Origin of the sequence: Moorena bouillonii PNG (assembly GCF_001942495.1) — a bacterium.
GTDB lineage: Bacteria > Cyanobacteriota > Cyanobacteriia > Cyanobacteriales > Coleofasciculaceae > Moorena > Moorena bouillonii.
Genome location: NZ_MKZS01000001.1, coordinates 1,186,152 through 1,243,822 on the forward strand (window position 1 = coordinate 1,186,152; position 57,671 = coordinate 1,243,822).

General features: G+C 43.0%; 46 protein-coding genes, 1 tRNA gene and 3 pseudogenes (1 of these 50 only partly in view). 31 read left to right on the plus strand and 19 right to left on the minus strand.

What is annotated here, in order from left to right:
• Together BJP37_RS35665 and BJP37_RS04880 are read left to right on the plus strand one after the other, a co-directional pair.
• The coding region (locus BJP37_RS35665) for a hypothetical protein (RefSeq protein ID WP_214607743.1) at positions 1-325 on the plus strand (325 nt) is incomplete at its 5' end.
• Between the two features lie 89 nt (positions 326-414).
• Positions 415-975: a putative outer membrane beta-barrel protein gene (locus tag BJP37_RS04880; RefSeq protein WP_158069428.1), complete on the plus strand. Its 561-nt coding sequence runs from the start codon at positions 415-417 to the stop codon at positions 973-975.
• Between the two features lie 45 nt (positions 976-1,020).
• On the opposite strand, the gene BJP37_RS04885 is transcribed toward BJP37_RS04880, so the two are convergent.
• The gene (locus BJP37_RS04885) at positions 1,021-1,971 is read right to left on the minus strand and encodes an aldo/keto reductase (protein WP_075896923.1); all 951 of its coding nucleotides are present in this window, start codon (positions 1,969-1,971) and stop codon (positions 1,021-1,023) included.
• Between the two features lie 963 nt (positions 1,972-2,934).
• On the opposite strand from BJP37_RS04885, the gene BJP37_RS04895 reads away from it, so the two are divergent.
• Positions 2,935-3,705 carry a hypothetical protein gene (locus BJP37_RS04895; RefSeq protein ID WP_075896927.1) on the plus strand — a complete coding sequence of 257 codons (771 nt, stop codon included), beginning with the start codon at positions 2,935-2,937 and terminating at the stop codon, positions 3,703-3,705.
• Between the two features lie 91 nt (positions 3,706-3,796).
• Positions 3,797-4,192 carry a nuclear transport factor 2 family protein gene (locus tag BJP37_RS04900; protein ID WP_081431073.1) on the plus strand — a complete coding sequence of 132 codons (396 nt, stop codon included), beginning with the start codon at positions 3,797-3,799 and terminating at the stop codon, positions 4,190-4,192.
• Positions 4,193-4,304: 112 nt separating this feature from the next.
• Here BJP37_RS04900 and BJP37_RS04905 read toward each other — a convergent pair whose 3' ends face one another.
• Positions 4,305-4,880 (minus strand): EF-hand domain-containing protein, encoded by a 576-nt coding sequence (locus BJP37_RS04905; RefSeq protein WP_158069429.1) that lies wholly within the window; start codon positions 4,878-4,880, stop codon positions 4,305-4,307.
• Positions 4,881-5,237: 357 nt separating this feature from the next.
• Here BJP37_RS04905 and BJP37_RS35670 point away from each other — a divergent pair, with 357 nt between their 5' ends.
• Positions 5,238-5,480, plus strand: coding sequence for a hypothetical protein (locus tag BJP37_RS35670; protein ID WP_143727473.1), 243 nt, complete (start codon positions 5,238-5,240; stop codon positions 5,478-5,480).
• Positions 5,481-6,700: 1,220 nt separating this feature from the next.
• Here BJP37_RS35670 and BJP37_RS04910 read toward each other — a convergent pair.
• Entirely contained in the window at positions 6,701-7,087 is a 387-nt protein-coding gene (locus BJP37_RS04910; RefSeq protein WP_075896931.1) for an SET domain-containing protein-lysine N-methyltransferase, read from the minus strand.
• A gap of 542 nt (positions 7,088-7,629) precedes the next feature.
• On the opposite strand from BJP37_RS04910, the gene BJP37_RS04915 reads away from it, so the two are divergent.
• The 14 genes and pseudogenes from BJP37_RS04915 to BJP37_RS04985 all read left to right on the plus strand — a co-directional run bounded on the left by BJP37_RS04915 (position 7,630) and on the right by BJP37_RS04985 (position 27,559).
• Entirely contained in the window at positions 7,630-8,367 is a 738-nt protein-coding gene (locus BJP37_RS04915) for a sulfotransferase-like domain-containing protein (protein ID WP_229415203.1), read from the plus strand.
• 586 nt (positions 8,368-8,953) lie between these two features.
• Positions 8,954-10,258, plus strand: a complete 1,305-nt coding sequence (locus BJP37_RS04920; RefSeq protein ID WP_075896933.1) for a glutamate-5-semialdehyde dehydrogenase — start codon at positions 8,954-8,956, stop codon at positions 10,256-10,258.
• A gap of 1,788 nt (positions 10,259-12,046) precedes the next feature.
• A complete protein-coding gene (locus BJP37_RS04930; RefSeq protein WP_075896937.1) occupies positions 12,047-12,325 on the plus strand; it encodes a hypothetical protein in 279 nt (92 codons plus the stop codon).
• 1,667 nt (positions 12,326-13,992) lie between these two features.
• Entirely contained in the window at positions 13,993-14,982 is a 990-nt protein-coding gene (locus tag BJP37_RS04935; protein WP_075896939.1) for a coiled-coil domain-containing protein, read from the plus strand.
• Positions 14,983-15,034: 52 nt separating this feature from the next.
• Complete coding sequence (locus BJP37_RS04940; protein ID WP_075896941.1) at positions 15,035-16,111, plus strand: coiled-coil domain-containing protein; 1,077 nt, start codon at positions 15,035-15,037, stop codon at positions 16,109-16,111.
• Positions 16,112-16,222: 111 nt separating this feature from the next.
• Positions 16,223-16,589 (plus strand): annotated as a pseudogene (locus tag BJP37_RS44870) (four helix bundle protein).
• Between the two features lie 458 nt (positions 16,590-17,047).
• Entirely contained in the window at positions 17,048-17,773 is a 726-nt protein-coding gene (locus BJP37_RS04950) for a response regulator transcription factor (RefSeq protein ID WP_075896943.1), read from the plus strand.
• Positions 17,774-18,617: 844 nt separating this feature from the next.
• Positions 18,618-19,214, plus strand: coding sequence for a hypothetical protein (locus BJP37_RS04955; RefSeq protein WP_075905773.1), 597 nt, complete (start codon positions 18,618-18,620; stop codon positions 19,212-19,214).
• A gap of 131 nt (positions 19,215-19,345) precedes the next feature.
• A complete protein-coding gene (locus tag BJP37_RS04960; RefSeq protein ID WP_075896945.1) occupies positions 19,346-19,675 on the plus strand; it encodes a hypothetical protein in 330 nt (109 codons plus the stop codon).
• A 5-nt stretch (positions 19,676-19,680) separates the two neighbouring features.
• Positions 19,681-22,488: a putative type IV secretion/conjugal transfer ATPase gene (locus BJP37_RS04965; RefSeq protein ID WP_075896947.1), complete on the plus strand. Its 2,808-nt coding sequence runs from the start codon at positions 19,681-19,683 to the stop codon at positions 22,486-22,488.
• Positions 22,489-22,603: 115 nt separating this feature from the next.
• Positions 22,604-23,311 (plus strand): hypothetical protein, encoded by a 708-nt coding sequence (locus BJP37_RS04970; RefSeq protein ID WP_075896949.1) that lies wholly within the window; start codon positions 22,604-22,606, stop codon positions 23,309-23,311.
• Positions 23,312-23,817: 506 nt separating this feature from the next.
• Positions 23,818-24,816 carry a hypothetical protein gene (locus BJP37_RS04975; protein WP_075896951.1) on the plus strand — a complete coding sequence of 333 codons (999 nt, stop codon included), beginning with the start codon at positions 23,818-23,820 and terminating at the stop codon, positions 24,814-24,816.
• The gene (locus BJP37_RS04980; RefSeq protein ID WP_075896953.1) at positions 24,817-25,614 is read left to right on the plus strand and encodes a hypothetical protein; all 798 of its coding nucleotides are present in this window, start codon (positions 24,817-24,819) and stop codon (positions 25,612-25,614) included.
• A 127-nt stretch (positions 25,615-25,741) separates the two neighbouring features.
• Positions 25,742-27,559, plus strand: coding sequence for a hypothetical protein (locus tag BJP37_RS04985; RefSeq protein ID WP_075896955.1), 1,818 nt, complete (start codon positions 25,742-25,744; stop codon positions 27,557-27,559).
• Here the strand turns inward: BJP37_RS04985 and BJP37_RS35675 are convergent.
• A complete protein-coding gene (locus BJP37_RS35675) occupies positions 27,537-27,716 on the minus strand; it encodes a hypothetical protein (protein ID WP_143727474.1) in 180 nt (59 codons plus the stop codon). The two genes, BJP37_RS04985 and BJP37_RS35675, sit on opposite strands and share 23 nt — an antisense overlap.
• A 96-nt stretch (positions 27,717-27,812) precedes the next feature.
• Between BJP37_RS35675 and BJP37_RS04990 the strand changes: the two genes are divergently transcribed.
• The 7 genes from BJP37_RS04990 to BJP37_RS05015 all read left to right on the plus strand — a co-directional run bounded on the left by BJP37_RS04990 (position 27,813) and on the right by BJP37_RS05015 (position 36,384).
• A complete protein-coding gene (locus BJP37_RS04990; RefSeq protein WP_075896957.1) occupies positions 27,813-28,667 on the plus strand; it encodes a hypothetical protein in 855 nt (284 codons plus the stop codon).
• Positions 28,657-30,042, plus strand: a complete 1,386-nt coding sequence (locus BJP37_RS04995) for a hypothetical protein (RefSeq protein ID WP_075896959.1) — start codon at positions 28,657-28,659, stop codon at positions 30,040-30,042. Before BJP37_RS04990 ends, BJP37_RS04995 begins: the two co-directional genes overlap by 11 nt.
• 204 nt (positions 30,043-30,246) lie before the next feature.
• Positions 30,247-30,477, plus strand: a complete 231-nt coding sequence (locus BJP37_RS40760) for a hypothetical protein (protein WP_198953960.1) — start codon at positions 30,247-30,249, stop codon at positions 30,475-30,477.
• Complete coding sequence (locus tag BJP37_RS05000) at positions 30,449-32,395, plus strand: type IV secretory system conjugative DNA transfer family protein (protein WP_075896961.1); 1,947 nt, start codon at positions 30,449-30,451, stop codon at positions 32,393-32,395. The genes BJP37_RS40760 and BJP37_RS05000 overlap by 29 nt, the downstream gene beginning before the upstream one ends.
• A gap of 145 nt (positions 32,396-32,540) precedes the next feature.
• Positions 32,541-32,873 (plus strand): hypothetical protein, encoded by a 333-nt coding sequence (locus BJP37_RS05005; RefSeq protein ID WP_075896963.1) that lies wholly within the window; start codon positions 32,541-32,543, stop codon positions 32,871-32,873.
• A 4-nt stretch (positions 32,874-32,877) separates the two neighbouring features.
• Positions 32,878-34,401, plus strand: coding sequence for a hypothetical protein (locus tag BJP37_RS05010; protein ID WP_075896965.1), 1,524 nt, complete (start codon positions 32,878-32,880; stop codon positions 34,399-34,401).
• Positions 34,402-34,689: 288 nt separating this feature from the next.
• Positions 34,690-36,384 (plus strand): ATP-binding protein, encoded by a 1,695-nt coding sequence (locus BJP37_RS05015; protein ID WP_075896967.1) that lies wholly within the window; start codon positions 34,690-34,692, stop codon positions 36,382-36,384.
• Positions 36,385-36,777: 393 nt separating this feature from the next.
• Here BJP37_RS05015 and BJP37_RS05020 read toward each other — a convergent pair whose 3' ends face one another.
• Entirely contained in the window at positions 36,778-37,590 is an 813-nt protein-coding gene (locus tag BJP37_RS05020) for a hypothetical protein (protein WP_143727475.1), read from the minus strand.
• Positions 37,591-37,872: 282 nt separating this feature from the next.
• On the opposite strand from BJP37_RS05020, the gene BJP37_RS05025 reads away from it, so the two are divergent.
• Entirely contained in the window at positions 37,873-38,763 is an 891-nt protein-coding gene (locus tag BJP37_RS05025; protein WP_075896971.1) for a DUF6753 family protein, read from the plus strand.
• Positions 38,764-38,995: 232 nt separating this feature from the next.
• Here the strand turns inward: BJP37_RS05025 and BJP37_RS05030 are convergent, their stop codons facing one another.
• From BJP37_RS05030 to psbD, 9 genes and pseudogenes are all read right to left on the minus strand, one after another.
• Positions 38,996-40,078, minus strand: a complete 1,083-nt coding sequence (locus tag BJP37_RS05030) for a tetratricopeptide repeat protein (protein WP_081431077.1) — start codon at positions 40,076-40,078, stop codon at positions 38,996-38,998.
• Between the two features lie 441 nt (positions 40,079-40,519).
• Entirely contained in the window at positions 40,520-41,392 is an 873-nt protein-coding gene (locus BJP37_RS05035) for a 6-carboxytetrahydropterin synthase (RefSeq protein ID WP_070391380.1), read from the minus strand.
• A gap of 639 nt (positions 41,393-42,031) precedes the next feature.
• Complete coding sequence (locus BJP37_RS05040; RefSeq protein ID WP_070391381.1) at positions 42,032-42,733, minus strand: J domain-containing protein; 702 nt, start codon at positions 42,731-42,733, stop codon at positions 42,032-42,034.
• A 132-nt stretch (positions 42,734-42,865) separates the two neighbouring features.
• Positions 42,866-43,816, minus strand: a complete 951-nt coding sequence (gene cysK / locus BJP37_RS05045) for a cysteine synthase A (protein WP_075896973.1) — start codon at positions 43,814-43,816, stop codon at positions 42,866-42,868.
• 131 nt (positions 43,817-43,947) lie between these two features.
• Positions 43,948-44,356 (minus strand): annotated as a pseudogene (locus BJP37_RS05050) (transposase family protein); the annotation flags it as partial.
• Positions 44,357-44,466: 110 nt separating this feature from the next.
• Positions 44,467-45,450 (minus strand): annotated as a pseudogene (locus tag BJP37_RS05055) (IS200/IS605 family accessory protein TnpB-related protein); the annotation flags it as partial.
• Positions 45,451-45,752: 302 nt separating this feature from the next.
• Entirely contained in the window at positions 45,753-47,690 is a 1,938-nt protein-coding gene (locus BJP37_RS05060) for an iron uptake porin (RefSeq protein ID WP_075896979.1), read from the minus strand.
• A gap of 484 nt (positions 47,691-48,174) precedes the next feature.
• Entirely contained in the window at positions 48,175-48,456 is a 282-nt protein-coding gene (locus tag BJP37_RS05065; RefSeq protein WP_075896981.1) for a 4a-hydroxytetrahydrobiopterin dehydratase, read from the minus strand.
• Positions 48,457-48,968: 512 nt separating this feature from the next.
• The gene (gene psbD, locus BJP37_RS05070) at positions 48,969-50,027 is read right to left on the minus strand and encodes a photosystem II D2 protein (photosystem q(a) protein) (RefSeq protein WP_008183309.1); all 1,059 of its coding nucleotides are present in this window, start codon (positions 50,025-50,027) and stop codon (positions 48,969-48,971) included.
• 249 nt (positions 50,028-50,276) lie between these two features.
• Between psbD and BJP37_RS05075 the strand changes: the two genes are divergently transcribed.
• The 4 genes from BJP37_RS05075 (at position 50,277) to BJP37_RS05090 (ending at position 52,184) form a co-directional block, all read left to right on the plus strand.
• Complete coding sequence (locus BJP37_RS05075) at positions 50,277-50,543, plus strand: UPF0367 protein family (RefSeq protein ID WP_075896983.1); 267 nt, start codon at positions 50,277-50,279, stop codon at positions 50,541-50,543.
• Between the two features lie 22 nt (positions 50,544-50,565).
• Complete coding sequence (locus tag BJP37_RS05080) at positions 50,566-51,234, plus strand: energy-coupling factor ABC transporter ATP-binding protein (RefSeq protein WP_198953961.1); 669 nt, start codon at positions 50,566-50,568, stop codon at positions 51,232-51,234.
• A gap of 246 nt (positions 51,235-51,480) precedes the next feature.
• A complete protein-coding gene (locus BJP37_RS05085; protein ID WP_075896987.1) occupies positions 51,481-52,029 on the plus strand; it encodes an NYN domain-containing protein in 549 nt (182 codons plus the stop codon).
• Between the two features lie 82 nt (positions 52,030-52,111).
• A tRNA-Glu gene (locus BJP37_RS05090) sits at positions 52,112-52,184 on the plus strand.
• A gap of 39 nt (positions 52,185-52,223) precedes the next feature.
• Here the strand turns inward: BJP37_RS05090 and BJP37_RS38525 are convergent.
• The 5 genes from BJP37_RS38525 to BJP37_RS05110 form a co-directional block, all read right to left on the minus strand.
• Complete coding sequence (locus tag BJP37_RS38525) at positions 52,224-52,376, minus strand: hypothetical protein (protein WP_158069430.1); 153 nt, start codon at positions 52,374-52,376, stop codon at positions 52,224-52,226.
• Positions 52,377-52,409: 33 nt separating this feature from the next.
• The gene (locus tag BJP37_RS05095) at positions 52,410-54,089 is read right to left on the minus strand and encodes an ABC1 kinase family protein (protein ID WP_075896989.1); all 1,680 of its coding nucleotides are present in this window, start codon (positions 54,087-54,089) and stop codon (positions 52,410-52,412) included.
• A 215-nt stretch (positions 54,090-54,304) separates the two neighbouring features.
• Entirely contained in the window at positions 54,305-54,637 is a 333-nt protein-coding gene (locus tag BJP37_RS35680) for a hypothetical protein (protein WP_143727476.1), read from the minus strand.
• A 134-nt stretch (positions 54,638-54,771) separates the two neighbouring features.
• On the minus strand, positions 54,772-56,835 hold the full coding sequence (locus BJP37_RS05100) for a GAF domain-containing sensor histidine kinase (protein WP_075896991.1): 2,064 nt from the start codon (positions 56,833-56,835) through the stop codon (positions 54,772-54,774).
• Positions 56,836-57,546: 711 nt separating this feature from the next.
• On the minus strand, positions 57,547-57,671 hold the 3' end of the coding sequence (locus tag BJP37_RS05110) for a hypothetical protein (RefSeq protein ID WP_075896995.1). The gene runs 814 nt beyond the window's last position; the window shows 125 of its 939 coding nt (coding positions 815-939); the start codon falls outside the window, past its right edge; it ends in the stop codon at positions 57,547-57,549.

Below are 57,671 nucleotides of genomic sequence, written 5' to 3' on the forward strand. Positions count from 1 at the left end.
ATTTTCCCAAAGCCTGGTCATGTATAGCCTAGAGTTGTCTTGTCATCCGTTAAGAATCGTGACCTCAAAAAGCGATCGCTATCTCAACAAGCGATCGCTTTTTTTTACATATATAGCAATCCGTGTAGCAATTGTGGGAATTTTTGTTGCCTGTTCCCTACTCCCAGCTCCGAACGCGCCCCGGGTGGCCTACGGCCTCAGCTCCCAGATCTGCTGTTCCCTTTCCTATAAAAGTTTTCAATCGGGTGGCGACAAAATCATCCTATCATTCAGCAACGCCATCACTGGAGTCAATCGGATATTTTTCTGTAACTTATCCGGATAACTCAACTCGGCTGAGAAATAGAAAAATAGTAGATGCACCTTGATAGCCATCCCCCTGCAATCAAAGCGGGGGGTTTTTTAATTATAACCATGAAACCGATGAAAGCCATACTCAAATCTGCCGCAACTTCTCTAATCTTAATGATTGCTATGGTTCTATCTGCTAGCCCTGGCTCTGCTCAACCTGATGGATTAAAGGGTAGCTACGTGGGAATTAGTAACGATGGCAGCACAATCAGTAATGATATCCTCAATCCCTTTGAGAATTTGCTGGGAATTGGATCAAACTCAAGCGATGAAAGGATTGGTAGCATGTATCAAGGTCGTATTGATCTGCCCAATTTACCAATTTCAGTGCGTGGTGCAGCGTTTCTCTCGGACAAAGGTCGTGCTCTCGAGCCAACAATTACCTACGATGTACCGGTTGCCAGCAATACTAACATTTATGTTGGTGGAGGCTATACCTTTGTGAACAACGAGGAGATCACCACTCCTTTAGGTAATCAAAATTCAGCCGTATTGACTGCTGGTGTAGAAGCAGCAGTCAATGACTACACCATAATCTACGGCAGCGGCAGATTAAGCCTTAGTGATGAAAACAACGATACTTCCCCAGTTAAATTGCAATTTGGTGCAGGCTATCGTTTCTAAAATCTATTGCTCAATCGTAATGGTAGGGGCGCTTCCCTAGGGCATTTATTTTAACCAAAGACGAGTCACTTGTTCCAACTGAGTGACATCCTCCTGACTCAAAGCCCAACCCAAAGCCCCTGCATTGTCTTGCACCTGTTGTGCGGTCTTAGCACCGGGAATCGGGATTACTCCATCTTGAGCAATCAGCCAGTTAAGGGCAACTTGAGCTGGTTTTCGCTCATACTTTTCCCCTAACTGACTCAGTAGCTTTAGCACAGGGGCAATTTTTTCTAAACCACTTTTGCTAAAGCGGGGGTCAATTGCCCTAGCTCCAGTGGGTTTGATATAGCTCTCTACCGTATACTTGCCAGTGAGTAACCCTTGAGCTAAGGGACTGTAAGCCAGAATAGTCACACCTAACTCACGCGCTTTTTCAAGAATACCGTTGCTCTCAATTTTCCGATGCAACAGAGAATATTGCACCTGATTCACCGCTAGGGGTATGCCACGGGCTGCTAAGTAACTGTGAGCTTCTGCCATTTGCTTAGCGGAATAGTTACTGACACCAACTGCTCCAATCCGACCACGCTTCACTTCATCAGCTAGAGCATTCATCAACGTCTGTTGGCTGATCAAGAAACTAAAAGGCATATGTACTTGGTACAGTTCCACTTGCTCGACTTGCAAACGTTTCAAACTGTCGCTCAAGGCATCAGAAACTGACTGAGCGGTAAATCGCCAGGGTAAGGGAAAATACTTAGTGGCAATCTGGGCTTTCCGTCCCAGCTGCTTCATAAACCGTCCGATCAGGGATTCGGATTCTCCGAGTCCATATACCTCAGCGGTGTCAAAAAAGTTAATCCCAGCATCCAAGGTTGCCTCAAACGCTTCTTTTACCTGAGTAGTGCCGTAGTCACTGCCATAGTTCCAAAACAGCTTGTCTCCCCATGACCACGTCCCAATTCCCAAGGCTGTGACCATCGGACCATTCTGACCTAACCTGATCGTCTGCATTCTAAACACTCCTGCTCTTAACATTTCTTAATATTATTTCAGTTTATCGTGGCTTAGTCAGCTATCAGCTTGGTTGAAAGTTGAAAGTTGAAAGTTGAAAGTTGAAAGTTGAAAGTTGAAAGTTTAAGGTTTATAATTTAAGATTAGAGGTTGACCATAAAATAGACTCAGCACTGACGCCCTGACGCATTCAGCTATTAAGAAAACTAAGCTAGGAAGAAATTGCTGCTGAAGAAGGCTTGATTTGGGAGCCTGAAAACCTTTATTGTGCTGTGGTGGTGTAATATGGTTACTCCTGTGTGGCGTCATTCCCAACAGCACTCTCAAACCCTTGACCAGGCGCAAGGTCTGAATATAGAGTCATACATCAAGGTTGAACAAGAACAAATTACACGCTCCCGCGTGCTGTTTCATAGCATTCGCTTTGATTTAAATCAAGACATTCTTACAAAAATTAAACAAGCACAACAGACTGGTCACGGCCTTGATATTTCCGGAGAGTTGCTTAGTGATTTACGCCATTTAGCTCTGCTCGATTGGGAAAACCGCCTCCAGTCTGGATTGACGTTTTCTACCTACTATCTACCAGTTGATCGAGCACAGGCACTGATGCGGAGNTTCTTAATATTATTTCAGTTTATCGTGGCTTAGTCAGCTATCAGCTTGGTTGAAAGTTGAAAGTTGAAAGTTGAAAGGTGAAAGTTGAAAGTTGAAAGTTGAAAGTTGAAAGTTGAAAGTTGAAAGTTGAAAGTTGAAAGTTGAAAGTTGAAAGTTGAAAGTTGAAAGTTGAAAGTTGAAAGTTTAAGGTTTATAATTTAAGATTAGAGGTTGACCATAAAATAGACTCAGCACTGACGCCCTGACGCATTCAGCTATTAAGAAAACTAAGCTAGGAAGAAATTGCTGCTGAAGAAGGCTTGATTTGGGAGCCTGAAAACCTTTATTGTGCTGTGGTGGTGTAATATGGTTACTCCTGTGTGGCGTCATTCCCAACAGCACTCTCAAACCCTTGACCAGGCGCAAGGTCTGAATATAGAGTCATACATCAAGGTTGAACAAGAACAAATTACACGCTCCCGCGTGCTGTTTCATAGCATTCGCTTTGATTTAAATCAAGACATTCTTACAAAAATTAAACAAGCACAACAGACTGGTCACGGCCTTGATATTTCCGGAGAGTTGCTTAGTGATTTACGCCATTTAGCTCTGCTCGATTGGGAAAACCGCCTCCAGTCTGGATTGACGTTTTCTACCTACTATCTACCAGTTGATCGAGCACAGGCACTGATGCGGAGTGTGATTGCCCTTGATGGAGAAATCCTTCACCAGATCAAGAGAGACTGTCTGGAGAATCCCGACTTTTGTTGTCAAATTGCTGACGCTCACTACTGGCTGATCACTCAAATCTTGGCTCAGCTACGCCTAAAACCATCACCCAACTTCCCTAAACTAGCTTGGGGACTATCAGCGCTGATGATAATCCTGGTGATTGTGGCAGTGCTGGTAATTCCTGGTGTATTACAGCTAATACTTGCTCAACCCTGGAGATGGTTGATAATTATAGTGGGCATAGTCAGCTGTGGTCTACTTCTAGTGATATTACAATGGCTGCTACGTTCATGTTTAATCAGGATTGCGCCTTGGATGTTGCGTCAGCTATTGTCCGGTTTGCTCTCGGCCAAGCCTGGTCCTAAGAAAATTGCTAAACGTATTCTGGCATGGTTATTGCCGTGATTAGTGATCAGTCTGTGATCTGCCTTTTGCCTTTTGGCTGGGATTATTCGTTCAAGGCAGAATTTAACAGATAATAGAAAGGTTAAGTTAGATGGAAACTATGTCAACAGAAGCGATCGCATCAGTCATCAATGTCTATTTTACTAACATGGCCGCCATGAATCCAGGAGGCTGGGTAGAGATTTTTGCTGAAGATGCAGTGATTTATGACCCAGTGGGAAAGCCACCAATCAACGTCTCTGAGGACTCTGAGAAGTTCTTTGCACTACTGTCTAGCTTCTTTAACAACTTTGAAATCTCACAAGAGCAAATTTTTATTGCTGGCAATGGGGCAGCGGTAAAGTGGAAGATGCAGGTGTCTGCTAAGAATGGTCGTGAGGCTACTGCTGAAGGCATCAGTGTTTTTGAAATCAATGATGACGGTAAGATTCAACAGGTTTTGTCCTACTGGAATGAAGCAGAAATGATGGCTAAACTAAAGGGCTAATTCCTAAGTGGTGTTGGCGGTTAGCAAGGACACAACCTGCTGAATCAGCACCGACAATAATCTAATAGTTATAGAGCATCTTAGATTTAGGAGCGATCAGCAATAGGCTTACCTATGTGTCGATCAACGGTCCATAAGGAAGCGGACCGTCCGTTTGGTCCCTGGGAAGTGTACACCAGTATCCCATATGACCTTCTATGAACTCGGCGCGGGTGATGGAACCATCGCCATCAGCGTCAAGGCTCTCGAAAGCCTTGTAAGCACGTTCGGGCTGGTCTTCACCGGAGTATATTGCCAAATACTTTCGGTACTCTTCACGGGAAATCTGACCGGAATCATCGGTGTCGATGAGATCAAAAAAGACTTCGTTCTTTTTCTCACCCACTTCTCTTGACGATTCGAGTACCGTGACAGCCTTTGCGGCATTGGTAATAAACTCTTCTTCCCCGATCATGGTGTTGGTATCGACCGCACCCCCTCCAGCTAGAAAATTCTGAAATAGGTCGTGAAACAGAGTCCTGATTACTTCGGAGTTCGAGGAATTATCTTGGAGTTTGACAAACCGAGCCGCAATGGTTTCGTAGTCCGAGAGGGACAAAACGCCATCTCCGTTGACATCCATAAGCTTGAAGTAAGTCTTCATCCTAACAATCCAAGCACTCGATGACAAAAAGTCTTCTGGTGTCATTTTTAACTCCATAGTAAAATCCAAATGTATTATATCAATTTCTATCCATTGGTGACGAATTAAGTTTATAAGCTATAGCAAGTCTTATACCTATGAGGTACAAATCTCTGGGTTTTAGGGACTTCGGAGCAGGGACTTCGGAGCAGGTAAGAATGAAGAGGGAAGAGGGAAGAGGGAAGAGGGAAGAGGGAAGAGGGAAGAGGGAAAAAATAATGTGTACCTCATAGCTATGATAAACGCTATAAGTAGCATAGTATGCATGTATTTCGTTATACAACTAATCAGCGTATTGATATCTTCGAACGCCCCCCGTCATTTAACGGTGATGGGCAACCCTCTTGAAAAACTTAACGAATTTTGGGAAGCAAAGGTAAGCCCCTGAATTTTCATCTTGAAAGCCCGACTGCTAATTGCTACGTTGATCCGTCACTGACGGGACACTTGCTGGCACTAGAAGAAGTAGTTCGTGGGGGGACAGCTCTCAAACCTGGATTTAACCTCCTCAGCGAGGAAAGCGATCTCTGGCTGTTGTCACGTTGGCGACACCACTGGCCCAACGAAGATTTTGACTCGGCCTTCCAACCTAAACAGGTTTGCTGATTTAAGTAGTTAAAATTAACATTGAGTCTGTGGCGAAAGTCTATTTTTGCTTTTTGCTATGTAGCTATATAGCAATCCTAAATCATTGTCAGCCATGCAAAGCGCGAGTGGGGGAAACCCCCTTTGGCCGACTGCATCGCTTGTAAAATCACTGGACTTATTAAAAACTAGCTCCAACTCCGGTATCATCAGCATAGCTGCCTTCTGCCTCCTGCCTTAAAGCAGCCCATTTATGTCACGAATCAGATAGGATTGCTATAGTACCTATTACTCTGAGCTGTTCCCAAAAAAATAACCCCTGAGTATCTTGCTGTTAGATCACAGCTCGACCAACTAAGGGGTGTCTATGGCTGAATTGCGTAAGCTATTTACTACTATCCACAGCTGCTGTATGCGATCGCGTTTTCGCAAAGTTAACCTTATATTAACCAATGGTATAACTTCACGGTAAGACCAGTTGCTCAGACCTCAGACAACTAGTATCTAGCCGGGAAACGCTTTTGAGCTGTTACACAAAAAAAATACCCCTGTCTTGCTCTTAGATCACAGACAGAGGAATGAAGGGGTATTGATGACTGAATTGCGTAAGCTATTTACTACTATCCACAGCAGCTGTATGCGTACGGGTTTTACCAACGTTAACTAATGGTATAACTTCAGGGTAAGACCAGTTGCTAAAAAGTATCGGCAACTAGTATCTAGCTAGGAAAAGCCTTTGAGCTGTTCCAAAAAAATAACCCCTGAGTCTGTTGCTGTTAGATCACAGCTCGACCAACTAAGGGGTATCGATGGCTGAATTGCGTAAGCTATTTACTACTATCCACAGCGGCTGTATGCGATCGCGTTTTTTGAAGGTTAACCAATGGTATAAGTTCACGGTAAGCCGAGTTGGTAATAGGTGATGCGATTAATATGTAGCTGGGACAAGCAGGGCAAACGCATCTTGTTGTCTAATCCGAGATAGTTCTCAATAAATCCTGGCTTATTGTGCTTGTAACCATTTCAGAGTGGCGTGTCAAGCTTAGAATAGTGCAATTTTTGAGCAAAAGGCTTTAAAACTCGGCATCGTACCATTTTTATAAAGCAACATTTCAGGCTTGACACGACAGTACTTTTCACATATATTCAGTGTTTTGTTAATTTAGAATACACTAAATATATGTGACTCAGAAAATTAGATCAGGATTCATGAATTATATCCCAGGAATTGCTAACAATTATTAAACAAATTTTTTGGCATCAGCATACTCATCAATGTTGGTGTATAATAATGTAAATTCTTGACTTTTATTAATAGTTTTATCTGCGATTAAATGTGACCATAAACCAATTTCATCTTCGATCCAGTCCACACGAGCATTCGGGTTTTCTGCGTGATTACAAAGAGAAGCTAAACCAAAAACAATATATCCATTCAAATTTTTACTTTTGCCATATTCTAACGGCTTGACGAAGTAATAATTGAATATTTCCGTTTCATTTATGTTTGGTATTTTTTCTATAGAAAAAATACCAACAGGAGCAACTTCAATTAATGTTCCTTGGGGAATATCCTGTGTCGCAATAATGCCCCTTCCTTTATTAGGAATGTTGTTGACTTCAATCATTGATTATTTCCAATTGATAATTTTTAACCATCAATTTATGTTATGATAGCTTGTTTTACCCTATTATTACATCCCAATCTAGCGAAATTAGCAACATCACCGTCCAAATCAACCAGTTAGACCTGACAGGCTGGTACACTTCAGAATTGGAGATAGTGGCCGTTACTTTTCATCTAGGCGGTTCATCAACAGATTTAGTTGTTCGTGTTGCTTGTGGATGGTTTTGTTACCCTCCTGACCCTCCCAACACTTGCACGCTATGAATCTTTTGGCTCCTTATGTGATTACTCCGGCTCTGATCTTTGAATCCTTGTCATAATTTTATTACCATAATTTTTTTTTTTACAAGCCGTAAGTGATATATTGATGGGAACATCCAAATTTGGGAAATCTATCCCTAAAATTAACGATAATACTAGGGTTGAAAACCATAATTAAAAGTGTTATGTACAAAAATGGTATGCTTCTTAATTATTGATGATTGACGCTTGATAATTGCTAAATCTTAGCATTGCTTGATTCCAGGAAAGGAGATTAATTTAGTGGCAAATCAACTGAAACGCATCGCCATGTGGGCTAGTCCACGATGTCTTTCGACAGTTCTACTACGTTCTTGGGGAAATCGCCCAGATACCTTTGTGCAAGACGAGCCGTTTTATCCACATTATCTTTCAGTCACTGGTCGGAAAGACCCGGGAATGGAAGAAGTGCTCAACCGTTATGAAACAGACTGGGTCAAGATTGTAGAGCAAGTGACGACCGGGTCAATACCAAACGACAAATCGATCTATTACCAAAAGTTTATGATCTATCGACTCCTACCCCATATCGACATTAGTTGGGTTCCCCAATTGACCAACTGCTTTCTGATTCGTGAACCTCGGGAGATGCTCCTATCTTATCTTCGGCTATGGCCTAATCCGACATTGGAAACCATAGGGATGCCACGACTTAAGCAATTGTTTGAAATAGTCCGTGACTATTCAGGTGTCATTCCGCCGGTAATCGATGCCCGTGACCTACAGGAAAACCCACGCCATACTTTGTCCTTGCTCTGCGAAGCGGTAGAGGTTGAATTTACAGATGCGATGTTAAGTTGGTCTAAAGGCAACCCAACCGATGATATTTGGTCTAAATATCAGTGGTATGACACGGTGAGAAACTCAACCGGGTTTCACCCCTACAAACCCAAAAGCGATGCCATCCCGGAGCGCTTTGATGACCTTCTTTCCCAATGCAATGAAATCTACAGGGAATTATACAAATATCGCCTTGTGTGACAACGAAAGGGTGACAAACAAGCTCAGGGCAAACGCATCTTGTTGAGTAACCGGGGATAGTTATCAATAAATCCTGGCTTATCGTGCTTGTTGAGAATATACTTTCCAAATATAGTGTTTTTTAAATTTATAAAATACTAGATTGTAGCACTAAAAAAAATATTAGATGCGTTTGCCCTAGGGCTGTATACCTACGGGTTTTCCCAACGTTAACCTTATGTATAACTTCACGGTAAGACCAGTTGCTCAGACCTCAGACAACTAGTATGTAGCCGGGAAAAGCTTTTGAGCTGTTCCAAAAAAAATACCCTCTGAGTGTCTTGCTGTTAGATCACAGCTCGACCAACTAAGGGGTATCGATGGCTGAATTGCGTAAGCTATTTACTACTATCCACAGCGGCTGTATGCGATCGCGTTTTCCCAACGTTAACCAAAGAGTTAACCTTATGTATAAGTGATGCTTTAGCCGATGATGGGGATTTGGGGTAAGCAATAATACTCAAGAAGACCAGTGCCTGCACCCTGTGGGAGCGTCAATTTGCTACACTTCTGATCACATATTGGTATTGCCTCCAAAATCAAAACCATGACAGCTACACCACTTGCATCCATACCCCTAAGTGCGATCGCTCAACAAACCCGTCAAGCTGCACAAAAGTTAGCCGTTCTCTCAACAAAGGCTAAAAATGAAGCTATTGAGGCAATAGCCCAAGCCTTGGAAGCTGCAGCACCGGAAATCCTAGCGGCGAATGCTGCAGACTGCCAAGCGGCTGAGGCGGATAACATTCCCAAACCCCTTTATAATCGCCTGAAGTTGAACGAAACAAAGCTCAAGGGGGCTATTCAGGGGGTGCGAGATGTGGGCAACCTTGGTGATCCTGTGGGCAATGTCCAAATTCATCGAGAACTGGATCAAGGACTAATCCTCAAACGAGTCACTTGTTCCTTAGGAGTTTTAGGAGTTATCTTTGAAGCTCGTCCCGATGCCTTAATTCAAATTACCTCTCTTGCGATTAAATCCGGTAATGGTGTTATCCTCAAAGGCGGTAAAGAAGCAATTCGCTCCTGTGAAACCCTAGTCAAAGCAATTCATAAAGGATTATCTACGACAGCAGTTGACCCAGCAACGGTACAGTTGTTAACCACTAGAGAAGAAATCAAAGAGCTGTTACAACTAGACAACTATGTGGATTTGATTATTCCCAGAGGGTCGAACGCTTTTGTTCGGTTTGTGCAGGAGAATACTCGTATTCCAGTACTCGGTCATGCTGATGGAATTTGCCACCTCTATATTGATGCAGTAGCTGACTTGGAGAAAGCGGTAACTATCACCGTTGATGCTAAAACGCAATATCCAGCTGTTTGTAATGCTATTGAAACCCTGCTGGTGCATTCAGCAATTGCTCCTCGTTTCCTGCCCCTAGCAGCAGAAGCTTTGAAAAAGCGTAATGTAGAATTGCGAGGGGATGAAGCTAGCCGTGAGATTATTCCAATCTCGGTAGCAACGGATGAGGATTGGTCTACAGAATACAGTGATTTAATTCTTTCTATCAAAGTAGTAGATTCTGTAGAAGAAGCGATTAACCATATCAATACTTATGGTTCCAGACATACGGATGCAATTGTTACTGAAGACCAGGAGGTAGCAGATAGCTTCGGAAATCAAGTGGATGCCGCTAATGTTTTCCACAACTGTTCTACTCGCTTTGCCGATGGTTTCCGTTATGGGTTTGGAGCAGAAGTAGGAATTAGCACTCAACAAATGCCCCCCCGTGGTCCAGTGGGGTTAGAGGGATTGGTGACTTACAAATACAAGGTTACAGGTAATGGTCACATTGCGGCTACTTATGTTGGTGACAATGCTAAGCCTTTTACCCATCGGGATATATAATATTCTTCCTTAAATTTATCTTGCTAAGGAAACTAACAGGTTTTAAATTCCGAAAGGATTTTCCAGTAATGCTTTGAGTATAATTCTACTGCCAGGGGCACCTAGTAAGTGCTCTTGATCGATATTTTTAGACTTTTGCAAGAGGTCTATAAAAAAAACCTCAGCGGGTAGCTGAGGAATTAGTCACGTTGCATCTACTATTTCTTAATCCTTGATTGGTCTCTCTCGATCCGGAAGAAATTAGAAATGCTTACGTCAAGGAGACAGCCAAGATGGCTATCCCACATAGAACTAATAGATTGTTTGAAACAAGATTAAACAAAAAAAATCCCCAGCGGGTAGCTGAGGGATTAGTCAGGGTGCATCTACTATTTCTTATTCCTTTATGGTTTGATCTAGATCCGGAAGAAATTAGAACTGATAGATTGGTTGAGACAAAATTGAACAAAAAAAATCCCCAGCCGATAGCTGAGGAAGGAGTCAGGGTGCATCTACTATTTCTTAATCCTTGATTGCTCTCTCTAGATCCGGAACAATTTAGAAATGGGTAAGCCAAAGAAAACTAATAGATTGCTTGAGACAAGAGTGAACAAAAAAAATCCCCAGCCGGTAGCTGAGGAAGGAGTCAGGGTGCATCTACTATTTCTTAATCCTTCATTGCTCTATCTAGATCCGGAAGAAATTAGAAATGGGATAGCCAAATAAAACTAATATATTGGTTGAGACAAGATTAAACAAAAAAAATCCCCAGCGGGTAGCTGAGGGATTAGTCAGGGTGCATCTACTATTTCTTAATCCTTCATTGATCTATCTAGATCCGGAATAATTTAGAAATGGGTAAGCCCAATAGAATTGATAGATTGGTTGAGACAAGAGTTAACAAAAAAAATCCCCAGCGGGTAGCTGAGGGATCAGTCAGGGTGCATCTACTATTTCTTATTCCTTGATTTGTTTATCTAGATCCGGAAGAATTTAGAAATGCCTAAGGCAAATAGAACTGATAGATTAGTTGAGACAGAATTGAACAAAAAAAATCCCCAGCGGGTAGCTGAGGGATGAGTCAGGGTGCATCTACTATTTCTTAATCCTTGATTGCTCTCTCTAGATCCGGAACAAATTAGAAATGGGTAAGCCAAATAAAACTAATAGATTGGTTTAGATAAGATTGAACAAAAAAAAATCCCCAGCGGGTAGCTGAGGGATGAGTCAGGGTGCATCTACTATTTCTTAATCCTTCATTGCTCTGTCTCGCTCCGGAAGAAATTAGAAACGCGGTCGCCAAATAACCCACATTCCGCAGGTTAGCTTGGATATAGAATATTTTTTACGACACTATGGGAAACTGAGCGATCGCAAGTTCAGCCATTCTCAAAAATTATAACCAATTGAGAATAAAGCTGGGCTTAATGCTCTTCATACTCAAATCAATGAAACCTTTGCAGGATATAGCTTTGGCTTGTAAGCAAAGAGAAAATTATTCAAATTGAGGACGAACCTGCGGAATGTGGGAAATAAAACTAATAGATTGGTTGAGACAAAATTGAACAAAAAAAATCCCCAGCGGGTAGCTGAGGGATTAGTCAGGGTGCATCTACTATTTCTTAATCCTTCATTGCTCTGTCTCGATCCGGAAGAAATTAGAAATGGGTAAGCCAAATAAAACTGATAGATTGGTTGAGACAAAATTGAACAAAAAAAATCCCCAGCCGATAGCTGAGGAAGGAGTCAGGGTGCATCTACTATTTCTTAATCCTTCATTGATCTATCTAGATCCGGAATAATTTAGAAATGGGTAAGCCCAATAGAATTGATAGATTGGTTGAGACAAGAGTTAACAAAAAAAATCCCCAGCGGGTAGCTGAGGGATTAGTCAGGGTGCATCTACTATTTCTTATTCCTTTATGGTTTGATCTAGATCCGGAAGAAATTAGAACTGATAGATTGGTTGAGACAAAATTGAACAAAAAAAATCCCCAGCCGATAGCTGAGGAAGGAGTCAGGGTGCATCTACTATTTCTTAATCCTTCATTTGTCTATCTAGATCCGGAAGAAATTAGAAATGGGTAAGCCAAAGAAAACTAATAGATTGCTTGAGACAAGAGTGAACAAAAAAAATCCCCAGCCGGTAGCTGAGGAAGGAGTCAGGGTGCATCTACTATTTCTTAATCCTTCATTGCTCTATCTAGATCCGGAAGAAATTAGAAATGGGATAGCCAAATAAAACTAATATATTGGTTGAGACAAGATTAAACAAAAAAAATCCCCAGCGGGTAGCTGAGGGATTAGTCAGGGTGCATCTACTATTTCTTAATCCTTCATTGATCTATCTAGATCCGGAATAATTTAGAAATGGGTAAGCCCAATAGAATTGATAGATTGGTTGAGACAAGAGTTAACAAAAAAAATCCCCAGCGGGTAGCTGAGGGATCAGTCAGGGTGCATCTACTATTTCTTATTCCTTGATTTGTTTATCTAGATCCGGAAGAATTTAGAAATGCCTAAGGCAAATAGAACTGATAGATTAGTTGAGACAGAATTGAACAAAAAAAATCCCCAGCGGGTAGCTGAGGGATTAGTCAGGGTGCATCTACTATTTCTTATTCCTTCATTGCTCTCTCTAGATCCGGAACAATTTAGAAATGGGTAAGCCAAATAAAACTAATAGATTGGTTGAGAAAAGATTAAACAAAAAAAAATCCCCAGCGGGTAGCTGAGGGATGAGTCAGGGTGCATCTACTATTTCTTATTCCTTCATTACTCTGTCTCGCTCCGGAAGAAATTAGAAATCCTTACCCTAAGGAGACAGCCAAGATGGCTATCCCACATAGAACTGATAGATTGGTTGAGACAAGAGTGAACAAAAAAAATCCCCAGCGGGTAACTGAGGGATCACTCAGGGTGCATCTACTACGTCTTAATCCTTCATGGTTCTACCTAGATCCGCTGGTTCCCAGATCCGCTGTGCCCAGATCCCCTATTCCCTATAGCTGAAATCCCCGAGTTTTGAGTAAATTCTGACTAATTAAAGCCTGAAACCCTTGTATAAACTGGGTTTCGGGTGTTTTGTCTTACACAGCTACTTGAGTTCCAGGGTACCATGGGCAATTTGCCCTTGACTTATCCACTCAAGTTTCAGTACAATAAAGTAGAACATTTGTACTACTATAGTTGTTTCTCTTAACAATTGCACCCACACCCCTAGAGCCATCACATCGCTCCTACAACGAAGGATTGTAGAGCAGCGATTGGCCTACAGCCACGCTAAGCGATCGCGTATCGCTGTGGGTAGTGTGGGGTACTCCTCATTAGTAACTGGCTGATAGGGAAGCCTCTTGTTTGGGAATTATCTCAGATAAGAGCACTGTTCTAAGAGCACTGTTCTAGTAGGGAGTAGTTAGTGGATCAATATTGCTAAACAGCCACCGGCTACTATAGCGTTTCCTATATTAATGAAATACACACACCTATTTTTTCCCTGTTCCCTATTCCCGATTACCGAGGACTTACGCGGTTAAGTTTATTTCGCCCCCCTAGCCCCCCAATTCTGGGGAGAATGATGTCAAAGTCCCCCAGAATTGGGGGATTTAGGGGGCAAATGCGTAAGTCCTATTCCCGATTCCCGATTCCCGATTCCCTACTCCCTACTCCCTATTCCCTGGCCGCAGCGCTATAGCAATTTTCCAGTAATCATTTTCAAGTAAAAAAATCTAAATATCGTCAAAGGAACACACTATATGGTTGCCACAAAAGACAGTAAAGACCAAATTTTCCAAGCCTTTGAGCAAATCCTAAAAGAGCGGCAAAACATTGACTCAAAAATTGCCACCAAAGAAGAGGAAGCGGAAAAAGCTAAAAATCAACAAGTGCTGGAAACGGCATCAAACTATACCGTTGATAATATTGTCAAAGGAATGGCTGATTTACAGCTAGAGTTTGGCACCATTGTTAATGAATTGTCAGAAAAATTATCTTCAGAAGCCTCTAAACTTGATGAGCTAAAGCTGGCGATTAAGGTAGAAACTGAACACTTGCAATACCTTCAGCAAATTCGAGTTGTAGCTGATGCCTTACATTTGCTGAATCAAGAGCACCAGGAAAAGCTGAAATCTCTAGAGCAAAAAGCAGATCAACAGCGAGAAGAGATCGAAAAAGACCAAGAGCAAAAACGTAAGCTTTGGCAAAAAGACCAAGAAGACTTTGAAATAGCACGTCAAGAACAAAACGAATTATTGACTCGGGAACGACAACGCCAAGAAGCTGACTATCAATACGAATTAGAACGTAACCGTAAAATTGAGACGGATCAGTATGAAGAACTGAGCCGTAACCAGGAGCGAGAATTACAAGAGGCCAATCAAGAAAAAGACAAGGAATGGTCTGAGCGAGAACAGAAGCTAGAAGAATCTCAAGCCCTGTTTGAAGAGTATCAACAGAAAGTGGAAGCTTTCCCAGCTGAGCTAGATGAAATCGTTAAAAAAGTAAAAGACAAAGCCATTAAAAAAGTCCAAAACGACGCTAAGGTACAGTCTGATTTACTCGCCAAAGAGTGGGAAGTTACTCAACAGGGTTATGACGTTAAAATTCAGTCTCTGGAGCAACACATAGAAAAACAAAATAAACAAATAGAAAATCTATATAGTCAGCTACAAGAGACCCTGAAACAGTCCCAAGCCCTGACCTTGAAAGCTTTTGATGGCTCTTCAAGCAGCAAGGCTCAAAATTAGTGAATAGTGATACCAGTTCAGAAATTTTCCAATAGAATATAACCTTGAAAGTATGACACGCAAACCTAACAGCAAAAACACCAAAGCAGAAATTTTAGAAGCTTACAAGGAATTACTAGCAGAACGAAATGCTTTGGAAAAAGAAATGAAGCAGATGAACAATGCGGGAACTCCTCAAGTATCCACGGTGGAAAAAAAGCAAACTAATGGATCAGTATCAGCAAAAGTCATGAAAGACAAAATGATGTATACCCTTGACAGCCTGGTTAAGCTGCAATTAGGGTTTGGTAGTAGTGTCAGTGAGTTGTCGGAAAAACTAACATCAGAAGCGGCTAAGCTAGAAGAATTAAGAACAGGGGTTACTGAGGAAACTCAACAACTTTCTGAACTCCACAATTTATCAAAAATTCAAGACGAGACCTTAGATACCTTAATCGAAACCTATCAGAATAGCTCTAAAGCATTCGATGAAGAAATTTACCAAAGACGGGAAGAGTTAGAGCTGGAAATGAATCAGTTACAACAATCCTGGTACAAAGAACAAGAGGAACACCAACGAGCTATTAAAGAACGCAATGAAGAACAGAGGAAAATCCGTGATCGGGATGCTAAAGAGTATGATTATAATTTAGCCCTACAACGCAGCTTAGATGAAGAAACCTACAAGCATAACCAAGAAGGTTTATACAAAGAATTGGAGGAAACGAGGCAACAACAAGAGAAACAATGGGCAGAGCGGGAAAATGCGATCGCAGAGCGAGAGAAGCAGTTTGAAGAAGCAAAAACTAAGGTAGAAGCCTTCGACCAGGAAAAATCTGTCGCTATCAAAAAAGCCCAAGAAGAAGGCAAAGCGATTGCTAGCCACCAGGTCAAAATTCAAGCCGACTTGCAGAATAAGGAATTAGAAGGAAATAATCGTGTCTATCAGCTAAGAATTGAATCCCTGGAACAGACAATAAAGGAATCCTCAGCACGGATACACAGTCTTTCCCAGCAACTCGATACTGCCCTCAAACAAGTTCAGGATTTAGCGGTCAAGGCAATTGAGGGTGCTTCTAATATCAACTCTTATCAAGCCCTTAAAGAAATTGCCTTAGAGCAAGCCAAAAATCCCACTAAGGGTAAATAAGCTGAGGGAGTGACAACAAAGCTAAAAAGGAGACAGGGTGTGGGGTGTGGGGTGTGGGGTGTGGGGTGTGGGGTGTGAGATTGAAGAAAGATAGTTTACTTGTATCATATAATGACAATAGAATCTTATCGTGACCTAAAGGTTTGGCAGGTAGGGATGGATTTAGCTCAGATGTGCTATTTAGCTACTCGTCATTTTCCCAAAGAAGAACTTTATGGAATGATTTCCCAGAAATGCCTATGCATCAGCTTCAATTCCAGCTAATATTGCTGAGGGATATGGAAGAAAAACAAGACTTGAGTATATTCAGTTTTTATATATTGCACAAGGTTCCCTCAAAGAATTAGAAACTCATCTTCTACTATCGAAAAGGGTGAAGTTAGGGTCGGGTGAAGTTATTGACTCCCTTCTTAGCCAATGCGAGTCGAATGGTAGATTACTATCAGCTCTAATTCGCGCCCTAGAAAACAAGAACTGATTTTCCCTACCCCCCACCCTTATGAGTAGGGTGTAGGGGGTGGGGTGTGGGGTGTGGGGGATAAGAAAGCGATGCATGCATCGCTTGTTCGTTGTTTTCCTTTTCCTCTCCCTCTGGGTCGTCCCATGTTTTACCCAAATGTAAAAAACCTACCCCCCACACCCTACCCCCTACACCCCATACCCCGCGCCTCACGTCTTTGTTAAAAACCTACTCTTATGAGTTGTATCATCAGGGATATTGGGTCAAAGCACTAATCAACCGATGGAAACAATTTCGGTAGGTGCCGACTCATGATCACCAGTTTGCTGATCAATCTTGAGCTATGGAGCGCGTTCGCGTAGCGTGGCCGTAGGCCAATCGCATAAGCGCGGAAGCTTCCATTTTTTTTTGGGTTGTTAGGTCAGCAAACACATCCTAAGTTGTCAATTTCGGTATCAGTGTTCTAGTTTATGGTTATGAACGTAATCAAAGCAATTCGGGTGTTACTGATTGAGAGGGGTGATTTGGTGCAGTTGGGTCTAAGAAAAGTCTTGGAGCAGTACAAGGAAGTCAGTTTGGTGTCCCAAGTTTCTAGCATGCGTCATGTGGCGGCCTTTTTAAAAAAATCTAACCCGGACGTAGTAGTCATTAATTTAGAGCCTTCAAGCAATAGTGATGCGTTATTGCGGTTAGTCAGAAATTGGAAAGTGGCATTTTTTACTAACATATTGCTCCTATCTTGGGACACATCAGAAGAATTTGTTATAAGCGCTTTTGGGGCTGGGGTAGATTCTTATTATCTAAAACGTATCAATTTTCCGAAAACTAATGTAGACACCAGTACTTTCTTAGATGCTTTGAGAGCTACCTATGAAGGGCAACACTGGATTGATCCAGAAATAGCTGGTTATCTCCTAAAAAATAGTATCAAGTCACCGGTTAAGAATTTTTCTGGGATTACTTTAATCAATTCCTGTGAGCCTGACTATTATCAAATTCTTAGGGAAAATCCACTGACTGAACGGGAGCTAACTGTCTTGGAATTGATCGTAGCCGGTTATACCAATGACGAAATTGCCGAGCGATTATTGCTAGGTCTTGGCACAGTTAAAACTCACATTCGGTCTCTGCTTTGGAAACTGTGCTGTGACGATAGAACACAAGCAGCAGTGCAAGCACTTCGCAGTGGTTTGGTGAAGTAGATATAGCAGTTTTAAATTGGGTGAGTTACAACGTTTTAGGGAGTAGGGAGTAGGGAGTAGGGAGTAGGGAGCGGTGCGACCCGTGGCGAATTAAATTCGCCTACGGAAAGCGCACCGTAGGGAAGTCAGAAGAAGGAAGTTTGGAATAGAGAATAGCAATGCAGCGGTTTTTAATAACACCAAAAAATCCTCCAAGCTCTTTCCTAATGCTCCCTGCTCCCTGCTCCCTGCTCCCTTTTCGTTCAATCCTATGTTCACAACTCAAATATAAATGCTTTATCCATTAATGTTTTAAGTTTAGTTGTTGTACTTTAATTACTTAAGTTAAATTTTAAGCCAAATAGCTTATTAACTACTAAGTACAAACGCCTCTACCTATAGGTTGGGTTTCAGCGTTTTTTTTGTTAAGTTTTTTTTATTTTATCAGAGTTTTCTTAAAATTAAGTTTATTTATCTATTCCTTTTGGACGAGTAACATTTTGATACTTTTGCGGAGCTGTGCCAATGATATTGAGAGGTTAAGTAATTCAGGACTTACGCGGTTAACTTGATTTCGCCCCCCTAGCCCCCCAATTCTGGGGGGTAATGATGTCAAAGTCCCCCAGAATTGGGGGATTTAGGGGGCAAATGCGTAAGTCCTGTAACTGTAATCCCTGGGGTGAAGCAATTACAATCATTTAGCTTATTCAAAATGCTCGTTAAATCAGTAACATTTATTAATCAAGATAAATTGAACTATTCCTCTGGGATCGCTTTTGCGATTTCAAAATTTTCTGTATCACAATAAGAGTCAGAATATTTACGGGAAGAAAAATTCACCATGGTCAACAAGTCCTTTGTTGCGATGTCACCTCGTCAACAACAGCGTTGGAAAAGTAAAGAAACTATGTTTGCTAAGTTGTTTGCTCAGTTGTTTACTCAGTTGAAGCAAGTGCCCTTGGGCTATTTAATGGGCATGGCTGCGATCGCAATGGCATTGGATCTCTATATCAGTACCTCCCTCACTCCTTTGATGGGTGTATCATTTTTAATGTGTCTAGTTGTGGGAGTGAAGTGGATTGGAGTCCAACCTAGTAATTCTGGGAATCAAATTCAACGGCTAATCAGGAAATATGGTTTAGGAGCCTGTCTTTTCCTATTCGCCTTTCTGTGGTTTATGTTGGACTTTACCGCTGCGCCAGCCCATGCCCAGTTTTTCAGAGTCGCAGAAGATTGGCTAACTAGTGCTATTCCTGAAGTAGACGCCGATTTGGTGTCCCTGGTGTTTAACGTTTTACGAGCACTATTCCTCATTTATTTGGGTATTTCATTGGTCAAAGTAGTCAATGCTGCCCAACAAGATGATGACTGGAAAACCCTAGCCCGTACTCCGATCATCATTTTGATTGTAGTTACCTTGGGTGATCTGTTAGCAACCTACATTACTGGCACAGGAGCATAAACTACGCGCTTATCTAATTTGCCTGTTGAGTTTTATCTAGCTGAAGGGATGAGTAGTCAGGGTTTTATTGAGATTGAAGATTTTTTCAATCACTGATAGGAACGCAAGTCTGATCCAAAATAGCTTGACCTATGGCAAATAATTCAGAGCAACAATTCCGTCGTGTTAACCGAACTCTTGATGAAAAACCGAGAATTGGTCCTATTCCAGCCGATCAGTTTATCCCCTGGGCAGTAATTTGGGCACTTGCCTATTACATCATCAAGGGAGTACTAGGAGCTAGTTGGGTATGGACATCTTGTTTCGGAGTTTGGGGTATGTCTACTTGGTGGGTGCTAACTTCCTCTAGCCATTGGAAATTTCTTTCTAAGTTTATACCTGTACCTCAATGGACAAGAGGAATGGGTAGATACCAAAGACTTTTAGATGTTAAACGGGAAAAGGCAAAGGGCAAAGGCTAAAAAGTATGACAACAACTCAAGCTCACGATCAAGCTAAACAAAAGATGGGAAAGAAGCGGGTTGATGTAGGAAATGGTAAAAAGAAAACCTTAAAGCCGTTCGAGGATGACTGTAAGTTAGCGAGTTTCCTAGAAGTCAGAATTGATGGGTCTGATGTTGGGGCATACATTCTCAGAAAAGGAGAAGCTTCCTATAAATTTGTGTTTGGTTTTGAATGTCGAGGCATACACACCACCTTACGCCAGGAGTTAATTGATCCGGTTTTTGATGCCATCGAAGCTGGGTTAAAAGATTTCCCAGAGCAGGAAACCCTCACTATTCACCTAACGTCTTTCACTGATGACACTGATAGACAAAACACGTTGAGTCAGCTGATAAAGGGTACCGAATCTAACGAGTTAAAGTACCTAATTATGGGAGAAAAGAAGCGAATTCAAGACTTGACCAAAGGGGGAATTAGAAAGCCAAAGACCTTGTATTTATTTGCTACCTATACCGTAGAATCAGGTCGAGAGGGAGCATCTGATAAAATCGAAGAATTTTTGATGACAGCTACCAAGTGGTGGAACGGATTTATTGGCAAGCTGGATGAGTATGAAAAACAGCAGATCGAGAGAGTGATAGAGATTGCCTTTAATAATGGCTATCAATTTTGGGAAAGGCTGTTGAGCAATCAAATGGGTCTATCGATTCGCCCTCTTTCTGCTCAAGAGTGTTGGAATTATGTGTGGCAGCGATTTAATAATACACCACCTCGTTCAGTTCCCCAGTTGCTTTCCTTGACTGAAGCTGGAGTGACCGAGGAGGTTTACTCAGAAATCCACCCGGTTTCTCTGTTAATGGAAGACTATACCGCTATTCCATTTGCTGATCGACGTTGGATTAATCTCAAAGACCAGTATACGGCAGTCATGCTCTTTTTAGATAAGCCTGAGGGGTGGAGGAATAAAGAATCCCAAATGCGCTATCTCTGGCAAGTCATGGCAAAAGATGAGGTCTATGACACCGATTGTTTTTGCGAGATTTCCAAAGCGAATATTAAAACAGTAACCAGCAAAATGCATTCGCTGACGAAACAGGCAAATGTCTCCTCAAAATATGCAGAAGAAAAAAATACGATTAATGTTAAAGCACAATTAAATATTCAGAAAAATGTCGAGGCTCAGGCGGCTATATATGAAGGAGCTGTGCCATTTAATGTCTCGGTTGTTTTCTTAGTCCATCGCGATTCTCCACAAGAGTTAGATCAGGCGTGTTATACTTTAAAATCTTATTTTCCGCCACCAGCTTGGATGGTAAGGGAGACCGAATATCCTTGGAAAATATGGCTAGAAACCTTACCGATTTCCTGGAGCAGACTATTAATGCGTCCGTTTAAGCGATCGCATACCTATTTAAGCCATATTGCACCAGGGTTAATGCCAGTAGTCAAAACCCGGACAGTGGATAGAACAGGATTTGAATTAATCTCTGCTGAAGGGGGTACGCCAGTTTTTATTGACTTATTCAAACAGCATAAAAACCTAGGTATTTTCGGAACCACCCGCAGTGGAAAATCTGTTTTAGCATCAGGAATTATTACCCAAGCCTTAGCTCATGGTATCCCCATCTCAGCTATGGATTATCCAAAACCCGATGGCAGTTCTACCTTTAGTGACTACACCGCTTTTCTCGGGGATAAAGGAGCTTATTTTGATATTGGTCGAGAGGCAGTTAATCTTTTTGAATTGCCCAATTTAAAGGGATTAGATGCTAAACTACAACAAGAGAGACTTACAGAATACAAAGAATTCTTAGTCGAAGCACTAATGCTAATGGTTCTTGGCTCCACGACGTTTCATGACCGGACTTATACGGATAACATCAGAGCCATGTTAAGCTTAGCAATCAAAGCCTTTTTTGATGATGATCAAATCCATGACCGTTATGTAGCAGCAAATATCAATGGCTTAGACTCTCAAGAATGGCAATTAATGCCTACCCTTGCGGATTTTATTGATTTTTGTTCTTTAGAGAGATTGCGGGTTCCCTCTGTATCTGGAGATATCCTTCAAGGCTTGGATCAAGTAAAATTGCGACTGAGGTATTGGATAAATAGCCGAGTAGGAAAAGCGATTAGTCGTCCTTCTACCTTTAGAAGTGATGCTCAGTTATTAGTCTTTGCCTTACGGAATATTAGTAGTGACGAAGATGCTGCACTACTCTCCTTAGGGATTTACTCAGCAGCCTTAAGACGTTCTTTAGCCTCGCCGGTGAGTATATTTTTCATCGATGAAAGTCCCATTCTGTTCCAGTATAATTCTATTGCTGAATTAATTGGCAGATTGTGTGCTAATGGAGCAAAAGCCGGAATTCGGGTAATTTTATCCGCTCAAGATCCAGATACAATTTCCAAGTCTCCCAGTGCAGCGAAAATTTTTCAGAATATAACAACTCGCTTAGTAGGGAGAATTCAACCAACAGCAGTGGATAGCTTTGTTAATATTTTGAAATATCCTTCAGAGATTATTAACAAAAATGCCACAGAAGGATTTTTTCCTAAACAAGAAGGAATGTATTCTCAATGGTTACTCGATGACAATGGCATTTACACCTACTGTCGATTTTATCCCGGTTCAGCACTGTTAACAGCAGTTGCTAATAATCCTGAAGAATCAGCAATTCGTCAGACAGCAATGCGCTTACATCCCCAGGATAAAATTATGGCTATGCATTATGCTAGTAAAAAAATGGCAGAAATGCGTAATTCAGAAGTCCAAGTCGTGACTTCAAAGTTACCCGATCCGAGAGCAGAAGTTGGACTTCAAAATTAAGCGTTCAAAATAGAAGATGATCTAGGTGAGTCAGGGATACGCTTTTATTGTTTAGCTTTCAGTTTTCAGTTTTCAGCCTTCAGTTTTCGTAACTATTCAATCAAGGAGTTCAATCATGGCGAAAAATATGACCAAAACTTGGATGCAGTTGTTAATTATTAGTACCCTAATTACAACCGTTCCTAAACCAGCCTATGCTTCTGGTGGAATTGTGGATAGTTTTGTTGGCTCGTTTGTTGAGGAATTTCAGAAGGTTAAGTCTTACTTTACAAATTTCTTCGATGAATTTACCAATCTACCAGAAACCATAGACAACGATTTGAAATCAGCATTGGAAGATTCCATGGGAGTTTTAGGTATCCCCGATGTGGAAGACGTCAGAGCTTCAATTGAGGAAAGTCTCCAAGAAAGCGATTACCCAATTTATGAAGGAGACAAACTTGCTAATGAAGTAGAAAGGCAAGTTGCTAGAGCGTCAGCCTCTCGTGTTCTGAGTCAAGAAGGACAGCAGCAGTCAATCCAGGAGCTACAGCAAATGCAGGATACTGTTTCACAGGTACAGCAATCAGCACAAACAGCTCAAAATCAGACAGTTACTCAGAATGTGATCAAAGAAGTCGCTCTTCAGAATGCTCGTCAAGCCGCCATACTCGGCTCCTTGCAAGCCGCTACTGTTGAAGAAGCGCAACGACAAGAAATTTCTAACATGCTCCAAAGCAATATCTCTCGTGCTTTGGATGGACAAACTCAGGCAGATCAATACCAAAAACTGGGCGCTGGTATGGAAACTTTGAGAATTACCTCCTTAAGTGGCTTGTTTTAGTTACAGGACTTACGCACAGAATCCATGGGTAGGGTGGGCAAAACCTTGCCCACCCTACAGGTAGCTGTTGATCGTTAATTGTTAATCGTTAACCGTTGACCGTCAACAGTTATCTGGATCCAGAATTCTTCAATAATTATCAATTCTGAACTGACTCACTTAGCACTTATAGGACTACGCATTAAGGTGTTTGACATTGATACAAGCTGAAACGCTCTTTTAGTGAACTTTTGCCTCTTGCCTCTTGCCAATGCCATTGCGCGTAGCGCTATAACACTCCTCACTCACAACTATTTCTCTTATGTCTCCTTGGTCTAGCTTACCTGCTTGTCCCTATTCCTACCTTCTTTGTTTATCACCATGTGTAGCGATCGCCATGTCTGTTCGTCCTTATATTCCGGATTTCCTCCGTCTGCCGATCTCTGCGAATTCTTCATCTACCCACTCTCCCCAATGTTTCAACTTTGCTGATCCCATCACTAATCACGTAAAGAGGTAATCATTAAATGATAGTCACCCCCAACTTAATCGCTCAATTTAGTAATGGAGCCTCTCAGATTATCCAGAATGGTCGTACCGGACAAATTGCGATCGCAGAAGCCATGAATGAGCTCTGGAGTGAAGTCCTCGGAGGTGGGTTGTATGCTGTGATCGCTACACTGGGGGTGTTTTTTGCCGTGGGAAGCTTAGTTCTATTCATGACTCAATGGGCAAAAGCTTTAATAGAATACGATGAGCCAATTATGTGGTCTGAGATCATCTGGCCCTTATTAGTCGCGGTTTTGTTAGCGAATGATGGAGCAATGTTAGCCAATGGCACCCAAGGACTCAGAAGTGTAATCAACAATACCTCTAATTCACTACTGCAAAACACATCTGCCAGAATTTCTTTGCAAGAATCCTACCAAATTGTAACAGAAAATATTGGGGCAAAGGCGGTTATTGATTCCTTGGTTTCTCAATGTGATTCTATCGTCGATGTTCAACAACAGGTGGATTGTTTAACAAATGCAGAGCAACAAGCACAGGAGTTTTCTAGAACATTACAACCCTCATCTCAGGCATTGCTCTCTCAAATTGGTTCATTGCTGAATCCTCTGAATGTTACTGAACGAGTCGGCTTTGCGTTACAAACCGCAGTAACGGGTTGGTTAATGTCGATTGGTATGGCATTTCAGTGGGTAGCAGAAGTTTCCATGTTGCTAACCGGACTATTAGGACCATTAGCGGTTGGTGCCACATTATTACCTGTGGGAGCTAAGGCAATTTACGCTTGGTTAATTAGCTTTTTCTCCATCGGTTTAGTGAAAATATGCTACAACATTATTGTTGGGTTAGTCGCCACATTAATTGTTAATGCTGAGAGTTATAACCCATTAGTTTTTGCGTTTGTCGCTGGATTAATTGCCCCCATCCTAGCGTTAGTATTAGCCGCTGGAGGAGGTCTAGCTATTTTTAATAGCTTAAACTCCTTCAGTGCTTTTGTATTAGGAGGCTTGAAATAAATGGACAGCACGACTAGTTCTCCTCAGAATAAGCTAAAATTTCTCCAAAGAGGTAAGAAGAGTACTTGGTTATCCAGTTTCAATGTGACGGATAGTCTGGGGATTATCTTAATCAGCAACTTTGCTTACAATACCTTAATTCTGTTTTTCTTAGCCCTGTTGTATGGCGCTCAAGCCAGGCTAGCTAATAAGCCAGCTCCTTCCTTGGTGCAATTGAATACTGGTGAAACCACTGCTGTAGAAGCCATTGGGAATAAAGAACGGACAGCAGAGGTAATTAAAGCATTTACCATTAAAACCATGAGTGACCTGTTTACTTGGACAGGGCGATTACCTGGAAAAGATGGCGTTCCCTTTTCTAACTTAGACTCTGATCCAGGAGTAGAAATTAATGGCAAAGGTAGGCGTCGAGGTAAAATATCTACTCAAGCCTGGAAAGCTAGCTTTGCCTTAGCCGATGATTTTCGTGATCCGTTTCTCTTAAAGTTAGTAGACTTAACGCCATCCAACGTATTTAAGGGCAAAACACAATTTGCTTTTGTCCCCCAATTTGTCAGAGAACCTATTAAAATAAAAGAAGGGGAATGGACAATCGATTTGGTTGGCACGTTAACCGTTCTAGATACTACCAATAATTTGCCTAGCTATATTCCCTTCAACAAACAGATTCATGTACGGGCAGTGGAGCCTCCTAAGTATTCACCAGGTATGGCAGAGGATAGTCTACCTCCAATTATTGCTAAAGCTAGAGAAAAAGGTTTGGAGGTGGTCAGTATCAAAGATTTAGACTCGAAATAAACCTGAATCATGAGTCGAATAGTCTTGATTACAAGAGTCCAATAATCCAGGTATTCGTCGGTGTTAATACATCCGTGTTGTGCGACTATTACATCAACTGGAATAATTACAGCAACTGGGAGAAATTATGAAGCTATCAGATCTCAAAGACTTTGATGTCCAAAGTCTCGAACATAAATCTGAAGAAGAAATGAGTAAAAAAACTCTGATTCAGCAGAACAATGGTGCAGAGAATACCGCCCCGACATGGACAGAAGAATCATTAGCTGAGTTGCTAAAATTTGATACTAGTTATGACCAAGAACAAAATCCTAGCACTCAGGGGGTAATACCATCGACTGATGGTACCGCTGATTTAGATCCAGACTTAAATGTTACCCAACAGGAATTCGCAAAATCCGGTTGGGCAAAAGGTGCTTCCGTTGGTGCAGTAACTGGGTCAATTGCTGTAGTCGCTGGATTAGTTTTTACAGGAATGACCTCCTTGTCTTCTAAGAAGAAATTGGTCGAAAAAGTTACTCCGATTCCCACCAGTGTTGAGAAGGAATCGGAAAACGCGACCGATTCTGAAATCGGACGACTTAAGACTGAATTAGCCCTAGCCAAGCAACAAAAACAGATCCAAGCCATTCAAGACAAAAAAAGACCAAAAACAACTATAGAGCTTGCCAAGTCAGAAGAACCCCCATCCCCATCACCGAAAACACCTCCACCACCTCGTCCTAGGCCAGCAGTGCGTTCAGCACCACCCCCTCCTGTGGTAAGAGCATCAACCCGTCCAGCACCCCGTCCAGTGCGGCAACCGGTGGTAATTCGTCAAGCTCCGCGACCCCGTCCAGTGCAGCAACCAGTAGTAATTCGTCAAGCTCCCCCACCCCGTCCAGTGCGCACAGCACCAGTGCGGACAGCACCAACACCACCCCCTGTGGCAAAAGCACCAACACCTCCTCCACCTCCACCAGCCCCAGCAGCAAAGATAGATCCCATGGAGCAATGGCTGGCTTTGAGCCAACTAGGAAGTTATGGTTTGAGTTCTGCCAATACTCCAGAAGCGCCAGAGCAAAATGTAGCGATGATGGAACCAAGCCCACAAACACAACCAGTAGCCCAACGAAACAATGGGATCAGGGGACGCTCTACTATTGCTAATACATACTCAATTCCAGCTGTACAGAGAGTTTCCAACTCTCCCAATCCTCCCCAACCCCTCAATGGATCTCCCGTTATTTTTGCTGATCAAGTTGCTATCTCAGAAGAAGCCAGTATTTTAGCTGGCAGAGCCATCAGACGGAAGCTATTTTCCTTTGGTCAAGAAGCAGCTGGGGAATTAGTGACACCAATTGTTTGGACAAAGTCGAACCTATCTCGAAATTCTCAACAACCAAATTTGGATGAACGATTTGTGGTAAGTCTGAGTGAGCCTTTAGTGGATGAAGATAACCAAGTTTTGCTCAAAGCTGGTAGCAAAATTGTTTTTCGGTGTGACATGGTTGATGATAGTGGACTAGTGAATAGTGATGCGATCGGATTAATCATCGATGACCAAGAATATCAGTTACCCCCAGGAGTAATTAGTCTCAGAGGAGATAAAGGCAATCCCATGGTCGCAAATGTCTGGGATCGGGGTTCTGATGATATCGCCAGAAATGACATGATCGCCTTCTTGTTTGGTTCTGCTGCCAAAGTCGGAGAAGTACTCAATCAACCTGAACGGAGTCAAATTATCACCTCCAGTGGTTTTGGCTCAAGCCAGTCTAGCACCTTCACTAGTCGAGACCGCAACCTATGGGGAGCAGTGCTTGAGGGAGGGTTTAAACCTCTTGCTCAAGACATTGTAGAGCGTAATGCTTCAGCAACACGCCGACTACAAAATTTGCCCAAATTATGGTACATGGGTGCCGGGAGTTCCGTACAAATTTTTGTCAACACACCCTTTGAGTTGTAGTATAGCGGTTGTCAATTTGGTGAGGCACAAAGTTCCTGGTTTTATGGAACAGGGAATAGGGAATAGGGAATAGGGAATAGGGAATAGGGAATAGGGAATAGGGAATAGGGAATAGGGAATAGGGAATAGGGAATAGAGAACAGGAAAGAGAAACCAACCCCTAACCCCTACCCTAACTATGTACCTCACCTAATTAAAAACTGCTATAAATTTTAACGTTTCAATTTTGAATTTAAGGAGCTTGTAACTAGCCATGACTAATTTTTTTTCAGCCTTGCAAATTCAATTAGGTCAAGAGTTAAAAATTAAACCAGCCAAAACTCAAATTTTTTTACTATTTGCTTTATCTCTTTTTATAGCTAAGCCAGCTTGGGCAGATCCTGGTAATTCAGCTATAGCAGTGAAACGGGTAAGTCTAACCTCTTCTGGGCAATCTTCAGTACCTCAAAATAACCCAATTCCAGTAGCATTGGCTCCAGGATATGGTGTAAATATCAGTTTCATTTCTACTGGGGAAGTGATTGAAAAACTATGGATTGATAATCCCTCATTTGTTGCTGTTGATGTCGATGGTTGCTTAGATAACTTAGTTGCTAAAAAAAACTGTGAGTATAATCAAGCAACTGTAATTCATTTGCGCCGCATTGAAGAACTTGATATTCCTGGTATCCCAAAGACAAATAGCACACTTTTGACAGTAGTTACTCGTTCTATTAATGGTAGGCAGATTTATCTATTTAAAGTGACTCCAGCTGACCGACCTAGCGAAGTAGTCATTGAATTTAATAAACCTACTCCTTCCGTAGATTTTATAGTCGTCGATGCCATAGAGCGGGGGATCTTTCGAGCAACCTTACAAGGACTGTTAGTCAAGGGTTCAGAACTCCATAGAAAGTTAGATAATTTTGTCGTTTTTCTCAAAGACGGTCAGACTATTTCAAATGCCGCCACTCAATCCGGTATTTCTTTGGAATTGGCCGATAAATTGCAAAAAATGGGTCGTCGTCCAACTGTTCCAACAGCCATTTCACAAAGAGATGAACAGAAAGACACCATTGAAGTCCTAACTAAAGAAGTGGTAAACCAGGAGAAAAATAATGAGCAGTAACCATCAGATAAAATCCAATAAAAATAAACCTTGGTGGCAAAAGGATAACCATCGGCGAAAAGCATTTATTCTACTCTATTGGTTCGTCACTGGCTTAGGTCTTTGCTTTGTACTTTCTGGTATTCTTATTGCCTCTGGATTAAGAATGCCAACAGCGGTCGCAACTCTTACTCCTGTTCAAAACAGTAAACTACCAGTCAAAGAAACGAAAATTAAACCCAAGGTAGAAGCACAAGTAAAACCACACGTAAAACCAAATGTAAAACCCAAGGTAGCATTAAATGCTGCAAGTTATCCTCTGCAAGACTATGTGCCAACCACAGCTTGGGAGGGAACTAAACTACCAAATTGGAATCAAGTCACCTTCGGAACTTTTCCCGGTATTTCTCAAGGGGGTTCTTTTCAAGCGTCTTCAGACGTGATTCAAGCCGTAGGTTATGATCCATCAAGGACATGGTTAGCTGGTCAAACACCAGACCAATATATGAAATTAGGAGACTTTCAGCAGATATTTGAGCTACAAAATTTTAGCTTAAATACCATTATGTCCCTAACCGGATTCGACTTAGGAAATTTTTCCTTAGCAGATTTTGGGTTAATGAGCTCCCAAACCTTAGGTAGCTTAGTAGACGCCATCCCTGATTTGGAAAGATATACTATAGAACAGCTGCAACCAGTCTTTGGTTTACTATCCATCAATTTGGCGAGTAGCTTTGACCCAAAAGAAACCTTAGGAGACTTTTTAGCATTCTCACCCCACCTCAGAGACCTTTCCTTTGACACCCTTGACCTATCGGTTTATGGATTAGATTCCCTACCTGGTATTGATGTTGCTCCCCTCGCTGCATTTAAGGATTGGCAGAATACCAATATCGCTCAAGTTCCTGGTTTATCCCAAGTACCATTTTCCCAATTTCCCAATCCGATTCAAGCACAAGGGAGCGCCATTGGTATTTTAGATATCGCCTTTGGCATAGCTGAATCTCAACGCAATAATACCATTTCCGGTAGTGATCAAGAAGGATTTAAAGTTCCCTGTGAAAGTGAATGTGCTCATATCGAATTAGCTGGTCAGCCAAGTATCAAAGGTAAGCAGTGGATTAGTGGTAAATATCAAGAAGTTGAAGGAGGTTCCGGTTTTTTAGGACAAATAAATGATGGGATGGAACCCACTGGTAGACACCCCTTTGGGGATGCCTTTAAGGTAGTAGTTTGGGATACATCAGAAACAGAAGGCTCTGCTGGTACAGCCTTATTTTTCCGCTATTGTGTCCGTAACATGTTTGTGGATTTAGGGTGTACACCCTATTTCATCGGTCCTGTACCATTTCTGTCCTACCAGGAGCAAGACCCGATCTTTTTAGGCTTACTTTAGTCATTAATTTGAAAATTGTTAATTGTTAAGCTGTTCAGCATTTAGATTGGTATACCTAAGTTAATCAAAGGGAACAGCAGATCTGGGAACAGGTAATCACCAATTTAAATGCACATCAGCTTACAGGACTTACTCACATCTTGCACCATTCTCAATAAGCTTGGTTCATGTAGGGTGGGCAGTGCACCAGACAGATAATGAAGCTTGCAAAGCGCGTTGGTAGGCACTGCCCACCCTACGATTAATGACTTCACCTCCTGGGAGGGGTTAGGGGTGGATTCCTCTTCTATCTTCCCTGTTCCCTGTTCCCTGTTCCCTGTTCCCTATTCCCTAAAACCCAGGACTCTGTACCTCACCCAATTGAAAACCGCTATAGTTGTCTTCAATTTTCAATTTTCAAAGAAAAATGAACCAGACTCCAAATTACGTTGTTAGTCTACCTCCGGGATTAATTTACCAGCAACTTACCAAAGAAAATCTTATAGATTTTTCCCAAACTAATCAGGGAATCACCATCACCAGCTGTTTGATAGCTTTGGGTTTGCTAGCTATAATCCCGGATGGCAAGAAAGGTCAATTAGCTACAGGCTATTGGGGAGGTAAAAAGGAGAAAAAAGCTGCTCGTAAAAAAGCTCAGGAACAGATGGCTAATCTTTCCAGAAACTCCGTTGCTCTCTACGTCGGCACTCCCGAAGACATTCAGAAGCGTCAAGAGCAAGAATGGATAAAGCAGGGGAAATTGAAAAAGCAACGGAAACCTGAAGCTTTCAATTGGTTTAAGCCTGCTGCCGAGTCCTTATATCTTCCCGATGCCCAACGCGGGATTGCCGCCATTGGAGCCAGTGGTTCAGGCAAATCCTTTTCAGTCTGTGACCCTCTAATTCGTTCATCCCTTGACCAAGGATTCCCCACAATTATATATGACTTCAAATATCCAGCGCAAGCAAAACGGGCCGTGGGTTATGCTTTAAAAAGAGGCTATAAGGTACATATTTTTGCCCCTGGTTTTCCTGAGTCAGATGTCTGTAATCCCTTGGATTTACTAAAAGATGAAGAAGATGCGATCGCAGCCGGTCAAATCGCCCAAGTCATTAACCGAAATACAGATTTAACTGGCGGAAAAGCCAGTGGTGATAAGTTCTTTGAAGATGCCGGGGATAGTTTAGTCGAAGGAATATTTTTGTTAACCAAGGCAGTTGGTACCTTAGTCGAAAATCAGCGATATTGTGATATAATGACAGCACAGGCAATTTTAAGTTTGCCTGACCTAGTCAGCCGATTGGAATTTGCTTCCCAGGAGAAATTAAATGTCTGGACAACTCGCCCCCTATCCCAAATCATTAGTATCAAAGAAAGTGAGAAAACCGTAGCCGGGATTATTGGAATTGCTCAGCGAACCTTCCAAAAATTCTTGAAAAAAGACTTTATGGGAGCATTTTGTGGAAAAACCACCTTACCTTTAGATTTAGAAGGAAAACAACTCATCGTCTTTGGGTTAGATCGAAATAACCGGGATATTGTCGGACCACTATTGGCAACAATCCTCCATATGGTTATTAACCGGAATGTCTCCCGAATTAAACCTCGAAGAGACCCTCTAGTTGTTTCCCTAGATGAGCTACCAAGTTTGTACTTACCCCAGCTAGTAAACTGGTTAAATGAAAACCGAGAAGATGGGTTTTGTGGTATTCTAGGCTATCAAAACTTAGGACAATTAGAAAATAGGTATGGCAAAGAGCTAACCAGAGCTATTCTAGGAGGTACAGCTACAAAGTTCATCTTTAATCCTCAAGATCCAGACTCCGCTAAAACCTTCTCTGACCTATTAGGAGAGTTTCAAATTCATTTCAAATCCAAATCCAAGAGTAGTGGGACAGGGGGCAGTTCTCACTCTAAATCCGATCAAAAGAACAAGCGACCACTTTTAGAGCCCGCTCAGTTTATTAAATTACCTACTGGTAAAGCAGTCATCATCAATCCCGCTTATCAAAGAGCCAAAGAAAGCTATGTGCCTTTGTTAGAACAAATTGAAATTCCTGAATCTGATCTTAAAGAGCAGGAGTGGTCAGAAAATTTATGGGAGAGTATTCGAGACCATTTAATTAAAGTCAAGAGAGCATCTCACCGAGTTTCTAATCAGCAAAGGGTGCGTCAACTTAAGGAGAGAATGGCATTAGTAGACCAATTATTTCCATTGCCAACAGATGGCGCTAGACAAGCACCAGCATCATTTTCTCCTACCCCAGCACTAATACCAAACTCTGGATCTAGCTCATCCACGGCAACTTCTCATTGGCCTCCACGTCTATCTGATCAAGATGTCTCACCAGACCTCCTCGAAGGAAGTTTTTAATGAATTGCTTTGTTAGAGATTAAAGGTTACAGGTTACAGGTTGCAGGTTACAGGTTGCAGGTTACAGGTTGTAGGTTACAGGTTGTAGGTTACAGCTTACAGGTTGCCATCTGATAACTTTAAAATTGTGTAATTGGAGGAAGCCATGTTTTATAACAATAAAATAAATCCTGTAGAGGATTTAGATAGGGCAACAAATAACTTATCTGATCTACCCTCATTACCCATCGACTATTTTCCTAATGTGATTGAGATTTTTGATCAATATGGATTATTAGCTGGCGTAGTGGTGTCCAAAGGCATACCCTATGAAATGCCTAGGCACAACGATCAGGTCAGTGACTACAATGCTTGGTATTTCGATGGGCAGCTTTGCGTGTTTTATCGAGGAAAAAATATTTTGCTTGATCGCACTCAGAACTTGCAGCACCGAGCAGCAATTTTTGGAGCCTTAGGCTTGGGAGCATTAGGAGTTTAAAACCATGGCAAAAGTAACAATAGTCAGTGAGTCCTATGTATCCTCTTTACAAGGACAATACCAAGGTGTCATTTCCAAATGGTCAAGTGGACTGGCAGCCTTTAGGCAAAAGCAGCAGCAAAAGCAAGAACAAAATCGACAGGGTCAACAACTCAATGGTCAGGTATACAATAGTAATCAAGAGCCTGAAATCCAAATTACCGACGGTGATCAAGTAGTCTATGGTAAAGATGGAGATAGGTTGGTCAATGACTTAAACTCAGACATCATTGGTCAGTTGACTTTAGCCAAAGAGTCATCTGTAGGAGAGATGGTTGGGGTCACCAATAAAAAAGTAGAATTGGATGGAATCGTTATTTTACAAACCAATGATGAAGGTGTTGTAAAGGTTAACGCTTTTGATGAACAACAGCTACAGGGGCAACAACAAAAGGTATATAGTCCAATTCAACCACAAAACCAACCTTTAAAACCCAAAGTCCAACCCGTAAAAGCTAATACTGAAACCAGAGGTGGATTATATTCAGTACGACGGTCAGTGCAGGCTTTAGAGGATACACCACTAAAGCAGTTTTTGCAGTCCCAGGTTAATGAGATGCGTATGCTTCGTAGTGCTCAAAAACAAAAACAAGAAGCTATGCAATCGGAGTTTCTATCTGAATTAATTGAAGCCCGAATGCTTCAATCAAAGCAGCCTAGTTGGTGGGAAAAGGTCGTTTCACCGATTTCAGCAAAAGTAGAAAAATTCAAAAATGCTGTGTCTAATTACCATGAAACATCCCGTCAAAAAGAAGCTGCTGCTACCTTAGTCCGCTTAATCAATTCCCAAGCCTCACCAGGACAAGATACCTATGAATCAGCAGAGTATACGATTCATCGCGAGGATAATTCCTATGCAATGAGGGACAAAAAAGGTAAGGAATTGATCAAGTTTCGCGCTGGTGCTCTAGGGGTCACTGTACAGGGAGAAACCAAACTTAGTGAACAGCAATATCAAGAAATTTCACAGGTAAAAAAGCAATTAGATTGGGGACAGAAACCTGAGGGAAAATTTCGGCAATTAGGAGCGTCTGAGGCTGACTACTTTAGTCGTGTCAAGGCAGTTGCAGATACATTGGTCGAGTATGCCCAATCACAAGGAAATACTGTCCAGGTTGAAGGTAAACTCAACTACAACTGGAGAGCAACTCCCAATGGCGATCTCACAATTGCCGCTAAGGACAGACGAGGAACCATCTTTTCACAGCAGAAAGGACAATTCATGTCCCAGATGACACAACGGGATTTATCCTACTTTGAGCAAGCCTTAAAACCCTTAATGAGCCAAGCGCCACAACGACTAGTTCAGCCCTCTCGATCATCAGTGCAGTCTCTAAAATCTCAAAGCCTAGGTGCTCCTAACCCCTTTGCTCACTCCAGTCTAACAGCACTGGCTTCAAGCAATGGACAGGCTTTTCAACCCCCAGCTAAAACACCTATATCGCAACCGATTAATCTCAAACAGAAATCAAAGGAGCTATCTTTGTAAGGCTTTTTGTTAACTGTTAACCCTCAACAATAAACCACCTGAACTATAGCATTTTTAATTTTATCGAAAGGGAGCATGTCAAATTTGTAATTAGGTACATAGATCCCCCCTAACCCCCCTTAAAAAAGGGGGGAATTAGATTGAAAAGTCCCCCTTATTAAGGGGGATAATGGGGGATCTGAATCAGGGATTAACAAAACTGACATGCACCCTTATCGAAACTTTGGTGACATCACCTATTTGGAAAATGCTATAGTTTAATTTTGACTGAATAACGTTTGATTGAGAATGAATATACCCGAAGTTGGGACATTATTAGAATGCTATAGAGCAGTATCTATAGGAATTCCCTTGATTGAAAGACACAATGTACTTAGGTGGATTTGTCAGAGTCTTACTCACCATGGAGTATTCTTGGTTTACCTCTGGAATTTAGCTAGTCGTGGATTTCAGAAAATTGAGTGGGATGGAAATTCTCAAACCTTAGAAAGTTCAATGGTTAATGTCCTAGAAGAGCGTGAGGCATTTTCACAGGTTGTTGAAGTGTTGAATTTTTGCCAAGCCTATTCTGGTAAAGCCTTATTTATCTTAGAAGATTTACCGTCTTTACTCGATAGTGCTGACAGTGGGCAAACCATAACCATCAGAACCTCATTGTCTAATGTTCTCTACAACTTTGGTCTATCAAGCGATAAGTTTCTAATTCTTTTGGATACGGGGGAGAATGAGTTACCTCGAATTTTAAACTCAATTATTCCTGCTGCCGAATTTCCTTTTCCAGAACCCAAGGAAGTCACGGCATTATTAAAGACTCATTTAGTAGAATATGGTTTGGCTGACCAAGAAACACCTCTAGACGATAGACTAGCTCGGTCTATCGGGGGATTGACCCCGGAAGAAATTCGGATGGCTGTCAAACTGGCGGGGAAAAAAAATAAATACGCTCCCATAGTGTCTTGCCTCTTAAGCGATCGCTCTTCAGAGCGCGCCAAAGGCGAACGCAAGCAATTTCATATAGCAGTCAATAAAGCCCAATCTCAATCAGAGCTAGCCAAGCAATTAATCAATTACAAAATTCACAGACTCAAAGGATTTGGTTTAGAATTCCTCAAACCTGATGTTGGGGAATTTGGGGGATTAGATAAACTGAAACAAGCGTTGGAATGGGTGAAACAAGATTTTTCTGATCAAGCCAGAGCTTATGGAATTCCATTGCCCAAGGGATGGCTATTGATTGGTCCTCCAGGAACAGGAAAAACCTTTGCTGCCAAAGTCTGCGCTCAAACTTTAGGATTTCCTTTAATTAGCATGGGAGTGGATTTAGTAATTGGTAGTAGTCCAACCCATTTAAAACGACTTTTGCGTCGAGTTGAGGCCGCGAGTCCTTGTGTTTTGTTTCTCGATGAACTAGATAAGTTTTTTGATTCCCAAACAAATAACACCAAACAAATTCTAGGAATTCTCTTAACCTGGTTGCAGGAGAAGACAACTCCTACATTTGTGATTGGAACTCTCAACCGATTAGATGCTTTGCCTCCAGAATTAACTCGTGCTGGCAGATTTGACAAACTGTTTTATGTGGGTTTTCCCAAAGAGATTGAGCGGTTTGAGATTTTTAAACTCCATGCTAGCCGATTTGATCCTCGTTATCGGGAGGGAAATGGACCATTAACAGAAAAACAATGGCGTCGATTATTGAGTGCAACACGAAAATGTACTGGAGCAGAAATTCGTGCCATTGTAGAATCAGCAGTGCAGCGAGTCTTCCATCAAGGTCAGAGAACTCCTTTTAAAATTGAATTGGAAAATCTATTAGAGCAGCGAGAAGCAATGACTCCCTTGTATTCTCAGGATACAGAGAGAGTTTTAGCAATGGAAAATCGAGCAGAAGGGGTTTGTAAGCCTTCCTCTTCACCAGATAAATCAATTTTTGCTAGGGAAATAACTACCTTGTGGGGAGAAAGATTAAATGTTGGTTCTTAAGTGATATCATGTCCCGATAATTATCCTTAATACCAATTTTTACAGCACACTATCTCCCCATCAATCTTCTTTATTATGGGTATTCAACCGGACTTAATCTGATATCTAATCCGATTTAATGAGTAATGGGTAATGGGTAATGGGTAATGGGTAATTGTGATTACTCTCGTACCATTACCCATTACCACTTAAGCCTTACCGATTACCAACCAGTTTAATCAAGGAATTTTATACCTTGATTAGGTTTAAATATAGCAGTCGAAGTAAAGGTTAAGACATATTTATGTTCCCTGTTCCCTTCCCCCCTTACTAAGGGGGGTTAGGGGGGATCCCTGTTACCTTGAAAACAAAATACTATGTCCTAAACTATACTTTCCTTGCTATAACTGCTGATTAAGACTTAAATTCCAGCAGAGAATTTATCCCCAGTTTGCTGCAAGACGATAGGAGATAGACAGCTTTAGTATTGCCTTTCAGGGCAAAGTATTCCCAAATATGAAGACAATCTCCTAAACTCATAGTTTTCATTATCCCTTCAGTTTCTGTATAACAGAATAGTATCTTACCAGAAAAACCTTTTGCTTTCAATTTTTTTAGTTTTCTCCTTGAGTTAATAATTCCCACCAGTAAAGCAACCGATGAGCCTATGGCATCCATGGCAGCGGATAAACTAACCCGAAACTCCTGATCATCCTCTGTTTTTAATATTTCTAATTGGGATTGACCAATTGTAATCCTAGTCGGGGTTGCTTGTAGCCAATCTGAATCTTGGTTAATTAAGTTCACCCTTGGTTTGATTAATTGATTTGGGTCTTGCTCTAATTGTTCAATGAGTTGCTTTAAGGAAACTGTTTGATTTTTATCCAGGTAGGCGGGGATGAGATTGTCTGACACTAAATATTTCCAATAAGCCAGTAAGCTCTTGAGAGGATAAACAGTCAAGTTTCTCTGGGAAGGAGTAGTAACCCATAATTTTTGATAGCCATTTTCTTCAAGAAATTGTTGAGCTTGTCTTGGAGACTGTCTAATCGGTATAGACATTTGCCGTAAGCTAAAAATAATTTGGTTATCAAGGCTATAAGCTCCTAGGGTGACTTCGTTTAATTGAAGACAGATATGATCTACGTGGGGATAATCCAAAAAATCATCATCAATTATCTGAGGATCAGTGTGATAAGTTTCAGCACTTAGGTGGGTCATAGCCATAAATTCCTTCTTCTAAATCCCTTGATTTAAGTAAGCATTAAGCTATTAGCAGTCAGCCTGCGCTTAGCGCGTTAGCTAACTGCTGAATGCTTACTGATTTAACCTGTTCAAGTTTTTGACTGTTTCTCTTTCTTGGTAGTACTCTCTAAGCAGAGCAACGGATTGATTATGTACATATAACCCCTTATAGTAACGTTCCTTTTTTCAGAGAATTTTTATCGTTTCAGGATTTTAACGTCTCTATGTAACAAATATTTACAAATATTGTTATTCTCGAATTTTATGGCTATTTATAAAGAAGTAAGCAAACAAGGAATTAGGGAAATGGTAGGAAGTAATCTTTCTCAAGAAAACCTCTCCCACATCAAGCAACCTGGAAGTCTGTCAGATTTAATTGACGAGAGGGATAAGACTGATTACTCTCTATTGGAAAAGCTGTTAGAAGGACGTTCGGATAGCTTTAAGGCAAAAATTTTAGATTTAGTTGTTGCGACAGAATTGGACGCTAATGACCCGCTATTCCTATTTTTGGTAGCAACGTCCAGTTTGGAAACAATGTTAGCAGATACTCCTAAATCCTTAGAGCAGTTATTCCGAAGTTGGGAAAAGGATATCCAGCAGATGATTGATGTCGTCGGGCAATCCACCATGGATATTCAGCGCCAAGAAATTGCTAAAGCGATCGCTCTTCAGAGCGCGCCAAAGGCGAACGCGTCTGCCATAGAGCAATCAAAGGTAACCATAGAATCCAAGTCAGAAAGACAGCCCTGTTCCTATCCACCCAAAGGGTCAATGGATTTTCCGGTTGTTAAGGCATCTCCTTTTACAAACATTACAGCCATCTGTGGAGCTGTGGTTTTGTCATTGGTTTGTGGACTAGGAGCGGGTTGGGGGCTATCTGAGTTAAGTCAGCCAAAATTAGACCCCAATGGTTCTAGACAACTAACCCTAGACGAAGCATCTACCTTAAATTGGGCAATTAGTAAAGAGGGCAAATTAGCCAGAAATATAACCAAGTGGAATGCGGGCTATTTGGATAACTTAGAGTGTCAAAAGGATGCCATAGACGCAGGAATCCGGTTAAACTTTGGAGGCAAAAAAGCGACTAGCGGCTATTGTCTACTGTGGGTCGCCCCTCCGAGCCAGCGCAAGTATATAGAGGACAATAAGTGATACCAAGTCTGGTTGAATACCCATAATTAAGCGGAGTGTGGGGCGGGGGCGCGGGGAGTGTGGGGAGATGGGGAGATGGGGAGATGGGGAGATTGGGGAGGTTTTTATTAAGGGTAATTATCCTGATATGATATGAACCCTATTTTATCGGTATTTTGATAGAGATTAGTGTCGGTTTTGTGGGAATGGCTAATAGGTACGAGCCTTATCCCCACCAGAACTACCATTCCGATTAGGGATTAGTGAGTGCTAAATTTTTCTGATGGTACTCCATAGCTTTGGTGTAGTTTCCTTGAGAGTAATAAGCAGCTTTCAGACTAGCTATGGCTTTTTTTGCTGCCTTCCGGTCACCGATGGCTTGGGCAATACTCAAGCGTTGTTCATAGTATTCAACCGCTTGGCCATAATTGTCTAAGGCATCATAAGCCTTTCCCAAGCGACCTAAGGCTTGTTGTTCTAGACGGCGATTACCTATTTGTTGAGCTTTAAGCAATTGCTGCTGAATATAGTAAATCCCTTGAATATAATCTCCTAGTGCCAAGCAAGCATTACCCAGCTTGCCTAGAATCTGTCCTTGTAGGGGACGATCACCCATCTGCTGTGCGATCGCAAAACGCTGCTCGTAATAGTCAATAGCTTGAGCATAATCACCGATGGAGTAGCAGGAGTTACTGAGATTTCTCAGAATTCGCTCCTCTAGCTCAGGTAACCCAAGAGTCTGGGCAACATAGAGGCTCTGTTGCTGGCAAGCCATTGCTCGGGGGAAATCTCCTAGTGCCTTATGAGCCAATCCTAGATTGTTCAAGGCAGTCACCTCTCCCAGTGGGTCTTGGAGTTGCCGCATAATAGTTAGGCTTTTTTGACCATAGTCAATGGCCTTGAGGTGATTTCCTTGGTGACGGTAGGCATTTCCCAAAATTCCCAAAACCTGACCCTCAAGACGCTGGTCTTTGATGTCTTTTGCGATCGCAAGACTTTTGTTACTATATTTTATCGCTTGTGGAAAGTTGTCTAAGGAATAAGCAGTTAGTGCCATACCACTCAGAGCTTTTCCTTGACCCCGTCTATTTCCCAATTGCGCATATATTGCTAGTGCCTCTTGGAACGACTGTCTTGCTGCGAAGAATTGACATCGCTGGTGCTGCTCAATCCCTTTCTCTAAAAGTTGAGCAGCTTCACCGGCGCGAGGGAACCGCGCAAGGTCATCAACATTATCTGGAATGTTGTTTGGTAATGTAGGAACGAAAGTTTGGCGTGCTGCCTCTGCTAGACGCTCCCTATATTGGCTGTCATCACACGGCAACCGGCTCTCCATTCCTATTGCCTCTTACGGATCATCAAGAGTTTTGTAGTTTTCTAAGTTTGCGCAATCGAGTAAAATCCTTTGCCATATATTCCCTTGTTTTGAATTGCTCAAGGTCGTATCTCATCCTTTGAGTGAGATACCACGGGGCAAAATACGAGAATATAAAGGCTTTTGGATTTAGCGCAGCTCGACCTAACAGTACGAGTGCGGGTACTTGACTACCATGATAACCGCATCAATGCTGGTTACGGCAACTTTACCCTTATCATAACAAATGATATACTAACTCTAACTTATGGATGATTTAATCTGAGCAAATAAAAATCCCTAGGTCAGCATTCAACCTAGGGCTAATGGGCGTAGCCCATGCTACGCTTGCCAGCTATTGAAAGCAGCCCACCGCGCATCAAAGATTTTTAGGTGGGGACTGGTCTAAACTTTATTATTGAACTAAATCAAGGTCAGCAGCGTTTCCCTAGATGATGTTGCTGCTGGCTTGGTAGTCTCTGGTGTGCAGTAGACTTCGCAGGAGTTATTGGGACTTTCAATCAATTTCACCTTATGAAGTTGGACATCCAATTCTTGAATGGGTTGTTGCAACAACTGACAAATATAGATAGCAATATTTTCGGCAGTAGGAACAACCCGGGCAAAGTATGGAATGTCTTTATTGAGGAAAGTATGGTCAAAAGGTTCCAGGACATACTCATCGATGACTTGATGCAAGGAGTCTAGATCAACAATCATGCCAGTGCGCGGATCCATTTCACCCTTAACCGTCACTTCTATGTGATAGTTATGTCCATGTCCGTTGGGACGAGCACACTTACCGTAAATCTGGTAGTTTTCCTGGTCACTGAGGTCAGGATGAGCTAGTCGGTGAGCAGCGCTAAAGTGGTTACTGATAGTCAGATATACTTCCATACCGTTTCCTTGATAGTCAGCCCAGAGTTTTGGATGTTCAAATAGCTGAATCTTCAGTAGTGGTAGGTAAGTAACCAAGTGCTGCCAAATTACTCGTGCTATGTTTTCGGTAGTAGGTAAGGTTTGCTGAAATTCTGACCAAACCTCATTGAGATAAGCGTAGTCAAGTTGGCTGGTGACCTCTCGTTGGATCACCGTTTTGACTTCAGAAAAGTTTTCCACCATGCCATACTTATCCAACTGAGCGGTCAGGAAAACGAACAGAACGTAGTTGTGTCCGTGTCCAGGAAATCTGCTCCCCAAACCAAACCGCTGAAGGTTCTCAGCTTCAGTCAGTTCTGGTAACCAGTATCGGTGGCTGGCTGAAAACTCAGCACGGCGCTTAATCACGCATTCCATGTCAAGTTACGTCAACTAGACTTATGTTCAGCTTGACACTCCCCGGCCTAAAGGCGTGGGGATTCCTAGATCGACGAACCAGCCGTAAACCGACGTGTCCTCGGGAAGAGGCAATGCTTAACCAAAAAACCCGTAGTGACCTACCAAGTTCCCAGTCAATTCACGAAAGACCTAGAGGGCAGTTCTCGCGATAGCGTTCGGGTACTTGTTTGGAAGTGCCGAAGATTTTGTTTCCCAACATTCCCCCATGTTCCGGTGTGCCCCACCGTACATTGCAGTGCGACCCGTAGCGAATTTAATTCTTAATAGGTCAAGCGCACCGGGTGTTTTTCTCAAAAGTGTAACTTCAATGGTTCACACGCCAATTGTTGGTTGACGATTGGGTTTTTAGAGAGGACTTTCCCTACCCTCTGAGCATTACTACTTTATAGGCGGTCAGACATGGTTCCCTTCCAGCTGTCCTAACGGTTTTTCAGCCTGTACTCTATACTTGATTCTACATCTAGTTGCAACGACGATTCCGCAAACGCCAAAACTTTTTTAAAGCTGTCCTAGAAGGACGGGGTTTTAGACCCATTTTTTTCAACTAATATGGATTTTTGGTAATGGGTAAGCTAGAAAAATCCTATTGCTTACCCATTACCAAAAATCTTTAACTGTGTCTTTAGCTTCCCAGAGCAGATGGGAAGCAATTCTGAACAGTTCTTGACCTGTGTGTAGGTGGTAGTCGTCGTAGTTAAGGGTAAACAGCTTTAATTCTTCTATCCCATCTGCTAACTGATTAAGACAGTAGTAGAGGTTAGCAGCAGCACTGGCAACGGTGGCAGGATTAGGTTGAGAATGAAACAGGCTCTGAGCTTGATGGAGATGATCACCACACTCTTCCAGATAAGCTTCAAACTCTGCCATGAGTTCATCATCAAACGGGTCAGCGGAGAGTTCATCGAGTTGAGCCTCTAGAGGCTCAAGGATATGACTAATCCGGTGGTTTACAGGTTGATAAATTTGCTGCAGCCAGTACCCTAGCTGGGCATCAGTCTTTTTTCCCTTTTGCCGATGATGCTGGTAATGTCTTTGGGCATGAGCTGTTCGCTGTTGTCGATTCTGATGCTCTAATGAATCCTGAAAGTAATTCCTCTTTTGGTCATAGGAACGCCGTCGCTCAGGGTTACTGAGTACCTCATAAGCAGCATTAACTTGGATAATTTTTTCGGGATCAGCGGTGGGGCTGTTGCTATCTGGATGAAAGCGCTTGGCTAGCCGTCGGTAGGCTTGTTTAATTTCTAGGGTCGTAGCGTGGGGGTGAACATCCAGAGTCTGGTAGTGATTGGATTCTGACATGGGGTACACTAAACCTACTTAAACCGGCAGCGATAGTATAATTAAGGTACCAAGTAAGCTCAATCCAATATTTCCATAGATTTCCAGAGGTTTTAGGATAACTAGTGAATCGAAGCGCCTTGCCCCATAAAACTAATCAGTGGTGGCGGTCGGCTCTTGGAACAGGGGGGTGCTTAGGTAGCGTTCCCCAAAACTCGGTTGAATCATGACAATCAGGGTACCCTCATTTTCTGGACGTTTGGCAACTTGAATCGCTGCTGATAGTATGGCTCCAGTGGAAATTCCGGAAAGAATTCCTTCTTCACGGGCTAAACGACGACCGTATGCGATCGCATCATCATCCGTAACTGTAATCACCTCGTCAAGAACTTCAACCTTGAGTACTTCTGGAATAAAACCCGCACCGATACCCTGAATTTTGTGAGGTCCTGGAGACCCTCCAGAAAGTACAGAACTACCAGCTGGTTCAACTGCGATCGCTTTAAAACTGGGCTTGTGTTTTTTGATCGCTTCAGCAACCCCAGTAATTGTACCACCCGTACCAACTCCAGCCACCACGAAATCCACCTGTCCTTCTGTATCCTGCCAAATTTCTTCAGCGGTGGTAAAATGATGAATTTTTGGGTTAGCTGGATTACGAAACTGTTGCAGCATATAGGCATTGGATGTGGTTTCTACAATTTCCTGAGCTCGCCTAATACAGCCACCCATCCCTTCACTACCTGGTGTCAGTTCCAACTGAGCACCATAAGCTCGCAACATAGCCCGTCGCTCTATGCTCATTGTCTCTGGCATGGTTAGGATCAGTTGGTAACCCTTGGCTGCCGCTGCCATTGCTAGAGCAATACCTGTGTTTCCCGATGTCGGTTCCACCAAAATAGTTTTGCCGGGGGTAATCCACTCATTCTGCTCCGCTGCATTGATCATGCTAACACCAATCCGGTCTTTGACAGACGAAGATGGATTCATTCCCTCTAACTTGGCTACAATTCTAGCCACACAGCCTTCTGCTTGAGGAATACGGTTCAATTGTACTAGAGGCGTCCGACCAACCAGTTCTGTAATATTTGGAGCAATTCGCATAACTGTTGGAAATTCTGAGTTATTAGTTGTTCTCCATCATCCTAGTATTTTTTGACACTTTCACCCCATGAAGCTTCCCCCACCTGGCTGTCGCCGTTCGCGTAGCGTGGCGATAGCCAGGTGGGGGTGTCCTATGCTAATCTGGAGCTAGCCCTAGCCCACAAATCACAGAGACAAGCCCAGCTTCTAGGCGGTCGTCCAGAACTTTTGCGCTTTACGACCCTCACTACCATTTCTGTAAGTGAGTTTAAACACACCTCTAGCACCGATATTGTAAGCGCCGTTTAGATTGGCCGTAGGCCACGCTACGCGAACGGCATTGAACCGCTTAGCTGAAGGGAAGGTTGCTAGGGCATAGTTTTTTGAGTCCCGTTTAACCGTACCAGAACCATCGTAAGCAAGCTTGGACGTGTAAGCCGCCACAACTTCTATTACTTTGCCTCCTAGCTCTGCCCATTTCATCTCAGTAAAATCGCGAATCTTTGCTTTAAGCCACCCGTGGAATCTTTGCCGCAAGTTAGACCGTTTCCGTCCACCCTTTGGTTTCCGGAGACGAAACCTTAGAATAGTGGAGCCTTAATTAATAATCTTTAACCCTTTTATGCATAACCTGCCAACTGTAAAGGCTCCACTATTCTTACGGTAACTTCAAACCATCCCTTGAGGTTTTCAAAAACAATTGCTTCCGAATTAAACTCAAGAGCAATCTCAACAATTCGCTTGGAGACAACCTGGCCGATTTGATGGTTGATTCTTTGGCATTTTTGATAGGTTTTAGAGCAGAACCCTTTGTGAAGTTTTCCGCCCTTCCCCATTGTTTTGGATGCCCGCACCGATACGGATTTTAGCCGCTTGTCTCGACGGTCTATGTCTCTCCCCGGATGGATAAAATCACGGTGGATTACAGTGCCGTCATCAGTGACAACCGCTATTGTTGCAGTGGTATTGATTCCTAAATCTACAGCAGTTACATTCGCTTCTGGTTTACGTTTTTCTGGCTTACAAGCAAACGGAACAGACAGATGACAGTACCTTTCATTGAAGATCAACGAAGGGGACATCATTTTATTGGTTGCTACTTGGTGGCGTTCCCTTAACCCAGTAATTTTAACCACAGTCCAAATCCAGTCAGAGCCATCAAAAACTTTGATTTCGACTTGTTCGCGCAGCGTCGGCTTCGCCGAATCAAAGTCGTGTAGTTTGTAGCACTGTCCTTTGTAGAGAGCTGGGTAACAACCAGTCTCAGCATTTAGCCGTGGAGGGCTGGCATTACGCCTTTTTCTATTTCCCGACTGCCATTCTCGGTAACGGGTGACAAAGCTACTAACTTGACCAGCAGCGAAAGCGAACGCAGCACGACGGTAATAGCTGGGAAATTTGTAAAAAGCTTTGTTGAACTGGGGGTATTTTATACTAGGACGTTTAGCCGTTTCATGCATCAGCTTCTCAACAGCAGGAGTTAACTGATCGGCTGTTAAAGTACCTAGTTCCGCCCAATGGGTGTAAATGATGCCAACCAAAAACCGACAAGCACGGCGATATATCTTAACCGTTTCTCCAAAAAGTACTTTTTGACCTGGAGTCGGGTTAAGTTGCCACTTGTCGGTTCGTATAACTTTGGTCGGCGTTTTCACTAATTTAAAAGCTCGTTTACAGTTATTATTTTACTCTACCGAAGGTGATAGGGCAATCGAATAACTAATGTTCCTTCTTTTAACAACTAGCAACAGCCTGCTCCTTAACCCCCACCTGAACGTTCGCGTAGCGTGGCCTACGGCCAGGTGGGGGAATGCGTCGCATTTTTGTTCAAACAAAAATCCCCGCCTAGAGGCAGGGAAAAGTCAACTAACTAATGGTCAATACTCCTTGCGGTGCGACCCATGGGGAATTTAATTCTTAATGGATCAAGCGCACCAGGGGCAATTAGCCAAGGTCTCTAGAACGTGAATGTGGTTCTGATGGTACCAATCACAGCATCATCATTATCATCACTCTGCTCTGGATTAATCACCCAGATCACACCAGGAGTGATAGAGATATTATCGGATAGCTGATACTTGTAGAAGCCTTCTATGTGAATTGGTGTCTCAATCTCATTCAAATCCGAATAGGGCACTGCACCACCAAATAAACCTAACACACTACCTTCTTTGCCAAAATCGGGGAAGGCTAAACCACCGCCGTAACTCCAAATTTCACCACCACCTTCACCAATGACAATCACATCGGTGTAGTTGAAAAATCCACTAAAGGAAATCTTGTCGGTGAGGCGAAAGGCTAATTCTGCTCCGTAGGAGTTGGTTACCTTGTCAGCTGAATCATTTAGGCGACTAGCAAGAAGTGCGTCTTGATTCAAGTTGGCAGCACGGGTACCTACGATACCATTTTCTCCAGCGCCTTTGCTGAATATGGCACTGTCCTCTTTATGGAAACCATGGACGTAAGTAAAGCCCACACCAATCCGGTCGTTGACGTTGAAGTTCAACTGACCCAAGGCAGAATAATCACCATTAAACAGACCTGCCCCTTCATCAGGATCTGAAGCATTCCCAGCTAGGTAACCCAGTGTGACAGTACTTGGTCCAATCACGCTCTCTAGTAAACCAAGTTGGAAGCTAACCCCTAAACCAGCACCACCACCAATCCGATAGATGGGGTTTTGTTGAGAAAACGTGGATAGAGAGCCACTACCACCATCGAAGTCTTGGAAATAGGGATTGAGTGTAGGAACGTAATCATCATGCCGACCACCAAAGGCAGCAATGTAAGTTGATACTTGACCAAACGGACCAATAGGAATGTCACCGTAATAGGCTAACCAGTCAACCCCTATATCGTTCCCGTCACCAGTACCATCAATCTCAGTGTTAAAGGTCTGGGTGAGTTCTGGGGTAATCTCACCCCCCGCTGTGAAGGCATTCAGGTTACCAGCACTCAGACGAGTTACCAAACTGTCTTCACCAGTGAAGCTGGTGTCGAGAACTAAACGAACCCGGTCACCAAAGACAACTTGGTTATTGTCATCTTCCCCAAAATCACCAAAGTTATTGGTCAGGGCGAATATCACTTCCCCTTCCAGTTTCGTAGTAGTGGAGAATTGGTGATCCTCTAGGAATGCGACTCGACCTTCGAGGTTATCGACCCGTGCTCCGAGGGTAGCCAGTTCTGCCTCAAACTCTTGAATCAGCCGTTGCAGCGTTTCTAAGTCTTCACGGGTAATAAAGTCAGCAGTACTAGCAGCAATTAAACGCTCAATCTGGTTCAAACAAGCGTTCAAGCCAGCCGCAAATTCATAACGGGTGGTAGCACGGTTGCCACGGAAGGTGCGGTTTGGGTAACCAGCGATACAACCGTAGCGCTCTACCAGACTACGCAGAGCTTCATAAGCCCAGTCTCCAGGGGAAACATCCCGCAGTTGGGAAACGCTAGTTACCTGATCTTGGCTGTTACTACCTTCTTTACCGTAGCGTTGAATTTGATTTAACAGCTGGCTGTTATCTGAGGCTGAGGGTACGGCTTGGGCTATTTTTGTTTCTGCCTCCGGTACGTCTACCTTAGGAACTAGGGTATCGGCCTTTAAAGTTAATGATGTTCCCTCACCCAAGCTGGAGCCCATCTCCGTGGAAAAAACTGGCGTATCCTTTACTTCTGGGGCAGTGGGGGCCGCCGCGTTCGCCTTTGGCGCGCTCTGAAGAGCGATCGCAATTGTCTTTACTGGGACAGCTTGAAGTGGGGCAGCTTCCGTAGTAACTTGACTCTCAACTGTTAACGAGTTGGCCTTGTTGGCTGCCTGTACCTCATTGGTACCAAGGGCGAGAGCAGCACCCACTACAGCAGGACTTATCAGTAGGGACTTCAACAGTAGTTTAGACATCTTCTCTTAATCCTCACACCTTTAAAATTATTGAACTCTCCTCCGGATTAATCACGGAGGATACTAAGCTGATGTTACAACCGAGGGCATTAGCCACATCTCGTAATGCTTACGGTATGATATCTTCACGGTTATTGAATACATCATCCCGTTTGGGAAGGTTCAAAACTTCCCGACCGACCTTGACTATACAAATTCCTAGCTGGATCGTTACTTTTTTCTTGTTGGCGTTGTTAATTTCCAGCTAGCCGATTTTCCACAGCCTAAACCGGTATTTGGTTTTATCTAAGAATCAGCGCTATTGCGATAAAACCTATTAACCTATTACAGGAACAATTTATTAGAGGAACAATTCTTATACTATAGCCTTTATCGACAAAGTGCTATACAAACTTTTTTTCTTTTGCCAGTGGATGAACTTCTTCTGGCTTGGGGTCTATTGCTAAGGCGATTGTCACTTAGGTTTAGAGTTATTTAAAGCATATTAACCCAGCTCTGAAATAACTTGCGCTAGGTCAAAATCTTTCGAGGTTAAGCCACCACTATCATGAGTGGTTAAAGTAATCGTTACCTTATTGTAGGAAATCTCTAGGTCAGGATGGTGTTCTGCAGCTTCAGATGGGTCAACAAGTTTATTCACAAACGCGATCGCTTCTACAAAACCCTTGAATGTCTTTTTACTACGCAGGGTTTTCCCTTCCACACTCCAGTCTTTTAGCTGACTCGCCTTGGCTTGAATTTCTGCATCGCTGAGTAGTTGAGCCATGATTGTTAGATGCACTCCTTAAACAATCCCATACATAAAACTATCCGCTCTCACGGCTAGTGTTTTGGTTAATCCATAACACCTGGTGTGAGAGCGGTCTAGCGGGTCTTCTGATTGAAACCAGGCTGCCGAGAGGAACTCTTAGGTAGCCCTGCCTAAGCAGTCATATAGATTCTCCGTAGAGAATCCAGCTAACTCCTAGAGAACAGCCCCGGCGCACAGCCGGCTAACTCCAACCAGATGACCCATGATTTTACTACTATCTTCCATGGGCATCACCTCCTTTAATCCCTAAGCGGTTTTTTTTACCTTTCCAGGATTATCACCTTTCCTTAAGTTAACAGACTATCGATCAAATTGCAACCTCTGCAAACTAGGATCATGATAAATTCGCCTAATATTGCTCAGAGCGTTCCAGTTTTCTTTTTCTAGAACTGCTCAAAGCCCCACCTCCTGGTGGGGCTTTGAGAAAATCCAAGCGCTAACCTTAATTCGGGATCAGCTTTGGAGTCTTACAGAGCGTTACCGCGAGGCAGTACTTCCTCAGGGAACTCAAAGTTTTGGTGAGGTTGGTCTGCCGGAGCCATCCAAGCCCGTAGACCCTCGTTCAGCAAAATGTTCTTGGTGTAGAAGGTTTCAAACTCTGGGTCTTCTGCTGCCCGGATTTCCTGGGACACGAAGTCATAGGCTCGCAGGTTTAATGCTAAACCTACAATTCCCACTGCACTCATCCACAAGCCAGTTACTGGCACAAACAACATGAAGAAGTGTAACCAGCGCTTGTTGGAGAAGGCAATCCCGAAGATTTGAGACCAGAAGCGGTTAGCGGTGACCATTGAGTAGGTCTCTTCCGCTTGGGTCGGGTTGAACGCCCGGAAGGTGTTTGCTTTGTCCCCATCCTGGAACAGGGTATTTTCCACCGTTGCCCCATGAATGGCACACAGCAGAGCACCACCTAGTACCCCGGCTACGCCCATCATATGGAAGGGATTCAGTGTCCAGTTGTGGAAGCCTTGCAGGAACAGGATGAAACGGAAGATACCTGCTACTCCGAAGCTAGGAGCAAAGAACCAGCTCGACTGTCCCAATGGGTACATCAGGAACACGCTGACAAATACTGCAATCGGCGCACTGAATGCGATCGCGTTGTAGGGTCTGATGCCTACTAGACGCGCAATTTCAAATTGCCGCAGCATGAACCCAATTAGACCAAACGCTCCGTGGAATGCCACAAAGCTCCACAACCCTCCTAGTTGGAACCAGCGGGTCAAGTCTCCTTGAGCTTCTGGTCCCCACAATAGCAGCAGGGAGTGTCCCAGACTGTTGGGAGGAGATGATACTGCTACGGTCAGGAAGTTGCAGCCTTCTAGGTAGGAAGATGCTAAACCATGGGTGTACCAAGAAGTCACAAAGGTGGTACCAGTCAACCAGCCGCCCAAAGCCATGTAGGCACAGGGGAACAATAGAATGCCGGACCAGCCGACGAATACAAAGCGATCGCGCTTGAGCCAGTCATCGAGGATGTCAAACCATCCTCTGGTGCTGGGGGCGCGTCCTACTGCTACTGTCATAGCAAGGATCTCCAGATATATATAAGTACGGTAAGGCGATTTACTTTCTTTATTAAAGGCAGTCTAAGTAAAGAAAAGTAAACTTCGTCTAATATAACTATCATAATATGTCATAATTCTTAATTTTGCTACCCCCTAAAAAAAAATTAGGTAATAACTGTACCCAAGATACCGCTCTTACGCCGGTTTGGGCTGGGGTCTAAGATAAGAAGAAGTACATTAATAGAACGCGCTACAGCTTGATACTCCATGTTCACCATTGACTTGATTCTAAGGAATACACCCATGCCACTGTCTGTGCAACGTAAGTCAGAAGAAGAGGCGCAAGCGACCTACCAGGAAATTTTGACAGCCATGCGCTCTGGGCATCCTCAGTTGTTAGAACTCAGCTGCGATCACCAGCCAGAGAAGAAAATTGGCGTTCTCAGCGATCAGATTAGTGCAGCAATTATTTCTCAAAAATCTGGAGCCACAGGCTCAGGACGTACTCCCGGCTTCTTTGCCATGGCTGAATAAATTCATGGAGCAAGATATATTAATGAATCAACCAGCAATTCAAGTAACAGAGGTTGGCTTCAACTGGCCTAAAGGGGGGACAGTTTTGCAATCTTGCTCCCTGGAAGTCCCTAAGGGGGAATTTTGGATGCTCTTGGGAACCAATGGCAGTGGTAAATCAACCTTACTTAGATTACTGGCTGGTTTATTGTCCCCCCAATCCGGTGACATTTACCTAGCCGGTTCACCAGGTTTTGTTTTCCAGAATCCTGATCATCAGCTAGTCATGCCTACCGTAGGTGCCGATGTAGCCTTTGGACTGGTAGCCGAAAAGCTCGACCTAGCTCAAGTTCAAGCCCGGGTAAAAGAAGCTCTAGCTGCGGTGAATTTACTAGAGCTAGAGCGACGCCCGATCTATGCCCTCAGCGGTGGTCAGAAGCAGCGAATTGCGATCGCTGGTGCGATCGCAAGACAGTGCGAGATTTTATTGTTAGATGAACCCACTGCCCTACTGGATCCAGATACCCAGATGGATTTAGTGTCACAAGTGCGAAATTTAGTCAAAAGTCGAGGATTGACAGCCATTTGGGTTACCCACCGCTTGGATGAGCTGGATTATTGTGATGGAGCATTTTTGTTAGACCAGGGTCGGGTCATTGACCAAGGTCAACCGGAACGCCTGAAGCAAAGACTGGTAAGTCATAATCACTGATTCTCGGGAAGTTTCCAGAAAGTCGTAGGGTTTGTAATCGGCTAAATGTTAACTGCTAAGCGTTAATTATAATACTTAAAGTTGTGACTATAATAGTTTATATGTTAATAGTTAAATGTTGAGTGTCATTTTTGCTCAATCCTTTTGCCTTTTGCTCAAGTGCAATTTATACTAAAATAAAGAAATGTTAAAATTAGCGCTAATATTTAGTCCATACGGACGGTAAACAGTATAATACCATGAAAAATGTCCTGTTCTTCACCGCTGGCTATTTTACTAGTTGATGGCTATAACGTCATTGGCTCTTGGTCTTTCCTGAAAAATACCCGTGATCGTGATGGTCTCATGAGTTCTCGCCAAGAGTTAATTGAGACCCTAGCCAATTACAGTGCCTTTGTCGGCTATGACACTGAGATTGTCTTTGATGCTCACTCACTCAATACCCCTAACAGTCGTGAGGTGATAACTAATCACTTATCGGTTTACTACACCGATTTCGGGGAGACAGCAGACACTTACATCGAAAAATTTTGCGCCTCCTATAGAACCAATCTTGTTAAACCCACTAAACGTCTGATCGTCGCTACCTCAGATCGGGCAGAGCAATTGACGGTTGTGGGGTATGGTGCTCAGTGCATGTCTTCCCAGCAGTTGCTCAGCGATGTTGAATTCACAGCTCGTCGAACCCGCCGCAAATACCGACCACAGAAATCCTCTAGTGGTCGTTTTTTAGTAAATTCCTTAGATGCCAAGGCTCAGCAGCGCCTAGAACAGTTGCGAAATAAAATCAAGTAAAGGGACTGGAAAAAAATTTTCCTGATCAAACACTTGACACAAACCAAAATATCCACTACACTTATAAAAGTGAAATCAACAAGCCCCCATCGTCTAGAGGCCTAGGACACCTCCCTTTCACGGAGGCGACAGGGATTCGAATTCCCTTGGGGGTATCTAAAGAAGCGAAAAATACAAGAGTAAGCACTCAGCTATCAGCTATCAGCTATCAGCTTTTTAATAAAAGAGGTAAGCATTGGTTTAATCTGAGTTAAGTCTGCTGACGGCTGACGGCTGACCGCTGACCACTGACGGCTGACGGCTGACCGCTGACGGCTGACGGCTGACGACTGAATGCTTACATACAAGAGTTAAAGGTAGGCGATTTGCAATCAGATTGCCTACCTTTGGGCTAACCTATCCAGTCTTTCTCTAATGGCTAAGTTAATCAGAGAACGCAGCAAAATCAAAAACCAGAATCCGGAAAAGGCAAAGGCGGCTATCGCCCATCCACTATGAGGACCTGAGAGGAAAATAGTACCAGCTACCAGGGTAAATCCAGTTAAACAAGCATAAATTAGGCTTTTTAGAGCAAGGGTGATCTGCTTGAGAGTGCGATCGCTTTCTACAGAACGCACATGCAATTGTAACTCCCCCAGCTCGAGCCGCTCTTCTAAGCGTCGAATGGCTAGTTCGGTAGGGCTAGCCTTACGTAAGTTATATTTCACAAAATCCCTAGCTTGTTTGGCTAGTTCCCCCACTATATTCCCCCGCCCTTGAAAAACAGCCAGGCTTTTAACAAAAGGCTCAGTAGCAACTAACAAATTATATTGGGGATCTAGGGCACGAGCAATCCCATCAAGAGTTGTTAGTGACTTTAAAATAAACGTCAGTTGTGCTGGTAGGCGAAAAGGTTGCTGCTCAAACATTAAGTAAAGTTCGCTACTGATTTCCTCAAAAGCTTGTAATTCTATGGGCTTTTCGGTAAATTTTTCCAGTAGAAAAGCAACTAATCGCTTGACTGGCTTGAGATCTGACATGGGTTCAATTAACCCCATGTAAGTTAAACTATTAACTACCTGATCAGTGTCCTTACGCAGTACAGCAAAAAAAGTCTGGAGCATTTGGTCTTTAGTCATGGACTTGACCTCCAGCATTGTGCCAAAGTCATAGAAAATCAGACTGCCCTCTGCAGAGACTGCCATATTTCCAGGATGAGGGTCAGACTGAAAAAAGCCATCTTGTAATAACTGCTTGAGGTAGCAACAAATTCCCAGCTGAATAATTTCTTTAGGATTTATGCCGAGGGATTCTAGGGTCTGACGGTCATCAATTTTAATTCCCGGCATATACTCCATAGTCAAAACTTTTTTAGTTGTATATCGCCAGTAGACTTTCGGGACACTAATGCGAGGATAATTGCTGAAATTTTGAAGAAAACTCTCAGCATTCTTCCCTTCATGGATGTAGTCAATTTCTTGATAGAGCAGGTTAAAAAACTCATGGATTATGGAATCCAAATCATATTTTTTGGTTCCCGGAACAAATCGATTGACAAAACGAATCAATCGATGGATAATCTCAAAATCTAAGTTAAATAGCTTTTCTAAGCCAGGACGCTGAACCTTAACGACTACATCTTCCCCAGTGTGCAATCGGGCTTTATGAACTTGTCCCAAACTGGCAGCGGCTAGAGGAAAATGCTCAAAATCCCGATACAAACCATGAATATCGTGACCCAGTTCTGATTCAATTAGAGTTATAGCATCGGTTACACTAAATTCTGGGATCCGATCTTGTAATTGCGCCAAGGCATTCACATATTCTAAGCTAAGTAAATCAGGGCGTGTGGATAGTGCCTGCCCAATCTTGATGAATGTTGGACCTAAGTCTAAGAGCTTTCTAACTAACCACTGGGCTCGACGATTTCTTTGCTTGGGGGAATTATTAGCCGATACCTTGTCCCACCATAAATAAACCATAAACTGCGCTGCCGCAGTAAAAATATCGATCTGGCGAGCCAGGGGGGAATAGTTAGGTTGTTGCCAACGTGGTGGCTTGGGCGCATCAGTTGTGAGCATACTCAGCTATTCATAGTTACTCCGATCCAATCCGGGAGTATAAATCAGATCATATCCGCTTTAATACCTATTCTTCCCAGTTAGTCTTCCGAGCTATTAGTCATTAGTTTTGCCTTCTTACTTACTAATGACTAAGTTTTACCAAAAATCTTGGGTTTAAAGCCTCGTCCTTCTAGGACGACTTTTCTGGAATAATCGTCAAAGCCGATGTATAATTAAGATAGGTACAGGCTGAAAAACCGTTGGCTCAGCCGGGAGAGAGACCCGTAACTGATTCGGCGTAGCCGACGCTGCGCGAACGACCACAAAGAAGTAATGCCTAGAGGGTAGGGAAAGTCCTCTTTAAAAACCCAACCGTCAATTAACCGTTGGCGTGTGAACCTAGAAGAATCACTTTTGAGATTAAACAAGGTACGGTGGGGCACACCGGAACCTGAGGAAAAGGAAGGCAAACGGACTTTTAAGGCACTTCCAGCAAGTACTCGAACGCCTAAGGAGAACTGCCCTCTAGGTCTGTCGTGAATTAACTGGGAATTTGGTGTTTTCACGGATTTTTGGTTGAGTATTGTCCTGTTTTTGGCGGCGTCAAAGATTGGAACTCGGCGGTTTACGGCGGCTCGTTGATCTAGGAATCCTCGTGCCTTTCGGCAAAGCCGACGCTACGCGAACAGGCCGGGGAGTGTCAAATAAAAGATTGAACCTGGGGCAGAGTAATTGTGAAAGATACCCGAGACGTGCGAGGAGTGTCAGACGGGCCAGTGGAGACATCTACTGTCCCATTGAGATGCTGCACTAAGCATTTTACTAGCGCTAGACCCAAACCAGTACCCTGAACTGCCCTTTGGGTCATCCCCTGACCGCGATGGAATTTATCAAAAATATGTTTGAGGTCTTCTGGAGAGATCCCTTGACCAATATTGCTCAAACTCATCACAATCTGCTTCACCGATTGCTGGATTTGCTCAGTTACCTCAATCACCACTGTAGTATTTGGGTGAGAATACTTACCAGCATTGGTTAAAAGTTCCAGCAAGATACGGTTAAGGCTTTCAGCGTCGGTGTTGATAAACAGCGATGGTAGTGAACTATTGATTGTTAAGGTTAAGCCTTTCTCCGCCCATTTGTACTCAAAGGATTTAGCCAAGTGCTTAATCATCGGCATCAGGTCAATTCTTTGCAAGTGCAGTTGGGACTGGTCAGATTCCAGCTGCTGTAGACTCAACAGGTCGTTAATTAGCTCAATTTCTTGATTACACTGTTGCTCAAGGATTTCTAGATATTTGGCACGACGCTCAAGATCAAGTTTGGGTTGACGCAACATCCGAATCGCTAGACTCATTGCCGTCAAAGGTGTCCGCAATTCATGATTCATGCTACTGAGAAATTCATCTTTGAGGCGATTTAATTCTTTTAGCTGACCCATTTGCTGGCGAGTTCTTTCGTATAACTCTGCCTGAACTTTCAGACTATGTTGTAACTGAGCCGTGCGTTCTTCAACAAGGGATTGTACTTGCTGGAGAGTCTGATTTTGGATAATAGTGCTACTAACTTGTGTACTGACCCACTTGACCAAGTTAATTTCATTCTCTAGCCAAGGGCGAGGTTGAGTATTTTGCAAGACCAAGAACCCCAAAACCTTAACGGATAGCAAACCATGATTATCTGCCCCAACCAGAGGACAGATCAGTAACCCTGGCAATAGGAGCTGATCTAGGAGTGAGATGCTCTGGTGGTCAGATTTACCAATCGGGTGATCTGGTCTATGGGTAATGACTATCGGTTCAGGGGCTTGCTTGAGAGCCTCTTGGTACCAAGAACACTCAGAAACTGGGAAGGATTGATTTAACAGTGCGTCTCCTGTTGAAAATAGATCAGTAGTCGAGGTTTCCTCTAACCATTCACAAACCACTGTCAGATCATGTTTTGGTGAATGCTGTCCTGGTAGAGAGCAAAACAGGGGATTCGTTTGATCTAACAGTAGCAGTAGTGCCCGTGACACCTGAAGTGCTTCAGCAACAGCTGTGGTAGCTATCTGGAAAATCTCCAGGAGATTGAGAGAGCTATGCATCACTTGACTCAATTGGTTGAGCAGAGTTTGGTCTCGAGTAGCCGCCTTCACTTGGTGGGTTAGCTGAACTTGAGAAATTGCTACCGATACCCATTGGGAAACAACAATTAATTGTTCTTGCTCTATCTTTGTCCATTGGTAAGGCTGGGCTTTTCCTAAAACAATTACCCCGTTGACTACAGACTGAAACTTTGTGGAGGTCTTCAGGATTGCCCTGGCAGATAGCACTTCTTCACCCAAATCTAAGTTAGACCAAGCATCGGATTTTTGCCAATCTGAAATTACCAGTACTGAGTCCCTGCCTAAGTCATCCTCTGTGGTTATGAGTTCCAGCAGTTGCACTGGATTTTTGTAGTATCGGTGTTCTGGGTCAAGGTGTTGATCAGCACGCCACCAGGCTAGTTGGGGTGTAGTGCTAGGGTTAGCCAGCGCCCCAATTAAACAGTTATCCACCTGAAAACTCTCTCCTATAGCCTTGGCGAGCATCGCCAACAGAGTTTGCGTTTCTGAGGTATTTAGTATCGTCTTAGCAATTTGTTGCCCGATCTGAGCTAACTCTGTCGGGTAAGGCATGAGTGAACCTTGATGCTCCTGGCTAAAGGTTGGTTCAAATGTACCTGAGAGACGGGAGTTGATGGAATTTACTCTTGGGGCAAAAATCGCGCTTTCTGCATCCATTATGCTTGTTGCACAACTTGTGAATACTTGTCTTGACTAGAGCAACTACTGCTAAAACAGTAATCTCGCTAGGATTAGTGTTCCCGGCATCAGAGTGCTTTTGATCAAGAGATTGGAGTTTTTTACGACAACCGACCGACACACCCGTTCAATCATCAGTCTGGTTAGAGGAGAAGCTGTGGGTCGGTGGCACAACTCCCATCATGTAATCGTCACAGTTGAGTTAAACTCGCCCCCGGTGCGCTTACAGTCGTCGAATTTAATTCGCGTGATTGTCGCGCCTCCAAGGCCGTGAGGGATTGCTCACGGCCTTGGGTCGCGCCTTTAGGCAAAGCCCGACGCGGGGCGCGAACGGGCGCGCACCGCGATATCAAAATGGTTACTGCTCGAGATTCGTTTAACCAATTAATTTTGATCGGTAGATTGGGTGAGGGCTTTTTGGAGTTTTGACCTAAGCACAGAGCGTAAAAATCCCAAAAGGCGCGCGCCTCTGAGTTGGGTAGACTACTAGTACCTGGAAACCCAGGAGAGAATTGAGAAACTCCAGATATCTCTCCAAGCTGCGCTTTCCAAGGCCGCGAGGGATTGCTCGCGGCCTTGGGTCGCACCTTTGGGATTGACATCGATTAATTTTCAACACCTTAAACACCTTGAGCACCTTTTTATACCGTTTTTTAAACAAAACTGATTTAAAACTTCAATTCAACACCACTAGGAACGCTTCTTTCTAGCTTGTTTTTGAGCTTCCTCACTGTTTTTTCGATAAAGTATAACCCGATAACGAGCTATCTGGTAGCGTTGGTCATCAGGTTTTACCGTCTCCATTAGATTTGATG

Excerpts from the sequence above, each read along its gene's own strand:
- BJP37_RS05065 (WP_075896981.1), bottom strand. The coding sequence starts at position 48,456 with ATGGCTCAACTACTCAGCGATGCAGAAATTCAAGCCAAGGCGAGTCAG.
- BJP37_RS05010 (WP_075896965.1), top strand. The coding sequence starts at position 32,878 with ATGGCAAAAGTAACAATAGTCAGTGAGTCCTATGTATCCTCTTTACAA.
- cysK (WP_075896973.1), bottom strand. The coding sequence starts at position 43,816 with ATGCGAATTGCTCCAAATATTACAGAACTGGTTGGTCGGACGCCTCTA.
- BJP37_RS05040 (WP_070391381.1), bottom strand. The coding sequence starts at position 42,733 with ATGTCAGAATCCAATCACTACCAGACTCTGGATGTTCACCCCCACGCT.
- BJP37_RS05015 (WP_075896967.1), top strand. The coding sequence starts at position 34,690 with ATGAATATACCCGAAGTTGGGACATTATTAGAATGCTATAGAGCAGTA.
- BJP37_RS04910 (WP_075896931.1), bottom strand. The coding sequence starts at position 7,087 with ATGATTGAAGTCAACAACATTCCTAATAAAGGAAGGGGCATTATTGCG.
- BJP37_RS04935 (WP_075896939.1), top strand. The coding sequence starts at position 13,993 with ATGGTTGCCACAAAAGACAGTAAAGACCAAATTTTCCAAGCCTTTGAG.
- psbD (WP_008183309.1), bottom strand. The coding sequence starts at position 50,027 with ATGACAGTAGCAGTAGGACGCGCCCCCAGCACCAGAGGATGGTTTGAC.
- BJP37_RS05060 (WP_075896979.1), bottom strand. The coding sequence starts at position 47,690 with ATGTCTAAACTACTGTTGAAGTCCCTACTGATAAGTCCTGCTGTAGTG.
- BJP37_RS05085 (WP_075896987.1), top strand. The coding sequence starts at position 51,481 with ATGTCCTGTTCTTCACCGCTGGCTATTTTACTAGTTGATGGCTATAAC.
- BJP37_RS04995 (WP_075896959.1), top strand. The coding sequence starts at position 28,657 with ATGAGCAGTAACCATCAGATAAAATCCAATAAAAATAAACCTTGGTGG.
- BJP37_RS04880 (WP_158069428.1), top strand. The coding sequence starts at position 415 with ATGAAACCGATGAAAGCCATACTCAAATCTGCCGCAACTTCTCTAATC.
- BJP37_RS04960 (WP_075896945.1), top strand. The coding sequence starts at position 19,346 with ATGGCAAATAATTCAGAGCAACAATTCCGTCGTGTTAACCGAACTCTT.
- BJP37_RS05100 (WP_075896991.1), bottom strand. The coding sequence starts at position 56,835 with ATGGATGCAGAAAGCGCGATTTTTGCCCCAAGAGTAAATTCCATCAAC.
- BJP37_RS05020 (WP_143727475.1), bottom strand. The coding sequence starts at position 37,590 with ATGGCTATGACCCACCTAAGTGCTGAAACTTATCACACTGATCCTCAG.
- BJP37_RS04950 (WP_075896943.1), top strand. The coding sequence starts at position 17,048 with ATGAACGTAATCAAAGCAATTCGGGTGTTACTGATTGAGAGGGGTGAT.
- BJP37_RS05080 (WP_198953961.1), top strand. The coding sequence starts at position 50,566 with ATGAATCAACCAGCAATTCAAGTAACAGAGGTTGGCTTCAACTGGCCT.
- BJP37_RS04905 (WP_158069429.1), bottom strand. The coding sequence starts at position 4,880 with ATGACACCAGAAGACTTTTTGTCATCGAGTGCTTGGATTGTTAGGATG.
- BJP37_RS04980 (WP_075896953.1), top strand. The coding sequence starts at position 24,817 with ATGGACAGCACGACTAGTTCTCCTCAGAATAAGCTAAAATTTCTCCAA.
- BJP37_RS05075 (WP_075896983.1), top strand. The coding sequence starts at position 50,277 with ATGTTCACCATTGACTTGATTCTAAGGAATACACCCATGCCACTGTCT.
- BJP37_RS05000 (WP_075896961.1), top strand. The coding sequence starts at position 30,449 with ATGAACCAGACTCCAAATTACGTTGTTAGTCTACCTCCGGGATTAATT.
- BJP37_RS04940 (WP_075896941.1), top strand. The coding sequence starts at position 15,035 with ATGACACGCAAACCTAACAGCAAAAACACCAAAGCAGAAATTTTAGAA.
- BJP37_RS05035 (WP_070391380.1), bottom strand. The coding sequence starts at position 41,392 with ATGGAATGCGTGATTAAGCGCCGTGCTGAGTTTTCAGCCAGCCACCGA.
- BJP37_RS04920 (WP_075896933.1), top strand. The coding sequence starts at position 8,954 with ATGACAGCTACACCACTTGCATCCATACCCCTAAGTGCGATCGCTCAA.
- BJP37_RS04895 (WP_075896927.1), top strand. The coding sequence starts at position 2,935 with ATGGTTACTCCTGTGTGGCGTCATTCCCAACAGCACTCTCAAACCCTT.
- BJP37_RS04885 (WP_075896923.1), bottom strand. The coding sequence starts at position 1,971 with ATGCAGACGATCAGGTTAGGTCAGAATGGTCCGATGGTCACAGCCTTG.
- BJP37_RS05025 (WP_075896971.1), top strand. The coding sequence starts at position 37,873 with ATGGCTATTTATAAAGAAGTAAGCAAACAAGGAATTAGGGAAATGGTA.
- BJP37_RS05005 (WP_075896963.1), top strand. The coding sequence starts at position 32,541 with ATGTTTTATAACAATAAAATAAATCCTGTAGAGGATTTAGATAGGGCA.
- BJP37_RS04965 (WP_075896947.1), top strand. The coding sequence starts at position 19,681 with ATGACAACAACTCAAGCTCACGATCAAGCTAAACAAAAGATGGGAAAG.
- BJP37_RS05030 (WP_081431077.1), bottom strand. The coding sequence starts at position 40,078 with ATGGAGAGCCGGTTGCCGTGTGATGACAGCCAATATAGGGAGCGTCTA.
- BJP37_RS04930 (WP_075896937.1), top strand. The coding sequence starts at position 12,047 with ATGGGTAAGCCCAATAGAATTGATAGATTGGTTGAGACAAGAGTTAAC.
- BJP37_RS04970 (WP_075896949.1), top strand. The coding sequence starts at position 22,604 with ATGGCGAAAAATATGACCAAAACTTGGATGCAGTTGTTAATTATTAGT.
- BJP37_RS05095 (WP_075896989.1), bottom strand. The coding sequence starts at position 54,089 with ATGCTCACAACTGATGCGCCCAAGCCACCACGTTGGCAACAACCTAAC.
- BJP37_RS04985 (WP_075896955.1), top strand. The coding sequence starts at position 25,742 with ATGAAGCTATCAGATCTCAAAGACTTTGATGTCCAAAGTCTCGAACAT.
- BJP37_RS04955 (WP_075905773.1), top strand. The coding sequence starts at position 18,618 with ATGTCACCTCGTCAACAACAGCGTTGGAAAAGTAAAGAAACTATGTTT.
- BJP37_RS04900 (WP_081431073.1), top strand. The coding sequence starts at position 3,797 with ATGGAAACTATGTCAACAGAAGCGATCGCATCAGTCATCAATGTCTAT.
- BJP37_RS04975 (WP_075896951.1), top strand. The coding sequence starts at position 23,818 with ATGATAGTCACCCCCAACTTAATCGCTCAATTTAGTAATGGAGCCTCT.
- BJP37_RS04990 (WP_075896957.1), top strand. The coding sequence starts at position 27,813 with ATGACTAATTTTTTTTCAGCCTTGCAAATTCAATTAGGTCAAGAGTTA.